The 50878-nt window shown below is 54.9% G+C and carries 47 protein-coding genes, 2 tRNA genes, 1 other RNA gene and 2 pseudogenes; 23 read left to right on the top strand and 29 right to left on the bottom strand.

The window, feature by feature from the left end; genetic code table 11:
* From K8V32_RS10710 to fdhD, 3 genes and pseudogenes are all read right to left on the bottom strand, one after another.
* Positions 1–359: pseudogene (locus K8V32_RS10710) on the bottom strand (hypothetical protein); the annotation flags it as partial.
* Between the two features lie 317 nt (positions 360–676).
* Complete coding sequence (locus tag K8V32_RS10705) at positions 677–1339, bottom strand: DUF6318 family protein (RefSeq protein WP_303907036.1); 663 nt, start codon at positions 1337–1339, stop codon at positions 677–679.
* Between the two features lie 199 nt (positions 1340–1538).
* Positions 1539–2504 (bottom strand): formate dehydrogenase accessory sulfurtransferase FdhD, encoded by a 966-nt coding sequence (fdhD, locus tag K8V32_RS10700; RefSeq protein WP_303907033.1) that lies wholly within the window; start codon positions 2502–2504, stop codon positions 1539–1541.
* Between the two features lie 57 nt (positions 2505–2561).
* Between fdhD and K8V32_RS10695 the strand changes: the two genes are divergently transcribed.
* From K8V32_RS10695 to K8V32_RS10685, 3 genes are read left to right on the top strand one after another with little or no spacing between them, the layout of a single operon-like run.
* On the top strand, positions 2562–3623 hold the full coding sequence (locus K8V32_RS10695; protein ID WP_303907030.1) for a HesA/MoeB/ThiF family protein: 1062 nt from the start codon (positions 2562–2564) through the stop codon (positions 3621–3623).
* On the top strand, positions 3620–4822 hold the full coding sequence (locus K8V32_RS10690) for a molybdopterin molybdotransferase MoeA (protein WP_303907027.1): 1203 nt from the start codon (positions 3620–3622) through the stop codon (positions 4820–4822). The genes K8V32_RS10695 and K8V32_RS10690 overlap by 4 nt, the downstream gene beginning before the upstream one ends.
* On the top strand, positions 4819–5049 hold the full coding sequence (locus K8V32_RS10685) for a MoaD/ThiS family protein (protein ID WP_303907024.1): 231 nt from the start codon (positions 4819–4821) through the stop codon (positions 5047–5049). The genes K8V32_RS10690 and K8V32_RS10685 overlap by 4 nt, the downstream gene beginning before the upstream one ends.
* Here K8V32_RS10685 and K8V32_RS10680 read toward each other — a convergent pair.
* Positions 5046–5492: a molybdenum cofactor biosynthesis protein MoaE gene (locus tag K8V32_RS10680; protein WP_303907021.1), complete on the bottom strand. Its 447-nt coding sequence runs from the start codon at positions 5490–5492 to the stop codon at positions 5046–5048. The two genes, K8V32_RS10685 and K8V32_RS10680, sit on opposite strands and share 4 nt — an antisense overlap.
* A gap of 73 nt (positions 5493–5565) precedes the next feature.
* On the opposite strand from K8V32_RS10680, the pseudogene K8V32_RS10675 reads away from it, so the two are divergent.
* Positions 5566–5994: pseudogene (locus K8V32_RS10675) on the top strand (OsmC family protein); the annotation flags it as partial.
* A 186-nt stretch (positions 5995–6180) separates the two neighbouring features.
* A complete protein-coding gene (locus K8V32_RS10670) occupies positions 6181–6663 on the top strand; it encodes a globin (protein WP_524536731.1) in 483 nt (160 codons plus the stop codon).
* On the opposite strand, the gene K8V32_RS10665 is transcribed toward K8V32_RS10670, so the two are convergent.
* On the bottom strand, positions 6664–7335 hold the full coding sequence (locus K8V32_RS10665) for a DUF8185 domain-containing protein (RefSeq protein ID WP_303907018.1): 672 nt from the start codon (positions 7333–7335) through the stop codon (positions 6664–6666).
* Positions 7336–7435: 100 nt separating this feature from the next.
* Here K8V32_RS10665 and K8V32_RS10660 point away from each other — a divergent pair, with 100 nt between their 5' ends.
* Together K8V32_RS10660 and K8V32_RS10655 are read left to right on the top strand one after the other, a co-directional pair.
* Positions 7436–8326 (top strand): acyl-CoA thioesterase, encoded by an 891-nt coding sequence (locus K8V32_RS10660; protein ID WP_303907015.1) that lies wholly within the window; start codon positions 7436–7438, stop codon positions 8324–8326.
* 68 nt (positions 8327–8394) lie between these two features.
* The gene (locus K8V32_RS10655; protein ID WP_303907012.1) at positions 8395–9753 is read left to right on the top strand and encodes an MFS transporter; all 1359 of its coding nucleotides are present in this window, start codon (positions 8395–8397) and stop codon (positions 9751–9753) included.
* Positions 9754–9827: 74 nt separating this feature from the next.
* Here K8V32_RS10655 and ettA read toward each other — a convergent pair whose 3' ends face one another.
* Positions 9828–11510, bottom strand: a complete 1683-nt coding sequence (gene ettA, locus K8V32_RS10650) for an energy-dependent translational throttle protein EttA (RefSeq protein WP_303907009.1) — start codon at positions 11508–11510, stop codon at positions 9828–9830.
* A 79-nt stretch (positions 11511–11589) separates the two neighbouring features.
* Positions 11590–12039 carry a single-stranded DNA-binding protein gene (locus K8V32_RS10645; protein ID WP_303907006.1) on the bottom strand — a complete coding sequence of 150 codons (450 nt, stop codon included), beginning with the start codon at positions 12037–12039 and terminating at the stop codon, positions 11590–11592.
* A 160-nt stretch (positions 12040–12199) separates the two neighbouring features.
* Between K8V32_RS10645 and K8V32_RS10640 the strand changes: the two genes are divergently transcribed.
* Positions 12200–12273 (top strand) — tRNA-Arg (locus K8V32_RS10640).
* 412 nt (positions 12274–12685) lie between these two features.
* On the opposite strand, the gene K8V32_RS10635 is transcribed toward K8V32_RS10640, so the two are convergent.
* The 4 genes from K8V32_RS10635 to mptB (K8V32_RS10620) form a co-directional block, all read right to left on the bottom strand.
* Positions 12686–13552 carry a DUF3037 domain-containing protein gene (locus K8V32_RS10635; protein WP_303907004.1) on the bottom strand — a complete coding sequence of 289 codons (867 nt, stop codon included), beginning with the start codon at positions 13550–13552 and terminating at the stop codon, positions 12686–12688.
* Positions 13553–13758: 206 nt separating this feature from the next.
* Positions 13759–13941, bottom strand: a complete 183-nt coding sequence (locus K8V32_RS10630; protein WP_303906999.1) for a GntR family transcriptional regulator — start codon at positions 13939–13941, stop codon at positions 13759–13761.
* A gap of 12 nt (positions 13942–13953) precedes the next feature.
* On the bottom strand, positions 13954–15555 hold the full coding sequence (mptB, locus tag K8V32_RS10625) for a polyprenol phosphomannose-dependent alpha 1,6 mannosyltransferase MptB (RefSeq protein WP_303906996.1): 1602 nt from the start codon (positions 15553–15555) through the stop codon (positions 13954–13956).
* On the bottom strand, positions 15555–17141 hold the full coding sequence (mptB, locus tag K8V32_RS10620; RefSeq protein ID WP_303906994.1) for a polyprenol phosphomannose-dependent alpha 1,6 mannosyltransferase MptB: 1587 nt from the start codon (positions 17139–17141) through the stop codon (positions 15555–15557). The genes mptB (K8V32_RS10625) and mptB (K8V32_RS10620) overlap by 1 nt, the downstream gene beginning before the upstream one ends.
* A 101-nt stretch (positions 17142–17242) precedes the next feature.
* Here mptB (K8V32_RS10620) and orn point away from each other — a divergent pair, with 101 nt between their 5' ends.
* The 3 genes from orn (at position 17243) to K8V32_RS10605 (ending at position 19190) form a co-directional block, all read left to right on the top strand.
* Positions 17243–17926 carry an oligoribonuclease gene (gene orn, locus K8V32_RS10615; RefSeq protein ID WP_524536730.1) on the top strand — a complete coding sequence of 228 codons (684 nt, stop codon included), beginning with the start codon at positions 17243–17245 and terminating at the stop codon, positions 17924–17926.
* A 74-nt stretch (positions 17927–18000) separates the two neighbouring features.
* Positions 18001–18076: transfer RNA gene (locus K8V32_RS10610), tRNA-His, on the top strand.
* A gap of 325 nt (positions 18077–18401) precedes the next feature.
* Positions 18402–19190 carry a hypothetical protein gene (locus tag K8V32_RS10605; RefSeq protein WP_303906988.1) on the top strand — a complete coding sequence of 263 codons (789 nt, stop codon included), beginning with the start codon at positions 18402–18404 and terminating at the stop codon, positions 19188–19190.
* 106 nt (positions 19191–19296) lie between these two features.
* Here the strand turns inward: K8V32_RS10605 and K8V32_RS14650 are convergent, their stop codons facing one another.
* The 3 genes from K8V32_RS14650 to K8V32_RS10595 all read right to left on the bottom strand — a co-directional run bounded on the left by K8V32_RS14650 (position 19297) and on the right by K8V32_RS10595 (position 21117).
* A complete protein-coding gene (locus K8V32_RS14650; RefSeq protein WP_369681063.1) occupies positions 19297–19446 on the bottom strand; it encodes a hypothetical protein in 150 nt (49 codons plus the stop codon).
* A gap of 282 nt (positions 19447–19728) precedes the next feature.
* Positions 19729–20280, bottom strand: coding sequence for a dihydrofolate reductase family protein (locus K8V32_RS10600; RefSeq protein WP_303906986.1), 552 nt, complete (start codon positions 20278–20280; stop codon positions 19729–19731).
* A 576-nt stretch (positions 20281–20856) separates the two neighbouring features.
* A complete protein-coding gene (locus K8V32_RS10595) occupies positions 20857–21117 on the bottom strand; it encodes a GlsB/YeaQ/YmgE family stress response membrane protein (RefSeq protein ID WP_303906983.1) in 261 nt (86 codons plus the stop codon).
* Positions 21118–21513: 396 nt separating this feature from the next.
* Here K8V32_RS10595 and K8V32_RS10590 point away from each other — a divergent pair, with 396 nt between their 5' ends.
* The 3 genes from K8V32_RS10590 (at position 21514) to def (ending at position 23467) form a co-directional block, all read left to right on the top strand.
* Positions 21514–22278: an enoyl-CoA hydratase/isomerase family protein gene (locus tag K8V32_RS10590; RefSeq protein ID WP_303906980.1), complete on the top strand. Its 765-nt coding sequence runs from the start codon at positions 21514–21516 to the stop codon at positions 22276–22278.
* A 277-nt stretch (positions 22279–22555) separates the two neighbouring features.
* A complete protein-coding gene (locus tag K8V32_RS10585) occupies positions 22556–22861 on the top strand; it encodes an antibiotic biosynthesis monooxygenase family protein (RefSeq protein ID WP_303906977.1) in 306 nt (101 codons plus the stop codon).
* A complete protein-coding gene (gene def / locus K8V32_RS10580; protein WP_303906974.1) occupies positions 22862–23467 on the top strand; it encodes a peptide deformylase in 606 nt (201 codons plus the stop codon).
* Positions 23468–23545: 78 nt separating this feature from the next.
* Here the strand turns inward: def and K8V32_RS10575 are convergent, their stop codons facing one another.
* The 4 genes from K8V32_RS10575 to rnpB form a co-directional block, all read right to left on the bottom strand.
* Positions 23546–25642 carry an acyltransferase family protein gene (locus tag K8V32_RS10575; protein WP_303906971.1) on the bottom strand — a complete coding sequence of 699 codons (2097 nt, stop codon included), beginning with the start codon at positions 25640–25642 and terminating at the stop codon, positions 23546–23548.
* A gap of 141 nt (positions 25643–25783) precedes the next feature.
* Positions 25784–27271 (bottom strand): glyceraldehyde-3-phosphate dehydrogenase, encoded by a 1488-nt coding sequence (locus tag K8V32_RS10570; RefSeq protein ID WP_303906968.1) that lies wholly within the window; start codon positions 27269–27271, stop codon positions 25784–25786.
* A 124-nt stretch (positions 27272–27395) separates the two neighbouring features.
* Positions 27396–28124 (bottom strand): HNH endonuclease family protein, encoded by a 729-nt coding sequence (locus K8V32_RS10565; RefSeq protein ID WP_303906965.1) that lies wholly within the window; start codon positions 28122–28124, stop codon positions 27396–27398.
* Positions 28125–28155: 31 nt separating this feature from the next.
* Positions 28156–28513, bottom strand: an RNA gene (gene rnpB / locus K8V32_RS10560) — RNase P RNA component class A.
* A gap of 64 nt (positions 28514–28577) precedes the next feature.
* Between rnpB and K8V32_RS10555 the strand changes: the two genes are divergently transcribed.
* Positions 28578–29327 (top strand): YaaA family protein, encoded by a 750-nt coding sequence (locus K8V32_RS10555; protein WP_303906962.1) that lies wholly within the window; start codon positions 28578–28580, stop codon positions 29325–29327.
* Here K8V32_RS10555 and K8V32_RS10550 read toward each other — a convergent pair.
* Together K8V32_RS10550 and K8V32_RS10545 are read right to left on the bottom strand one after the other, a co-directional pair.
* The gene (locus K8V32_RS10550; protein ID WP_303906959.1) at positions 29319–30059 is read right to left on the bottom strand and encodes a zinc ribbon domain-containing protein; all 741 of its coding nucleotides are present in this window, start codon (positions 30057–30059) and stop codon (positions 29319–29321) included. The two genes, K8V32_RS10555 and K8V32_RS10550, sit on opposite strands and share 9 nt — an antisense overlap.
* Positions 30060–30062: 3 nt before the next feature.
* The gene (locus tag K8V32_RS10545; protein WP_303906955.1) at positions 30063–30971 is read right to left on the bottom strand and encodes a Nif3-like dinuclear metal center hexameric protein; all 909 of its coding nucleotides are present in this window, start codon (positions 30969–30971) and stop codon (positions 30063–30065) included.
* A 342-nt stretch (positions 30972–31313) separates the two neighbouring features.
* On the opposite strand from K8V32_RS10545, the gene K8V32_RS10540 reads away from it, so the two are divergent.
* The 5 genes from K8V32_RS10540 to epsC all read left to right on the top strand — a co-directional run bounded on the left by K8V32_RS10540 (position 31314) and on the right by epsC (position 35147).
* Complete coding sequence (locus K8V32_RS10540; RefSeq protein WP_303906951.1) at positions 31314–32171, top strand: C40 family peptidase; 858 nt, start codon at positions 31314–31316, stop codon at positions 32169–32171.
* A 291-nt stretch (positions 32172–32462) separates the two neighbouring features.
* Positions 32463–32555 carry an alcohol dehydrogenase catalytic domain-containing protein gene (locus K8V32_RS10535; protein WP_303906948.1) on the top strand — a complete coding sequence of 31 codons (93 nt, stop codon included), beginning with the start codon at positions 32463–32465 and terminating at the stop codon, positions 32553–32555.
* 263 nt (positions 32556–32818) lie between these two features.
* Positions 32819–33376: a peptide-methionine (S)-S-oxide reductase MsrA gene (msrA, locus tag K8V32_RS10530; RefSeq protein WP_303906945.1), complete on the top strand. Its 558-nt coding sequence runs from the start codon at positions 32819–32821 to the stop codon at positions 33374–33376.
* A 79-nt stretch (positions 33377–33455) separates the two neighbouring features.
* Positions 33456–34391, top strand: coding sequence for a cysteine synthase A (gene cysK, locus K8V32_RS10525; protein ID WP_303906942.1), 936 nt, complete (start codon positions 33456–33458; stop codon positions 34389–34391).
* A 111-nt stretch (positions 34392–34502) separates the two neighbouring features.
* Complete coding sequence (gene epsC / locus K8V32_RS10520; protein WP_303907039.1) at positions 34503–35147, top strand: serine O-acetyltransferase EpsC; 645 nt, start codon at positions 34503–34505, stop codon at positions 35145–35147.
* A 40-nt stretch (positions 35148–35187) separates the two neighbouring features.
* Here the strand turns inward: epsC and K8V32_RS10515 are convergent, their stop codons facing one another.
* From K8V32_RS10515 to K8V32_RS10485, 7 genes are all read right to left on the bottom strand, one after another.
* Positions 35188–36405, bottom strand: a complete 1218-nt coding sequence (locus tag K8V32_RS10515) for an MFS transporter (protein ID WP_303906939.1) — start codon at positions 36403–36405, stop codon at positions 35188–35190.
* Positions 36406–36427: 22 nt separating this feature from the next.
* Positions 36428–37345 carry a polyphosphate kinase 2 gene (ppk2, locus tag K8V32_RS10510; protein WP_303906936.1) on the bottom strand — a complete coding sequence of 306 codons (918 nt, stop codon included), beginning with the start codon at positions 37343–37345 and terminating at the stop codon, positions 36428–36430.
* Between the two features lie 195 nt (positions 37346–37540).
* Complete coding sequence (locus K8V32_RS10505; RefSeq protein WP_303906933.1) at positions 37541–38338, bottom strand: heme ABC transporter ATP-binding protein; 798 nt, start codon at positions 38336–38338, stop codon at positions 37541–37543.
* The gene (locus K8V32_RS10500; protein WP_303906930.1) at positions 38335–39438 is read right to left on the bottom strand and encodes a FecCD family ABC transporter permease; all 1104 of its coding nucleotides are present in this window, start codon (positions 39436–39438) and stop codon (positions 38335–38337) included. The genes K8V32_RS10505 and K8V32_RS10500 overlap by 4 nt, the downstream gene beginning before the upstream one ends.
* Positions 39438–40571 (bottom strand): heme/hemin ABC transporter substrate-binding protein, encoded by a 1134-nt coding sequence (locus K8V32_RS10495; RefSeq protein ID WP_303906927.1) that lies wholly within the window; start codon positions 40569–40571, stop codon positions 39438–39440. The genes K8V32_RS10500 and K8V32_RS10495 overlap by 1 nt, the downstream gene beginning before the upstream one ends.
* On the bottom strand, positions 40568–41464 hold the full coding sequence (locus K8V32_RS10490) for an HtaA domain-containing protein (RefSeq protein WP_303906924.1): 897 nt from the start codon (positions 41462–41464) through the stop codon (positions 40568–40570). Before K8V32_RS10490 ends, K8V32_RS10495 begins: the two co-directional genes overlap by 4 nt.
* Positions 41465–41500: 36 nt before the next feature.
* Positions 41501–43978 carry an HtaA domain-containing protein gene (locus tag K8V32_RS10485; RefSeq protein ID WP_303906921.1) on the bottom strand — a complete coding sequence of 826 codons (2478 nt, stop codon included), beginning with the start codon at positions 43976–43978 and terminating at the stop codon, positions 41501–41503.
* Between the two features lie 969 nt (positions 43979–44947).
* On the opposite strand from K8V32_RS10485, the gene K8V32_RS10480 reads away from it, so the two are divergent.
* The gene (locus tag K8V32_RS10480; protein ID WP_303906918.1) at positions 44948–45628 is read left to right on the top strand and encodes a biliverdin-producing heme oxygenase; all 681 of its coding nucleotides are present in this window, start codon (positions 44948–44950) and stop codon (positions 45626–45628) included.
* Positions 45629–45839: 211 nt separating this feature from the next.
* On the opposite strand, the gene K8V32_RS14645 is transcribed toward K8V32_RS10480, so the two are convergent.
* Entirely contained in the window at positions 45840–46361 is a 522-nt protein-coding gene (locus K8V32_RS14645; protein WP_369681062.1) for a pyridoxamine 5'-phosphate oxidase family protein, read from the bottom strand.
* A gap of 705 nt (positions 46362–47066) precedes the next feature.
* Here K8V32_RS14645 and K8V32_RS10475 point away from each other — a divergent pair.
* Positions 47067–47189 (top strand): hypothetical protein, encoded by a 123-nt coding sequence (locus K8V32_RS10475; protein ID WP_303906915.1) that lies wholly within the window; start codon positions 47067–47069, stop codon positions 47187–47189.
* A gap of 436 nt (positions 47190–47625) precedes the next feature.
* Here K8V32_RS10475 and K8V32_RS10470 read toward each other — a convergent pair whose 3' ends face one another.
* On the bottom strand, positions 47626–49830 hold the full coding sequence (locus K8V32_RS10470; RefSeq protein ID WP_303906913.1) for an HtaA domain-containing protein: 2205 nt from the start codon (positions 49828–49830) through the stop codon (positions 47626–47628).
* A gap of 541 nt (positions 49831–50371) precedes the next feature.
* On the opposite strand from K8V32_RS10470, the gene K8V32_RS10465 reads away from it, so the two are divergent.
* The coding region (locus tag K8V32_RS10465) for a hypothetical protein (RefSeq protein ID WP_303906909.1) at positions 50372–50878 on the top strand (507 nt) is incomplete at its 3' end.

Genomic DNA, 50878 nt, shown 5'->3' with positions numbered 1-50878 from the left:
TCGACTGGACGACCGGGTGTCTGTGTGGTCAACGTATTGCCATCACCATAGTCCCATCGATATTCAATGGGCGTGGCAACGATGGTGACTTCCTGACCAAACATGGTTTCCGTGACCGTCTGGGCCTGGTGATTACTCGCATAGAAGTTAGTGTGCGCATTCTTCAACCCGAACGGACCTCTGTCCATCACGATTTGAGGAGTTGACGGAATGAGCTCCATCAGGTCGGAAGTAGTGATAACAATTTCTACTACTTCTTCAATAAACTGAGGTTCCGTCTCCACACTGGGCCTTGAAGCTGGTCTGCCTGACATCTCTGGAGGAATAGCTGGGTCACACTCAAAATTCGGGTCGATCATGGCAGCTAATCTGTGTGATCTGTTTCGGCATTCTTCTTCAACTGGTGTGCTATTCGTAACTGAACTCGTTGCTGAAGAATTGTTGTGGTGACTGGTTTTGGCACTTGAGCGTGATCCAGAATGCGGCACGATCCTTTTAACAGTAGTTCCCTTTTGTATGGTTCGGCGCTCGTCTTTTCGAACCTGTATGGACTTACCCTGAGTATCACCTTCAAAATCCGCTGTGGAAGCTTCTGCAACCGCCAACGTGACCACCAAGCAAATGAATATCGCAAGCCAGACATGCAATGTAAGGCGTGGTCTAATTGAGCTCCGCATTATTCTTCCCAGACCACGTCGTCTTCGAAGCCTAACCACTCGACCTTCCAAATCTGCGCGGTGGCATCATAGTTTAATATTGCGAACCAATCTTGCGTATCGGTCTCGTCGAAACTCGCCTCCAAATGCTTGCCTTCTTCATTATAAAAATCTGTAGCTGGTTCTGTGAGTTCGAAATAGATGTGAGCTACCGATTCTTCCTCGTCATCCTCTTCTGAAGTAACGACTTCAGTTACGTTAACTATGATGTCACCGTGTAAGACAGACCAATATCCGTCTTCGTAATTTTTGGGCCATCCGTCGATTGATTCATGACAAAACGCACAACTATCATCAGAGACGACAGCGAGTGAATCACCATTACCCGTCAGGCTGGCAAATGCTTCTGCTTCCCAAAAATATTCCAGCGTAGCTTTGGCACCATCCTCCGAATTCTCAGTTGCTGAGACGGGTAGCCGAGGCTCAGGGACGTTTTGTGCTGGTCCGTCCGCTGAAGCTGGAACATATTCGGCCGTCTCGGCCAGCGAAGCATCAGTGGTCTTTTCTAATTCCGGGCTCTCCTCAGCTGTCTGGGAGCAACCGGTTAGCGAAATGGTGAGGATAAGCGCAGTAAAACCGCCCAGCAGCCACTTGACGGCAGACTTCTTCGAGGATGATTTCATGAGTGACGCCTTTAATCAGTTCGGAAAAGACTGTCCCCATAAATTAGCGCTTATAAAACAGAGTCACTAGGTCTGATCACCGAATTGTGGACAATTCAAGTAGTATTCGTTCCTCCGTCAACACTTATCCACAAAATGCCGGGCACGGGTTGCGCCCAGGATTACTACTGTCTAGTGCGGTTCACTCGATATCTCTGAGTTACTGAGCGACTGCGACGTCGTCGGCAATGACTTCGGGCGGCACAATGCGATCTTCGCCAGCATAGATGACACAACGATGGCCGCGGGTAAAGCCCACCAGGGTCATATCGGATTCGCGGGCGAGCTCCACAGCTAACGACGACGGCGCAGAAACTGCCACCATCATCGGTACACCGGCCATTGCGGCTTTTTGCACGAGCTCAAAGCTGGCGCGCGATGACGTTACCAGGACATGACGACGTAGCGGCAACAAACCTTGCATCAGAGCCCAGCCCAGAACTTTATCGACGGCGTTATGCCGGCCGACGTCTTCACGAACCACAAGAATTTCGCCGGTGTCGACGTCATAGAGCCCGGCACCGTGCAGCCCACCGGTCTTGGCAAAGACTTTCTGATCCTGACTGAGCTGATCAGGCAGGCTCATCACGGTGTGCTCATCAAGCGTGAAGTTTGAGCGCTCATCGAGTGGGTAGCAGCCGCTTTGGTGAACATCATCAATCGATTGACGACCGCACAGCCCGCAGGAGGAGTTCACCACCAGTTGGCGTTGTGCCGCACTGGCAGGCGGCGGAACATGCGGTGCCAGGGTGATGTCCACGACGTTATCTGAGGTGTCCTCCTGGGCGCCGGCAAAGGTGCCCAGCGTCAGTGGCATGGCCAGCGCAGCGGAAGCATCAACATCCGGGGGCAGTTGGCCCGCGGGTTTGAGCCCTTTGGGCCCACTATCTTTTTGGCAGTACCGGACATTTGCGACGTCGTCGGCGGAGTTGATAATGCCCTCGGAGAGGGCAAAACCCACGGCGAGGGAAAAGTCATGGACGGGGGTGCGCATGGTTACGGCCAGGCGCTGGCCGTTGACCCGGATTTCCAGTGGCTCTTCGACCGCCAGGGTGTCGGCACGGTGCGTTCGGCCGCCGTCTTTGGTGACGCGGGCGACCCGGATTCGAGCTTGTGAAGAACGCATGTGTCCATCCTAACGTTTGCCGGTTACTTTATGGCAGCACATTGTTAGGCTTGGAGCATGAATATTGGCCCAGATTTTATCCGTTCCAGAACGGCCCGGCATCGTCGCTTACCTGAGATTGGCGATGGCGGTGCTGCCCGACTGGCCGGCGCGCGCGTGGCCGTGGTGGGGGCCGGCGGGCTGGGTTCCACTGTGATCCCGTATCTTGCGGCTGCCGGGGTGGGACGCATTGATGTATTTGATGACGACGTGGTGGAATTGTCGAATCTCAACCGTCAGATTTTGCATTCGGTACAGCGGATCGGCCAGCCCAAGGTGGACTCGGCTGTTGCTGCCGGGCAGCGTATCGCACCTGAGGTTGAGATGGTTGGTCACCGGGTGCGCCTGGGCGAGAATTTTGCCGAGGTGGTGGGTCCGGTGCGTCCGGATGTGGTGATCGATGGTTCTGACTCATTCGATACCCGTTTTATTGTGGATGCCGGAGCTGCTGATCTTGGGGTCCCGGTAGTTTTTGGTGCGCTGATGCAGTGGTCAGCACAGGTGACGATCTTTGATGCGGCTGGAACCTATGGACCGGCGATCCGGCTAACCGATATTTTCCCAGATACCACCCAGGTGCGTGCCACCCCGGGATGTGCGGAGATGGGGATTCTGGGCTCGGTGGCCGGGATGGTGGGTACCATGTTGGCCACTGAGGCGATTAAATTGTTGCTGGGCGTGGGTAGAACGCTGCTGGGGCGGATGTTGGTGATCGACACCCTGGATATGACGACCACGGAGATCCCACTGGCGCCGTCCGAGGCAGGAGAAACGATCCGTGTCAGAGCGGTGACGCCACAGGTGCTGGATGCCACGACGACGGTGGTGGATGTGCGCCGGGCCGATGAGGTTGCCGAGTTCCCGGCACCGTTGGTGACCGTGCATGTGCCATTTGATCAGTTGCAGCATTTTGCACCGGTTGCTGGTCAGCGGATTGTGACGCTGTGTCGTACTGGACCGCGCTCGATTCGTGCAGCCCAACGTCTGGCGGCTGCTGGACATGAGGTTGTGGGGTATCTTGATGGTGGTGTCCAAGCGTTGAACACCCCGGCAGTCACCAGTGAAACGAGCTTGAGATGATCACCCAAGAAGAGCACTTATCGCGGATTTTGCACCTGATCAGCCCATTGCGGGTTACCGAGGTGCCACTCAACGAGGCTCTGGGACAGACGCTGGCGGCTAATGTGACCGCCAGCGTGGATCTGCCACCCTGGGATTCCGCGGCCATGGACGGGTATGCGATCTGCCTGCAGGACTTCACCCCCGGGACACTGCCGGTTACCAAGACCATCCCGGCCGGGCATCGTCAGCAAGAGTCCATCGGCTCCGGTGAGGCCGCAGCCATCATGACCGGCGCTCCGGTCCCCGAAGGCGCCGATACGATCGTGCCGCTGGAGTTCTTCCACGAACCCACCCAGGATGTGCCCACAGAAATTACGTTTGATCACATACCCGAAGCTAATCGGCACATCCGCAAACGCGCAGAAGACACCGCGGCCGGGTCCATTGTGGCCGCAGCCGGGACCTTCCTACGCCCGAATCACATCGGGGCTATTGCGGCCACCGGTACCGCTAGCGTCTACACGGCCCGCCAACCGAGGGTTGCCATTATCTCCACTGGCGATGAACTCGTCTCGCCCGGCACCCCGTTAGAACACGGCCAGATTCCGGATTCCAATGCCCCGCTGGTGGCTGCAACACTGGAAAGCCTCGGTGCCGAAGCAACCCACCAGGTGCGGGTGCGCGACTCAGCAGCCAGCCTGGAACACACAATCGCCCAGGTGGAGCATTCCGTGGATGCGATCATTTTGACCGGCGGCGCGTCAGTGGGCGCCCACGACATTTCCAACTACGTGCTGTCCGCCTGGCAGCACGAGGACCCAGACCAGGCCATCCGGTTCGGCGAGGTCAATATCCGCCCAGGCAAACCCCAAGGCTTTGGCCTATCCCCGGCCGGTACCCCGGTGTGGTCGTTGCCTGGTAACCCGGTGGCAGTATTTGTGTCACTACAGATCTTCGTGATCCCCGGGATCAAAAAGATGCAGCGACAAGCACCGCACCCGCGCACCCATCATGTGGTGACCACCCAAGCACTGCGCACTCCCAAAGACCTGCACTACTATATGCTGGCCACGGTTGATGACAACGATCGTGCCACCCCGCTACCATCCAATTCACACTTGGCCGCCAAAATGGCCCAGGCCACCGGTCTGCTGCACGTCCCACCCAATGTGGACGGCGTGGCCGCTGAAGGAACTGTCGAGTACATAGCCCTATGATTACCGTTCGTCTTTTTGCCGCCGCAGCCGACGTCGTCGGCACCAAACAACTCCAACTGCAAGCCGATACCGTGGCAGATGTTGTCACGCAACTGTCCGATGCGCGCACAACCGCCGAGGTGATTTCGCGATGCTCATTTCTGGTCGACGGCGCACGGGCCACCGAGCAGACTGCTCTGCAATCCGGTGCGACCGTGGATGTGCTGCCGCCCTTTGCCGGTGGTTAAATCCCAACCCAGGTGCTGCCCTCGGCTCCGAACTGCAACTTCCAGATCGGCACGCGGGCTTTAATTTCTTCCACCACGTTGCTACACACCGCAAAGGCTTCCTGACGGTGGGCGGCCGAGACCGCCACAAACAGTGCGGTATCTCCCACCTCGAGGTGACCAATCCGGTGGGCGGCGACCACACGGACCGGGAGCGGACCGTGGTCCAGTTCGTTGTGTACCTCGGTGTTGGCTTCGGCGATGATCTCGCGCAAGAACGTTGTGGCATCCGGATGCGCCGTATATTCCAGTCCGGTCACCTGGCCGGTGGCTTCCGGGTCGTGATCACGCACCACGCCCTCAAATACAACAACAGCGCCGGCGTCTGCGGCGGTGACTGCGGCACGCAGCGAAGCGGTATCCAGGATGGTCTCGGTGACTTCGGAGCGTTCAACCAAATTCATGCCCACCAGTCTAAGTGTTCGCCGCCTGGTGCAATGCGCAACCGCGCCGCAACTGCTGAACTAGACTGAGCATGTGCAACACGAGTTTTCTTTACGCGCCGAATGGAACACCGATACGACCCGTCCGCACCCGGACCGGGGGTTTAGTCGCGACGTCGTCATACAGGCCGATGGGCCCGGTGAACTCCTGGGCTCGGCTGCCAAACCGTTCCACGGGGATGCTGCCCGCTGGAATCCAGAGCACCTGTTGCTGGCTGCGCTGGCCGAATGCCACATTCTGTCGTACCTGTATGTCGCAGGCCAGGCCGAACTTGAGGTGGAAAAAATCATGGTGCGCGGCGAATTGACGCTTGAGGCCGGCGCCGAGGGTGGTCAGGTCACCTCGGCGACCCTGCACCCGGAGGTCTGGGTGGCCGATGCGATGCAACTACCGCGTGCTCGTGAACTGCACGAGGAAGCACACCGGCAGTGTTTTATTGCCCGCAGCGTGAATTTCCCGGTGACCATTGAGATCCCGCATCAGCATCAAATGCCTGAGCTACCCAAATTCTCTTCTCGTCTGGGCGCACCGATTGCCGTGTTGAAACCACGTCAGTCCAAAAAGCCCTCGCAGGTTACCGGCAATGACGACGCCCGCCTGGCCGCGATTCGTGCCGAATATGAGGCCGAACACCACCGCCGTGCCAATATTGCCGCACAGCATACTGCACCGGATGATAAGCAAGAAGATCCCAACGCAAGTGCCGAGCAAACGCAGGCTGCCGCCAAAACGGCTCAGCGAACGAATGCTCCGGCGGAACAAACCTCGTTTTACGATCAGGTCGGTGGCGAACCGACCTTCCGCAAACTGACCGCAGAGTTCTACAAGCAGGTTGCCGACGACGAGGATTTCCGGGCGATGTATCCCGAAGAAGACCTTGGCCCGGCCGAAGAACGGCTGCGCCTGTTTTTGATCCAGTACTGGGGTGGGCCCACCGATTACTCCCAGCTACGGGGGCACCCGCGCCTGCGCGCCAGACATATGCCCTTCCACATTGATACTCAAGCCCGTGAGACCTGGCTGCGGTTCATGCGCAATGCCATGGATACCCTGGAACTGTCACCCCTGCACGACGACACCATGTGGGATTACTTCCAGCGCGCTGCTCGGGCAATGCAAAACCGCCACTAACTATAGGGCCACTGCCGAACGGGCTAACACGTGCCCGCCGGTGCTGGTCAGTCGTACCCAGTGGCCTGCCGTCGAGATGGTCGTCTCCCCGCGCGGCAAAAGGAATCCCAAACTGTGGGCGCCAAGGGTGGCCCCGGCAGGGAACTCCACGTGGTCGGGATCGCCAATTTGTTCACCCCATACCGCTGATCGCACCTGCGCCAACAGTGGTGCCCCGGGAGTTGACGGCAGGCCCTCGGAGACCTTGGATATCCCGTTACGTGCGAGCTTGCGAATGTCGGCGTCGTCGACCACTGCGGCGGGAGTCCAGCCGGAGCGCGGAGGATTCAAGGCAGTCCAGGTCACCGAAATCTCAGACGGTGGCAGCGTGAAGGCCGTCGAATCTGACGAAATCATCCGATGGGTCCGATCGGTCACCGCGTCCATGGCAAATACCGAATCCAGTTCAAAACGTGGGTGGTTAGAAAAATCCAAGGCGAAGGTGCGCAGACCGATAACGATTGGTACGCCATCGCCGAGTCCTGCCGGGTGCATTACTGATACCGAGGCGGCCAGTACGTTACCGGTCACCACGAACCGTACGCCGGTGGTATCCAGGGTTTTTGCCCGGGTCACAAAGCTTTGTAAGTCTTTGACGGAGTTCAGCGAAGCGAAGGGCAAGACGTGTTCCATGGAAACAATTATGCCCAGCACGCCCACAGGGTCGCTAAGGTCTGCCCGCAATTGAGCTGACAGCACTAGAGTATGAACAAAACCCATCTGAAAGGCGCACATGGCAAATACCCCATATCCTGATGATCCCACCGACATTCTGCGTGATGTGTTGAAACTCGAGCGTGTTGACGCCGATGAACACGCCAGCACTTTTGTGGGGCACACACCGCCACAGACCGGTGGTCGTGTCTTTGGTGGCCAGGTCATGGCCCAATCACTGGTTGCCGCCAGCCACTCGGTTGATGCCGATCGGTTCCTGCATTCGATGCACTGCTACTTCATCCGCCCCGGGGATGCGACCCAACCGTTACACATCACCGTGGATCACCACCGTGACGGTCGCTCGTTTTCCGTCCGCCATGTCGAGGTCGCCCAGCATGACAAAGTCATTTTGTCGCTGACCTGCTCCTTTCAGACCGAATCCGGTGGCATTGAACACTATGAGCCGATGCCCGAAGGTATCCCGCACCCCGACCGGCTGCCACCAATTTCCGCCCTGGTGGGCATGATCGATGATCCCGCAGCTCAAGAACTGGCCTATAACCGTCCCTTTGACATTCGTTATGCCTACGAGCCGATGTTTTTACGCCCGGCAGCAGAAAAGGTCAACCGGAATATTGTGTGGATGAAAACCTTCACCCCGGTCAATGTGTCCCCCAACGTCGCAGCCGCCGGACTGGCATATGCATCCGACTACACGATCCTAGAAGCAGTCCTCCGGAACCACGGAATCACCTGGAGCCAACCGGATAAATCGGTGGCCTCTCTAGACCACGCCATGTGGTTCCATCGGCCTTTCAACCTGGATGACTGGTTATTGTTCGTCCAAGAGTCCCCGTCTGCACAATCAGCACGCGGGCTGGGCATCGGCCGTATTTACACCATCGAAGGCGACCTGGTCGCCACCGTCGCACAGGAGGGCATGATCCGACTGCCACAATATGACTGACCCACAACAAACTGCCAGGTCACCACGTGTTTACCTGGACGCCACCCCGCAATGGTTAGGATGCGAACATGTCTGAAGCCGTCACCACATCTCCTTCCGGGCACCAACCGCGGATCAAACGCTCGCACGTAACCGTGTGGGCGTTGTGGGACTGGGGGTCCGCGGCTTTCAACGCGGTCATGATCACCTTTGTGTTCGGGACCTATCTGGCATCCGAATCTTTTGGCGCTGATGATCGCGGCACCTCCTGGCTGGCCGCTGGCAACGCGATCGCCGGGGTCATCATTGCGCTGACCGCACCGGTCATTGGGCAACGCGCCGATAACGACGGCCGACGCACCATGTGGTTGGGGATCAACACCGGGCTGGTCATTGCAACCATGGCCGCATGTTTCTTCGTCCAACCCCAGGAGTCCTACCTCCTGCTGGGGGTCATCCTGTTATCAGCCGGCAACGTGTTCTTCGAATTTGCCGGCGTCCAGTACAATGCGATGCTGGTCAACATCGCGACCCAGTCAACGATCGGGCGCATCTCAGGTCTTGGCTGGGGTGCTGGCTATCTGGGTGGGATCTTTTTACTGCTATTGGCTTATGTCGGATTCATCAGTGGTGATGCCCACTGGTTCGGGATTACGAACGACGACGCAATGAACATCCGCATGGTCGCTGTGTTTGCCGCCCTGTGGTTCCTGGCATTCTCGCTACCGATCTTGATCGTGATGCGAAACCGGGAAACCACCGGACGACAACCAACAGCCCGACGTGTGTCGATCGTGCGGTCATATCGTCAGTTGATCGACACCATCGTGGAACTGTGGAAGCACCGACGCAATACCTTCTGGTTCTTTGTCGCCTCAGCGATCTTTCGTGATGGCGTTGGGGCGGTCTTTGCTTACGGCGCCATTTTGGGAACCACAGTCTATGGGGTGGACCCCGGACAGATTTTATTCTTCGGGATCGCCGCCAACGTGGTGGCAGCCGCCGGCGCATTTGTCGGTGGCTTATTCGATGACCGCTTCGGCCCCAAACGCATCATCGTGGTCTCACTGCTGGGGCTTATCGTCTCGGCTGTCATTATTTTTGTCCAGAACGGCACGCTCGCATTCTGGATCTGGGGGCTATTCCTGTGTTTCTTTGTCGGCCCTGTCCAGTCTTCGTCCCGCGCATTTTTAGGTCGGTTGACGACAGCACAAACCGCCGGGGAAATGTATGGCCTGTATGCAACGACCGGCCGATCGGTCTCATTTCTCACCCCTCTGCTCATCGCAGTCTTCGTGGGCATCTCGGGCCAGTCACGAATGATGGTTCCAGCAATCATCATTGTGTTGGTTCTGGGGCTGGTATTGCTGTGGTTCGTCAAAGATCCCAAGACCTCGGATGACGAGCCCGTACTGACAGATGTAACCGAACCACCAGCCTCGCAATAGGTCATAATTCAGGCGTTAAATGCAACTGCCCTGCACAACGTTTCAGAGGTGCAGGGCAGTTGCGTATTGAGCGACTAGTTCCGTGTCAGACGACGGTGCGTGGCACGTGCTTCGCGGATGGCATCCGGGCCGAGACGGTCCAGCTTATTGGCTTCGTAGGATTCGAAGTTTCCTTCGTACCAGTACCAGTTGGCTGGGTTTTCTTCGGTGCCTTCCCACGCGAGCATGTGGGTGGCTACACGGTCGAGGAACCAACGGTCGTGCGAGATGACCACGGCACAGCCAGGGAATTCCAGCAATGCGTTTTCTAACGAGGTCAGGGTTTCGACGTCCAGGTCGTTGGTCGGTTCGTCGAGCAGCAGCAGGTTGCCGCCTTCTTTGAGTGTCAGTGCCAGGTTCAGGCGGTTGCGTTCACCACCGGATAGGACCCCGGCTTTCTTCTGCTGGTCTGGGCCTTTGAAACCAAATGCGGAGACGTAGGCACGTGATGGCATCTCGACATTGCCAACCTGGATATAGTCCAGACCATCGGAGACGACTTCCCACAGAGACTTCTCAGGGTCGATGTTCGTACGGTTCTGGTCGACATAGGAGATCTTGACCGATTCACCGATCTTCAGGTTGCCGGAGTCGATTTCTTCCAGCCCAACCAGGGTTTTGAAGAGCGTGGTTTTTCCGACACCGTTTGGACCGATAATGCCAACAATGCCGTTTGGTGGCAGCGAGAAGCTGAGGTTATCGATCAGGGTACGACCGTCAAAGCCCTTGGAGATGTTGTCGGCTTCGATCACCTGGCTGCCCAAGCGCGGACCGGGTGGGATCTGGATTTCTTCGAAGTCCAGTACACGGGTTTTTTCGGCTTCGGCGGCCATTTCTTCGTAGCGTTCCAGACGAGCTTTCTGCTTGGCCTGGCGACCCTTGGCGTTGGTGCGAACCCAGTCGAGTTCTTCTTTCAGACGACGAGCAAGCTTAGCATCCTTCTTGCCCTGAACATCCAGACGTTCACGTTTCTTTTCTAGGTAGGTCGTGTAGTTACCTTCGTAGGGGTACAGTCGACCGCGGTCGACTTCAGCAATCCATTCGGCAACGTGATCCAGGAAGTACCGGTCGTGAGTAATAGCAATGACGGCGCCTGGATAGTTGGCTAGGTGACCTTCAAGCCATGCAACCGATTCGGCATCAAGGTGGTTCGTCGGTTCGTCAAGCAACAACAGATCTGGTTTTTCCAACAGGAGTTTGACCAGTGCGACACGACGGCGTTCACCACCGGAAAGGTGGGTGACAGGTTCATCGCCGGGTGGCAGCTGGAGAGCTTCCATGGCCTGGCCGATCTGAGAATCGATGTCCCATCCGTCAGCAGCATCGATGGCTTCTTGCAGTTTGCCCATTTCATCCATGAGGGCTTCGAAGTCTGCATCGGGTTCAGCCATTTCGGCCGAGATTTCGTTGAAACGTTGCAGCTGCTGGTAGACCTCCCCAACACCTTCCTGCACGTTTTCCAAAACTGTTTTGTCTTCAGTCAGCGGTGGTTCCTGCAACAGGATGCCCACTGAGTAGCCCGGTGATAGCCAGGCTTCGCCGTTGGAAGGCTCATCCAGGCCTGCCATGATTTTCAAGATGGTTGATTTTCCGGCACCGTTGGGTCCGACCATACCGATCTTGGCGCCGGGGTAAAAGGACATGGTTACGTCGTCGAGAATGACTTTATCGCCCACTTTTTTGCGAGCTTTGATCATTTGGTAAATAAATTCGGCCATATGCTCTACAGTAGTCGGTCGCCGCGGGAGAACGTAATTCTTCTCTTGGCGCGGCAACCGATCTACTTCCTAGCGAACATTAGGCCGATAGGGCTTCAGGTTCTTCCCACCCGTGGTCTATCAGTGGGCCATCGTGTGAGTCTTCTGCAACGATCGGTGACTTAGATTTGGTGTACCGAGTGAAGTCGGTAAATCCAAGCAGCAGGTCGTGTCCTGCGGTCACTGCATTAATCTCTGGGGTGGTACCTTTTTTGGATTCATCTTTGGAGGTCCACTGTTTGATGGTCAGCTTGCCAGACACAATAACTGGGTCCCCCACCGAGAAGGACCGAAAGACGTTTTCGGCCAGTCGCCGGAAAGCTGACACTGTGTACCACGATGTGGTGCCGTCTTCCCATTCTTGAGATTGCCGGTTAAAGTACCGCTCCGTGGCCGCCAGACGGAATTCGACGATGGCCATGCCATCATCGGTAACGAATCGGCGCGGGGCGGTAGCAACATTGCCTCGAACGGTCAGTTGGGTTTTCATGTTCCAATCCTTTCAGTCAACACTTATCCGAAGCACACTTCGAATATGTGTTTAGTCAAGGCGATACGCGCACTCCCGATGATTCGGGGACGCTAAACTGTGGATAACATGGATGTCGAATTCGAGTTGTGGACAACATTTTAGGTAGACTACCCCTGTTGCCTCAGTAGCTCAGCTGGATAGAGCAACGGCCTTCTAATCCGTAGGTCGGGGGTTCGAGTCCCTCCTGGGGCGCAACACACCCTCACAACAGCGTTCGCTCTTGTGAGGGTGTTCTTATTTAAACCGGAAACACCGAATCCACCGTGTACCCACCGCGTTCACACGAAATGCCTCATGACGACGACCACCACCGACCCGTGACAGTGAGTCTAGAAGCGGCTGATCTGTGAAGGGCAGGATCGTCACGGATCCGAGAGCTGAAACCTGCTGAGAAGTTTGGCGTAAAACGTCGGCTCAAAAACCACACTCGGATAAACCCCTCGTCGCAGATCAATTATATTTTAGCGTCATAGATTGAGCTAACAGTCACCGTTACTGTAGCCGCGACTGGGGGAAGTGATCATCCCCAGAGTGGACGCCTCATTCAAGAAGCTCGAAGACTCATCGTTAGTTATGGTCATTACGAACATACGCGTTTTACTGGTTATGCTGCGATTGCTCTTTCCGGGTGATCAACTAACTCTTCTTCGAAAACGCTCTCAATTCCAATCTTCTGCCAAGCTCGTTGGGCGTTCGTGAAAATCTGGGCTTGTGGTTTTTCCAGTGGTTCGTTGTGTACTACGAAGAGCCTATTATCTCTATTGAAGGGAAGAACATGGCCATCTCTACTTAACTGAATGTCTGCGCCCCCTTCTCGGATGAGGGTAAAACGATGTGTCAACGCATCAACAGCGTCTCGCATACGTCGTTCATCTTGATTTCTGAAGTTAATGGCATGAGTCAGCTGCCTAACGTTGTGATCACCGTGAACGGCGAAGTCAAAAACTTCATTTCTATGCTCGAAATTTGCGTAAACGTGTTTGGCGTAGTGAAGCCCCGTTGGGATTTCAACGTCCAGAGCATGTTCATACCGTTTCCTCATGCGCGTTAATGCTCTTTGGGCTGCTTCACCAACATGCTCAAGTACTAAATGGCCATACAAAAGATCAGCTAAGGAATCAGCCGATTCCCCGTACGTTGGGCGTGGCTCCGATATCTGTAGCGCGTTTTGGCGGTGCTTTCTCAGATATTCAACATCCGAAACGGACCACTGCGGCCCATTTTCAAACAGATCAATTTCACCTCGGGGCCCCGTGACTACTTCGCCTGGTAGTGATGCGGCAATCTTTTTTAGAATCGGCAATAGTTTCTCTGCGCTCCCACCGAGACGGTTCGCACGCCGAAAGTTTGTTACAAATCGGATGGCCCAGTCATCTTCAAGTCCACCAACCAGGACTCCGATGTTTACGAACTCACCACGCGTGGAATTCGGAACATGCCTCAATGTCCAGGTCATATATTCTTTGACCATCCGTCACTCCTTCCTGCGTTCAGAGCATGAATCAACATTGATCTTTCGATTACTTCCTTACGCGAATATAACCACTTGGCTGCTTCGAGCAAATTCTTATCCGAATAAACAATGGTCTGTAATTCTTTGTAAGCCACAATAAGGTCTTGTCAAAAGACGTCGGACTTCGACTGTGCGGTTTGAGCCACGACATAGCCTTCCAATACTCAGCGAGCTTCTAAGATCTGACGGAGTTCACGCACCGTAACTTCTGGGACGAATGTGCCGAGGTGCGGGTAGATGCCCAAGAGCCCTTCGGCACGCAAGTGACGCATAGCCTCACGCCGTGGAGTCCGCCCGATTACCAGGCGTTCGATCATGCGTTTTTCGTCAATGAGTTGACCAGTCAAGCAACCACAAGTTTAGGCGACACGCTGATTTGTCTTGCGCGTTTGCGGGAAAGCACGACGGGTCAGCGGATCGAAGAAAATCAGGATTGCCAAACCAATCAACCCAATGGTTCCGGTGAGAACACGCATGGGCAGCAGTGGAATCCATTGCGACACGGCCAGCTGATCAACCACCCCGACCACGATCAACACGGCGACCAGGAAGTACAACAGCGATGAGGACCAGCCGCGCCAGGCACCGGCAATCACGAACAGCGGCAGAACCCACAACACGTACCAGGGCTGGAATACGGGGGCGGCCAGGATCGCCGTCGTCAGTACAATGGCGGCCGAGAAGATCGGGTGTTTAGGTTTCGGTAGCAGGGCGAGCCAGGTGGTTACCGCGGCGATGGCAAGGGTGCCCAGACTGTAGACCACTTGTGCGGCGGGTTCAATGCCGGTGCCCCAGATGAGGTCAACCAGCCAGCCGATGCCCAGGCCGAGTAGTCCGAAGGGGGCGTAGGGGAAGGCAGCAGAGCCGGAGGTGGTCATGGCCGGTATCCAGCCGAACCACAACCCGGTGACGGCGCCCAACACGGTAAGCAGTAACCCGACGACGATCACGGATTTGGCCCAGACTGCGATGCGGGCGCGATAGGAGATGTTGGTGTGGGGCCGCCAGAGCAACAGCATGCCAGCAAAGGGTAAGACCAGTACCGTCAGGGGTTTGACCGCGATGGAGCCACCCAGCAGGATGAAGCCCAACACGATGCGTCGTCTGCGGAGGTTCAATGGCGCCCAGTGCGGGTTGACGAAGTACAGGCCGGTCAGCAGCAGTCCGAGCATGAGGGTGTCGTTGTGGGCTCCGGCGATCATGTATAAGCCAAACAGGGGGTTGGCAAGGAAGATCCATTGGGCCCAGTCGCCGCGGACACCAAAACGGCGGGCCAGGCGGGGAATGGCCCACATGCACATGGCCATTCCGGCGAGGAAGAGCACACGGAACAACAGGATGGCCCATTCGGGTCCGCCATCAGTCACAAACCACACGAATTGTGAGATGAGCAGAAAGGCCGGGCCGTAGGGTGATGGGGATTGAGCCCACAGGGAGTCAGCACCGATCATGAACCAGCCGGGCAGTGAGGAGACGCCTTCGCCGTAGGGGTCTAGACCGGCGTGCAACAGGCGGCCTTGGGCCAGATAGGAAAACACGTCGCGCGACATGATCGGAAAGGCGAAAATCAGCGGGACGGTCCAGTACAGGATTGCCCGGTTGATCACCGTGAGCTTGTGATCGTTAATGCGCACTTTGCGCGTGGATTCTTTGACGCTACCAACGTTGGTTGCCCCTGAACCGGTGGTGTAGGGCAGCTGGAGGGCCTGGCCGAGACGAAGCCAGGAGCGGACCAGTAGCAGTCCCCCAGTGACCAGCGCGACGGCGCACACGGTAACGCCGGGGGTCCAGAAGCGTATCGGGTTCAGCAGGGTGCTGCCGGCGAACCAGGAGTTTTGGGTTTGCGGTAACCAGCCAACGCCCCAGGAGGCAACCATAATGATGATGGCTGCGGCCAGGCCAACCCGGATGTGGTGGCCCGGGTCGGTGTCGATTCGCAACGGGACAAACCATTTGCCCATCAGCGCCCCGCTTGGGTGCGCGAACGTTTCCAGCGCTGGTAAGTCAAGAGCATGCGTCGCCAGGATTGGCGCACATGCCATTGGTTTTTGAACATTGGTGAGGTCCACGGGTCATAGTAGAGCACCCAGATGGCCAGCAGCACCGATAGCCCCCAAGACAGGGCTTGCATCCAGGCGCCGATCTCTAAGAATTGCCACACATAGAGTTGGTCGCCGGCACCATAGGCGGTGAAAAATGCGACGGTGAAGATGACCCAGCGCAGCTGCCAGTTCGACCGGATGCCCAACATGACAAATAGCGGTAGCAGCCACAGCAGATACCACGGGTGGATGACCGGTGACAGCACTACCAGTGCAGCAAATGACCATGTGGCTCGGGCCAGGATTTGGTCATAGCTGCCCACGAACATCAGCACCAAAACAATGACGACGGACAGCACGCGCCCGGCTAGCCGAACCGTTGGCATGACCCATTCGCCATCACCCAGCCCCAGTTCGACCACGGCAACGCGTAAGAGTTCTCCCCCGGCACCAATGGGCGACCACCAGCTCCAGATGGATCCGGTGCCGGCAATGACTTTGACCCAGTCCAGCCCGTAGCCGTTGATCCATCCCACGGCCAACATAATGGCGGTGGTCAGGCCCAGGGTGATACACCAGTACCAGAAGATTTTAATTTTTGATGCGTTGCGTCCCGCCCACCACAGGCCGATAAAGGGCAGGAGCACAATCGAAATAACCTTCATGCCGATTGAAATGCTCATCATCAAAACAGCCAGCACACCGTGGCCACGCCACACCGCGTAGATGGCCGCCACCATGAACCCGACCATCAGGGAATCGTTGTGCCCCGAGGCCACAAACGAGATGATAAACAGCGGGTTAGCCGCCGAAATCCATTGGGCCCGGGCCGGATCCCAGCCCTGCATTTCAGCAAGTTTGGGCACGTAGTACATGATCATCGCTACACCCAGCAGCGATACCAGCCGGAACATAAAGATGGCAATATCGGGTTGGTCCATCCCGGTAATGCCGACGACGGCGCCTTCGATCCATAAGAACATCGGACCATAGGGGGTAGCGTCTTCAGCCCACATCGTATCGGTGCCCAACTGGAACCAATTGGGCAGATTCGAAATCCCCAACTCATATGGGTTCTGACCGGCTAGTACCTGGCGCCCTTGGTTGAGATAGGCCAACATGTCGCGGGAAAAAATGGTCAACGCAAAAAGCTGGGGCAGCGACCAGATGCCCACCGCCCAGTTGATTATGCGTAGACTTTCCGGCGGGAATTCGTATTTGCCTTTGAAGGTGCGCGCCGGTCGTCGCAGCACTCGCCCCAGTCGCAGCCAGCCCCAGATCATGCCCCAGGCGCCGACGGTGAGCAGGATCGTACCAATGGTCACACCCAGCTCTGTGGTACGGAATGGTGACAGCCAGGTGGTGGAATTAATGTCAGAGTTGGGAGCGACCCAGCCAACTGACCATGATCCAATGGAAAGGATTAAGGACCCTAAAAACCCGACGACAATTGCGGGCCAGGCGTGATGTGTTGTGCCCCGACGGGCATGTTCCAAGGTGGTCATCAACAGCTTTCAATGGATCAGTTTGATATCAATGACGTTGGGGATAAATGTATCACCGGACATCGGTAGGCTAAACATCGACACCTGGAGCAAGGAGAAATATTTTGGACACCACAACACCACAACCTTACGAACCGGCTTCTGAAGCCTCAAAAGACCGTGACCGGAACCTGGTCTGGTTAGACGCTGAAATGACTGGCCTATACCCCGGTGTAGATGCCCTGGTAGAAGTAGCCATCATCATTACGGATGCGGATCTGAACATTCTGGATGAAGGCATCGACATCATTATTAAGCCACCAGCTGCCGCTGTAGAACAGATGGATCCAGTTGTTGTGGAGATGCACGCCCAAAACGGTCTGGCCGAACAATGGGAACACGGCGTCACTGCCCAAGAAGCCGAACAACAGCTGTTGGGGTACGTCAAAAAGTTCTGCCCAGAACCACGCACTGCCCTGTTGGCGGGAAATACCGTGGGGCAGGATCAGCGATTCCTATTAGAAGAGATGCCACAATTGGCCGCTCATTTGCACTATCGAATTGTTGATGTATCTTCGATCAAGGAGCTGGCCAAGCGCTGGTACCCATACGCTTACGAAAAATCCCCAGAAAAATTGGGTAACCATCGCGCACTGGGCGACATCACCGATTCAATCAACGAATTGCGTTATTACCGTGAAGCAATCATGGTCCCTCCCCCAGGTCCGAGCGTGGATGAGGCTCGGAAAGTGCGCGATGAACTCGTGTTGTACGTCGAGCCAGAACTTGTTCAGGAGACGGATTAGGCAAAACAAAAAATCTCGGATATACTGAAAGGCGTTGTCTAAAGACAATCATCGTCGAGTGAAAACTCGATGTGGTGGGTATAGCTCAGTCGGTAGAGCGTCTGGTTGTGGTCCAGAAGGTCGCGGGTTCAAGCCCCGTTACTCACCCCACATATGCGAGGTGCAAACCTCGACTGTTGAACTAGTCGAGGTTTGCACCTCGCTTTTATTTCTGCAGCCCTCCGCTCAGGCCAGCGCATCGAACGGTGTTGCGTGCCCGACCCGCACATCGTTACCCTCATCCATGTACCGTCAGCGTTCGCTTTGCGGCATTGAGACGTCTTTCTTGGTACCCGATGCGCCAGATCAACGAACTGGCAACAGCAACCAGGAAGTACAGCACCGACCAGAACCGTTCGAGTTTTTCTCGATGGCAGGCTCACCACACGAGGTAGCATCGTCAACAGGAGTTCAGCTTGACGGAGGAGGGATCCACATGGCACAAAAGCCAGAAAAATTCTTTGATATACAGGGCCGACAGCAATATTTAACTGCCCGCCAAAAAGAAATATTGGCCCGCACTAACCGGCGTGCGCCAACAGGCGAGGTCATTGGCGTCTTCGTCAAGCTGCTGTTGGGGCAACTCGCCACGATCCTGGGACTGATAGTCCTCTTAGCGCTGTTCGCTCGCCTAGAAGATGGCGATGCAGGCTGGCAGTCGGGATTTCTCGGCCCCGTGCTCGTGCTCTTGGTGCCGCTTGCCGGAACCGTTTGGACGCTCATAGCGCTGGGTGGCCACGACTTTTCGGCACCACCGGGTTCTGGCACGATACGATTCTGTCTCGTCGTCATGGCCATTGTCTTTATCGCGTTCATCATGGCCGGAGTGTTGGTGCTCAGTCTGCTCGATCCGGTAACCTACAACACCTCAGTGGTATCTCAACTGTTGTGGTCGGCATTCGCCGTACCCACCGCCATCGTCGGCATAGCCCTCCTGATTCTCCTGACCTGGCGACTTCCCCTCTGGCTAAACCTAACACTCGGGCTCGTACTGCTCGCGACGATAGCATTCGTGGGGCTGCTGCCATTCTTCCAGCTCTCAGGAAACACCTGGCCCGATCCGATACTGTTGGGGCTACGTTTTATCGGTCCTATTCTCCTGATCGTCGGAATCGTTTTGACGCCGATCGAACGTGCGCTGCTGGTTGCTGAAAACGACCCGATTGATGAGTTCATTGACCGTGCCATGGGCGACTTCGATCCTGCTGATTCTCCAAAGCAATAAAGACAAGCGCCACCGTAAGCGCATAGACCAAAGGCTTATACCGATCCTGTCGGCACCGTCGCACAATCAGGCTACCCCTCGGAGTTTTCCAGACAGAAGTCAGTATCTAGCTTAAAGACAGCGCGTCGCCTGCATTTCTCTCTTCAATCGGGTCAGGCCGTCCCTGATCCGAGATTTGATTGTGCCAAGTGGGGGTGCCGAACGGTGCCGCAATCTCCCGCTGGGTGTATCCATCACGATGCGCCAGGACGATCACGCGCTGTTGTGGTTCTGGCAATGCGTTCAAACACTGTAACGCTCGGCCGCCGTCAACGACGACGCGCAAGATGAGCCCACTGGCGCAGACATCATTTCGTAAAGTCGTTGACAGTGCTGTGCGGCGTCGACCCGCTCGTCGTCGAAGCAGTCCAGGGACCAGTGCACATTACGGGAACAACAGACAACCAACGTTCTTCACACACACGAAAACCAAGGATTTCGCAAGCGTCGAGCGAGGGCAAACTGAATGAGGGTTGCCGAATGCTGAACATAGGGCGGCTTACTGTGGGTTTCGCCGAGCGTACGTGAGCATCATATTGCCCTGCGGCGTGCGCACAGCCTCAAGTAACTCCAATCTGGTCATTGGAATGCTCTCATCAAATAGTCTGCGGCCCTGGCCTACAACCACCGGATGTGTTGTGAGGGTGAGGGCGTCAATCAGACCCGCAAGAAAGAGGGAGCGAATGGTTTCAATCCCTCCGAGCACGGAGATTATCCCGCCTTCTTGTTCACGGAGGTTTTGGATGTATTCGGTAGGGTCGCCGGTGACCAGGGTGCTATTCCATGGTAGGTCTGTCGGCAGGGTCGAGGAGATCACGTGCTTATGCATCGGGTTGACCCACTGCCCAAAAGGATCGTCAGCATTTTCAGGCCAAAACTCTGACCATTCTTGCCATAATTTTCGACCAATCACCGTGTCTGTGACCGGAGCGATTGAATCTGCCATGGCTTGCCCCTCTTCTATACCAAAGGCATCGAATTGCCAGAGATGTGGGTCTTCAACGACCCCGTTTACGGAATGAAAAAGGTGGGCGGTAATCGTACGTGTCATGGTCTTACCTTTCGTAGGTATGGGTACTTACGTTCACTGAGACCAGGCGGGAAACCAAAACTCATCGGTCTGGGTCAAATTTCTTTGACCAGTGTGAACGCAGCCAGCTGTGTCGGTCAGTTGAACTCGCACCGGCCCACGTCAGTTCTGGCAAGGTCTCGAGCGCGGCAACGCTGTCGGCGACTTATCCGGCAGATGAAAGATCATGGGTAGATACTGGCGCCTTGTTCATGTCTAGGCACACATTGGTGGCGATGACGTAGAGCCAGCGACGTACTGCGGACCGGTATTACCTACGCCGGCAGCTTTGCGGTGGCAGCGTTGTGACCTTCACGCGTAGGTTCTTTTATCGTAGAGAGGTGCTGAGAACGCCGTCAACAGCTAGACCTGCCGTATCCAGCACTGGGTTTTCTCCTGCCAGGTACGTACCCAACTGTCTTTGTCTACTCCAAAATACGGTGGGGGGATTGTTCAATGCTTTGGACCAAACTCAGTTTCTAAGTCATAACGAACAAAAAGATCGGTACGAACGCATAGCGTCTATACCGATCTTTTTGTTGGTGTGATGGTCGTGGGCTAGGCCCGTTTTCGTGTGATGAGGCCCCAGATTAATAGGACAATGAGCGCGCCACCGATGGCTAGGAGCCAGGTGGATATCGACCAGAACTCTGTGATTCCAACGTCGAAGATGAGCGACCCCAGCCAGCCACCGACTACGGCACCAACAACACCAAGCAACAGTGTGGCTAACCAGCCGCCACCTTGTTCACCCGGCATAATGGCCTTTGCAATCGCGCCTGCAATGAGGCCGAGAACTATCCATCCAATAAAACCCATCGTTCCTCCTTGATAGGGGAAGTTCGACTCATCAACATGGTTATGCTGATGTGTTGTATTCTACTTTCAACACTTCACAGAAATAAGGGCTTGACCAAATCAACGCTAGGTTAGCGGCCAGCTACAACCCCTAGAAGCAGCTTGAATGGGCACAGGTCGCACTCTTGAAGATAAAGACACACGGTTCTACCTAGGTGAACATCTCTGAGTGACGAGACGATCACGATGTGGAAAATTCTGTTCATCTGCCATCACTACTAATACCTGCGATGATCGCCCGATTTATGGCTCATTGCAGGTCAGTGTATCGTTATCACCGGGGTCAACAGCCTGTATTGTGTCTCACAGCTGGTGTCCCAAGGCGCTTGCTATCGCGATCGAGTAAAAGGAAGGTATATGTCGATTCAACTCTCCGTGCATAACGGTGTCGGCACCGCCACGATGAACCGTCCTGAGTCCCTGAACTCCATCACCGCAAAAGTGTTGACCGAGTGGGCCGCGGGCATCCAAGAACTCGCCGATACCCCAGAGGTCAAAGTCATTGTGCTCACCGGTGCCGGCCAGGCATTTAGCGCCGGGCTGGATTTGAAAACACCATTTGATGCCGGGGACAAAATGCCCTGGAGCAACGAGACGAATCCGGCAAATCGTCTGTCCAAGGCGCTGAGCTATGGTACTGAGTTCATCCGTACCTTAGCGCGGGTTAGCCAGCCAACAATTGCTGCGGTCAACGGTTATGCGGTTGGCGCGGGGCTGTCCTTTGCCGCCGCCTGCGATATTCGCATTGCGTCCCCACAAGCTATGTTCTCAGCACCGTTCGTCAAACTTGGAATTTCTGGTGGCGATCTGGGACTCTCCTGGTTCCTACCGCGCATCATCGGACTGCCCAAGGCCACCGATATGATCCTGAACTGTCGCGAATATAATGCACAACAAGCTATGGATATAGGCCTGGTGACAAGCATTGAAGACGACGTCGTGGCGGCAGCCCAAACCATGGGTGAGCACATGTCGAGGTTTGAACCCTATGCGATGACGGCGTCAAAACGCCTGTTGAGTGCTTCGCTGAATTCGTCATTGGATGCCCAGTTGAATGCCGAGGCGACCGCCCAGGTTCTTGGCTTCTTTACCGATACCGCCCAGTCCCTGGACCAGCAGTAACGACACCGTCCGAAGGGCTAGCGGGTTCTGAGCAGCTATCGGACGGCCAGCGTCAGCTGAACCTGCGTTGGTGTGGTTCATAAGGATTCGGTAATGTCGGTACACGGGGCCAGCGCTATGTCGGTCGGAAATGCGGCAGTTGTGGCAATCGTTCCTAGCGGGTTCAACAACCCCTGCTGTTACCCGTGGTATGTGCGTCATCTCAGCACTGTCATATCCTGTCAGAGGATATCCTGAAAGGTGACGTGAACCCGTTGTTTTGATAAAGGAGACACCCGTGTCGATTGTGGTTATTAACGCGCTGAGCGTTCCAGAAGGTCAAGGCGAAGAACTCGAGGCACGCTTTGCAGCGCGCAAGCATGCGGTCGATACGGCGCCAGGCTTTGAGGGTTTCAACCTGTTACGCCCCACCGGCGACAATACCCAGTACTTTGTGTACACCCAGTGGGCCTCGCGCGAGGACTATGAAAACTGGCGGGATTCTCGCGAGAACACCGCCGCACACGCCTCCGAGGACGGCAAGCCACGCAAGCCGGTGGCTTCGGGTTCTGAACTGCTCGAATTTGACATCGTGGAGCTGTAATTGGCGTTTGAAGGAAAGATTCTGCCGATCGTCATTCATGGCGATCCGGTGCTGCACAACCGTGCCGCAGAAGTCGAAGAAATTGATGACGACGTTCGCCAACTGGTCGCGGATATGCACGTCACCCAGGAGGCTGCCCGTGGGGTTGGGCTGGCTGCACCCCAGGTGGGTGCTGGCTTGCGGATTTTTACCTGGGCCTTCGAACATACCGGCGATGCCCCACAGCAGGGGGAAGTCATCAACCCGGTGCTCACGTTGCTGGGCAAAGTCTCGCAAGAAGACCCGGATCCAGAGACCGAGACCGAAGGTTGCCTCTCCGTGCCAGGGCTGGGCTATCCGCTAAAGCGTTCGGATCATGTGCGCCTGCAGGGCTTCGATGTCGACGGCAACGAGATTGATTTCGAGGCTCACGGCTGGTTCGCTCGGATCTTACAGCACGAGTTCGATCACCTCAATGCCACCCTGTATGTCAACCGGTTGAACACTCGCTGGTCAAAACGGTGGAAAAAGGAATTGCGCAAACAAGGATGGAACACCGCCGGCAACACCTGGATGCCAGGTGAAGACACCGATCCTTTCGGTCACGACGAGGACGACGACGCCTAACGCTGGATCATGCAAGAACACTGCAGCCCTTGGACGAGATGAACTCGCCCAAGGGCTACTTTCATGAATACTGTCCCCCTAGTTCAGGTACTGCGGGAATACCTCGTACATTTCCCGTTCAAAGGCCGGTGCCATCGAGGACGCATATTCCGGAGTGAAATGGGACCCGTCGTACCAGACGATAATGTTGCCGACCACAGCTTCACACCAGGTATCTGACCCTTGATCAAGGTTTTCACAAACATACGGGTTCATATCGATAGTCTGGGCGCCATCGGGTAATTCCATGGCCTCCAGCGGGTTCGGATTGGCAGCGTCACCCGCAATCACACCGCAGTCTTGTGGTGCGCCACCGTTTTGTAGACACCGGCCGCCGTCGTCTCCTGGGCGTGGCGTACCACGTATCAAGAGTAGATCGATGCCCAGGTCTCGGATTTCATGCCAGCGGTCTTCGGCGCCTTCCATGATGACTTCATTGCTTTGTTGACCCACAATCCGGGTTGCAGAGCTGATCACGAGGTCGACGTCGGTGGTATGCAACCACTCAATGAAGTTGTCATTCCAGGACTGGCACACCGTTCTGTCCGGGGTGTCATTATTTTGTAGCGGGCACCCGGATTTGGTGACAACCTGAACTTCCCAGCCGTATTGTTCGCCGATCGAACGCACCGTATTCTCCCAGTGCCCCGAGTGTGACCCAGCCGCCAACACAACCCGTGCCGTGGGGTTGGCTGGGGCCTGGGGATCTTCGCACACAGAGATTGTGTCGGTGCCTGGCTCTTGGCCGCCTTCTTGTTCGCAGTCTTGGAATTTATAGGGTGGTAATTCGCGATGCAGCTGGTCTAGTCCGGGAATGAACTCAGCTTCACCAACGGGATAGTTGTCACTAATGCTCAGCGCCCCGGGGTGCACGGAAGTATCCAGTGTCAGAGAGCCGGTCATACGATCACCGTCGGTTGGGATTTGAGGAAGCGCAATGAGCACACCCACTGCCATTGCGGTTGCTCCAGCACTAAGCGAAATCCAATGCAGTCGCGGACCGCGTCGTGTTTTGCCAAGGCGATCCAGGGGTTTTTCCACGAATGTGTGCATCAGCATGCTCAACACTATTGTTATAGCGAAAATGATCGCTGCACCGCGGATACCTACCGCGTCACGGTCGCGAAGTGTCAGGTAAAATACCAGCAGCGGCCAGTGCCATAAATATAATCCGTAGGCGTGATCGCCGATCCAAGCAAAGACTCGGTTGGACAGCACACTTGGGGCAGCACCCTTGGTGGCAGACTCCTGGCTATTGGTGGGAGCAGCCAGCAGAATGAGGGCAAACCCAGCCAGCGGCCACAGTGCCCATGGTCCGGGGAACATTTGGGCGCCGTCCAGAACGAACCCCACGGCGATCACGGAAGCCAGACCGATGTATCCCATAACGAATCGTGTTGTCTGTGTCAGTCGAATCCGGTCGATGACGAGGGCCAGCAATCCACCAAAGGCAAACTGCCAAACTCTGGTGCGAGTCATCAGATAGGCCTCATCTTGGGCATAAGAGCCGACATAGACGGCATACCCCATGGAGACAACTAGGACGGCGGCCAGCAACCAGGCCATGACTTTTGCCACAGAGGTTTGGAACCGTTGTGCAAACCAATAGCTGCCCAGGACGACAAACGGCAAGACGAGGTAGAATTGGCCCTGTACCGAAAGGGACCAGAAGTGCTGGAATGGCGACACGTCCTGGCTTGCTGCTTCATAGGACAGGTGGGAGCGAATGAGCTCAATGTTTTCGTAGTACAACAGTGAGGCAAGAGCTTCGGTCCAGACCTGCCCGTGCTGAGGGGTCGGGAAGACCACTAACCCCACCGCTACGGTCGTAATAATAACAATGGCTGCCGGGACAAAGATCCTGCGGAACAGCCGACCAAAGTATCGTGCGAAGTCTACTCTGCCCCGATATTCAACGACTTCGCGGAGCAGCATCCCGGTGAATAAAAATCCCGAGATCGTCAGGAAAATATCAAGACCACCCGATACTCGTCCCGCCCCGAAGAGGTGGAACAGAACGACACCCAGAATGGCGAGCCCACGAACGCCGTGTAATTCTGGTCGGTATCGTCGTTCGGGAACGGAATGGGCAATACGATTCGCCGCCTGTGTGGCGGCCGAGTTTTTTAACATCATGTCTTTGAGACCACTGGTGATGACACCCTGGTCAGATCGGTGAGATTCCTTATGCTTATGTGAAAGAACCGCAGTACGAGCCGGAACGGCCAAGAAAATGAGGCCGCCCATCGGACGGCCTCATTTTCATACGGTTAGCGTTTAGGCTTTAGCGGAAGCTGTTACCTGGCTCTTTGGGAAAACTGGAACGTTTTCGCCGGCCATTTTCTCTACGGCGCGAACAACCTGGGTTGAGTACCCAAATTCGTTGTCGTACCAGACGTAGAGAATCAGGTTGGAGCCACCATTGGAGCCTTCGTTGACGATGGTGGCAAGCCCATCAACAACACCGGCGCGGTCGGAACCAACAAAATCGGTGGAGACTGCATCGTGGGAGTAAATGTAGTCGATCTGTTTGCTCAGGTCACCGGTCAAGGATTCTTGACGCAGGCGAGCGTTGATCTCATCCTTGGAAGTTTCGCCTTCAAGCTGCAGGTTTAAGATGGCCATCGACACGTTCGGGGTTGGTACGCGGATTGCGTTGCCCGACAGCTTGCCGGACAGTTCTGGCAGGGCTTTGGCAACAGCGGTGGCTGCACCAGTTTCGGTCAGCACCATGTTCAGGGCAGCTGCACGACCACGGCGGGAGCCCTTGTGGAAGTTGTCGATCAAGTTCTGGTCGTTGGTGTAGGCGTGTACGGTTTCAACGTGACCGTGGTGAATGCCGTACTCGTCGTTGATGACTTTCAGGACCGGGGTAATCGCGTTGGTGGTACAGGAAGCAGCCGACAGGATCGTGTCTTCTGCGGTGATGTCATCGGTGTTGACGCCGTAGACAATGTTTTTCAGGTTCCCTTTACCCGGGGCGGTCAAAATAACCTTGGAAGTGCCCTTGGCCTGCAGGTGCTGACCCAGACCTTCTTCATCGCGCCATACACCGGTGTTATCGATAACGATGGCGTCGTTGATACCATATTCGGTGTAGTCGATTTCGGCTGGGTTCGAGGCGTAGATGACCTGGATCTTGGTGCCATTGGCGGTAATGGTGTTGGCTTCATCATCGACTTGGATGGTGCCGTTGAATGCCCCGTGCACGGAGTCGCGGCGTAGCATCGAAGCACGCTTGTGAATGTCATCATCCGAGTTGCGACGTACAACTATGGCACGGAGACGCAATTTCGTTCCGCCGCCGGCACCGTCGAGCAGAATACGAGCTAGCAGACGGCCAATGCGCCCAAAACCGTATAGGACGACGTCGGTGGGTTCTCCAAGACCTGCACCGTTTTTCTCAACAATGTCGGCCAGTTCGTTGCGAACGAAGTCTTTGACGTCGCCACCGTTTTCGCGGAATTTATTAACCATACGGGCCAGGTCAACCGAGCCAGCGCCCAGGTTGAGTTCTGACATCGCCTGCAAGATGGCAAAAGAGTCTTCGACCGGAAGAATTGCTTCATCAACCTGACGAGCAAAGCGGTGAGCTTTCAGGATGTCGACTACTGATTCGTGCACGAGGCTTCGACCGTAAATGGACGTCACGACGTTGTTGTTGCGGTACAACGAACCAATGAGCGGAACCATTTGCTCTGCCAACTGTTCACGTTCGCTCCACTGTTGTAGAGCCTCCTGCGTGCTGGCGGTGATATCTGCCACGATGTGGTCCTTTTCTGCAGAGGTTGCGAATGGCGAATATGCCAATCTGATGGAAAACATTCCCAATCATAGCGTTTACACGCCACAGGATACATGTTTAACGTTGCAGTCTACAGATCTGCCGCTATTGGCGAAGCACGTCCAACTCATCAGCGGTGGTGTACACCGGTTGCGTTGGACATTCATTGAGCACACCTTGAATTGCGTCATATTCTGCTTGCGTGACCCACAACCCGTATTTGGCTTTCACTGCCGTTTGGATGGACACGTACTCACAACGAAACGCTTTATTCGATGGCAACCAGGTGGCCGCATCGGCGTCAGACTTTTGTTGATTCGCCGGGCCATCCACCGCCAGAAGGTTCAGCGGATCATTGGCAAAGCGCTTGCGCTGATCTTCGGAGAGTTCCTGGGCGCCTTTCTGCCAGGAATCCGACAAAGCTACGACGTGGTCAATCTGAACGTCCGTAGAGGTTTCGGGCCCGCGCAAGAAATTGATGGTCTCTCCGGTGAACGGATCATCCAGCACACCACTTAGTACGGTGCACCCGTTTTCGGCCAGCGTTGTATTGTCGAGGTCACGCTGCAAGATGTCATTGCGACCATCACAACCATTGCCGTCTGGATCCAGCCAGCCGTTACCGAATTCGTCTCGGCTATACCCGGTTTTGGGTGCCCGACCCTTCACCTCCAGCGTCTCTAGCTGCTCCAACGCCGTGCCTTCTTGTGGGACATATGCTTCTTCCTGCTGGATAGGAAAAAAGTAGGTCACTACAAAGTAAACGCCGACCACCAGCATCAGGATCGGCAGGGGCAGCTTGGCTAATTTTGAAGTTTTTTGCGACTGGGACAATGTTTTCTTTCACATAACCGGGGAAGCTAAAACGGGATGGAGTGCTATAAGCCGGATTCTGTACCCGAACGATCCCTCATTCAGGTGATGATCATCTATCTGGTCACCGCGTCGCCGCGGGACTCAAGCGATCAACCCGAGCACTGGGCGGGCCGCCTCGTAACGTGTTCTGCTTGATCTTGCACCAGATGGGGTTTACCGAGCCGAGCGTGTCACCACGCCCGCTGGTGGTCTCTTACTCCACCCTTTCACCCTTACCCCAGCATCTGGGGCGGTCTACTTTCTGTGGCACTGGCCTGCGAATTGCTCCGAGTGGGTGTTACCCACCATCCTGCCCTGTGGTGTCCGGACTTTCCTCGACTAAAGTCGCGATCATCTGCAGCTCCATCCCGAACCTCTTATTTTAGCTAAGATTGGTCCTGGCACGTAATCGGACATACTAAACTGACGCTCATGTTGATTTTGTTGCCACCTTCTGAAGGCAAGACCCCACCTGAAACCGGAAAACCCTTAGATTTTAATTCCCTGCTCTTCCCGGGACTTTCCGGAGAACGGCGTACCGTTTTACAAGAACTTCAGGTGATTTCCAGCCTGCCCAACGCATATGAAAAACTCAATGTAGGTAAGTCGCTCAAGCATGAAGTCGCAGCAAATCAACATATTTTATCGGCACCTACCGCACCCGCCTGGCAAGTTTACACCGGGGTGTTATTTGATGCCTTGGATTATGCAGCATTAGAAAATGTCGACGACGACATGACACTGGTATTCTCGGCACTTTTTGGTGTGACACGACTATCTGATGCGATCCCGGCCTATCGTTTTCCTGCAACCGCAAAACTTCCCGGCTTTGGGCCAATGGGTGCCTGGTGGCGGGAGCGTCTCACTGATCAGATGGCTGGTCTTGCCACCGGTCCGTTTATTGACTGTCGCTCCACGACCTACCGGTCGTTTTGGAAAAGCCCGCCATTGCAGACGGTCACGATCGATGTCTTCCAGCGGGTCAATGGTGAGCTCAAGGTGGTCTCGCACTGGGCAAAGCAGGCTCGCGGCTATGTAGCTCGGCGATTATTGCAAGAACATGCGCGCAGTCCTATCTCCTCGTTAGACCAAGTCGCTGAGGCGGTCAGCGGCCTTTACGAGGTAGAACTCGTACCGCCTACGAATCGAAAAGCAGCATCATTGCGGGTGCTGTTAAACTAATTCGCTGCGCACCAGGATCGCACCGGTGTCTGGACAGTACGCCAGTTCATTGGCTGGTGTGTTTTTGATCTCGGCCAGTTCAGCCGGTGCGATTGGCAGCCCTGCACCGGATAGTCCTTGTGCAGTGAGCTCAACAGCACCGATCCCCTGATTCTGGTCGCGCAGTTGCTCGTATTCAGCAACGACGTCCGCTGGCAGTTCTTTGGCGAGTAATTCACGTTCGGCAGTGAGTTCCTTACCTTGTAAGGATAATTGTTGCCCCTGTTCATTCAGTGTCGTAATGCGCACGTTGACTGCTTGCTGCGCTTCAGCAATTTGGGCTTGCACCAACTCCAACGCCGCCTGGGATTCTTCTAAAGCCTGGATCGCTTCCAATTGGGCGTCTTCAAGCTGCCCAATACGCAGAGTCAGCTCGGCAATTTCGATGGTGACTGCTTGAACGTCACGACTGGCGACCTGATCCGCGTCTAACCTGGACTGCATCCCGTCCCGCCGTTTCGTGGTTTCTGCCACCACACGTTCGGCTTCCTCAGCTGCCGCTTCATGCTCAGCCACCTGCTCTTGAGCCGTCTTGGCACGTTCAACTGCTGCAGCGCCACCCTGGCGAAGCGAATGGAGTTGTTTATCATGCGGAATATTGTCAATCTGGGCGCGAACCCGAACCAACTGACTATCCAGTGATTGCAGATCCAGCAGTTTACGCTGCTGTTCAGGAGTAGCAGTAATAGGCATCAGTTATTCCGTTTCGCTCGTAATCGTTTTGGTATCGTCGCCCGAGGTCAATATGAAGTCCCACGGATCAGTATTAAGTGCAGAAACCGCTGTCGTCACGGTGTAGCCCTCATCGGCCAAGGCCCGTTCCAATGCATTTGCCCCAGTGGGCAGCCACAACCATTCGGAAGCAAAATGTGAGACATCAATAAGATAGGGTCGATCGCCGCCCATCATGGCCTGCTCGCGTGCCTCAGATGCCGGGTGATGTCGCAGATCTGCGGTGATATACACGTCGGCTTCGTGTTCTCGTACGAAGTCGAACAGACTGTCGCCTGCTCCCCCGGTAATGGCTACTTTCGAAACAATCCCGTCAGGATTACCAGCGACACGGACGCCGCCGGCGACCGCAGGCATGGCACTGTAGACCCGAGCTGCGAAGTCTTCTAATCGCATCGCATGCTGTAGGGTTCCAACGCGTCCTATACCTTCTTCAACAAGGCCATTATCGGCGGGAGCCAACGGAACGATGCTTTCCAACCCTAGGATCTCGGCTAGGACATCAGACACACCACCTACCGCAGAGTCTGCATTGGTATGAGCGGTAATCAGGGCACAGGAATTCTCCACCAGCGTGTGCACAACCTTGCCCTTAAAGGTTGTGGCGGCCACAGAGGTCACCGGTTTGAGAAATAGCGGATGGTGGGTGATGAGTAAATCCGCATCATAACCCACCGCCTCATCCGCAACAGCTTGGACCGGATCAACCGCCCAGTGGATGCGTTCAATGATCTGCTCCGGGCGCCCAGCAACGATCCCCGAAGCATCCCATCCAGCTTGCAGACTGAGTGGCCACAAAGATTCCATCGCCTCGATAACTTGCGAAAGAGTGGGGTGAATTATTGTCTCGGATGAACCTTGCTGAGATGCCATACCGCCCATTGTGCCTGGTACTGGTGTGAAAATCACCCTTTAACAAGCCAATATTCCTAGTCAACTCAGTTCTCGAGATGATTGCGGCGACGAATACTAAATAACGATTAGGTAACACCCAGTCGAATCACAGCATTTTCTGAGAATCCGAATAAATCCCTATGATCACGCGGATCTGGAAAACCCACTCTCGAAAAAATCGTGCTTCGAGTAATTTATCAGGTTGCAATTAAATAACAAGAATGTCACGCTTGATAACGATCTGATAACAACGAGTTATCGGAACGCGTCTGAAAAGCAGATGTGGAAAAAGCTAATACGTCGTCGTTTGAGAGAAATACCATGTCCTACCCTACTCGCCGAGCACGCATTGAAGCCGAAAAAGCACAGCAGCTTGCGCTGCGATCCAAGCGAAACAAGAAATTCTCGCTAGGTGTTGCCAGCCTGGCCACCGCCGCTAGTGCAACGTTCTTCGGCATGGCTCCGGCCAATGCAGCGCTTGACGATGTTCCAGCTCCGAGCAGCGCGCAAGCCGACACCGCTTCGCAGAGTTCTAGTTCTGCTGGCACCTATACCGTTCAGTCTGGCGATACCCTTGCAGCAATTGCACATTCGCAGGGCGTTTCCCTCGATGAACTCATGAATGCTAACGGCCTGTCGGCATCCTCGATCATCTACCCTGGCGATGTGTTGAAACTTTCGGGAACTTCTGCCTCCGCGTCGAGCGCATCCAGTACCTCCCAGAGTAGTTCATCTTCCCAAAGCGCTGAGTTCGCAAGCGCAAGCTCAGTCTCGACAGCTTCCGTATCGGCTTCCGGCCCAAAGGCTGCGGCTATTGATAAAGCCCTAGATATCGTGAATTCGGGTGCTGTTTACCAGTACGGCGGCAATGGTCCAAGCGCATATGACTGCTCTGGCTTCACCAAGGCTGCTTTCGCCGCCGCTGGTATCGAATTGCCACGCGTCTCCTCGGCTCAGTACAGCCAGGCAAAGTCCTACGTTTCATTGGATAACCTGCAACCTGGTGACCTGGTGTTCTGGTCCAACAACGGATCAGCATCCGGTATTTACCACGTTGCAGTATACGTTGGTGATGGCAAGATCGCTCAGGCCCGTAACCCACAGTCCGGTATTAGCGTTGACTCGCTGTCTACCTACACCCAGTACAACCCACCGTTGAACACCGCTGCACGTTACTAAGCCCTAACGTAGCGATTGCCACCGCGGCTGCATCCATATGGTGTAGCCGCGGTGGTGTTTAACCAGCGGCCATTTCCACGCTTTCAGGCACCTCAGTAAGGCGGAACCAACCAAGGTGTGCAGAGGCCTATACGACACGCTTCTTTGACTCCTATCTACCGTTTGAACGCTGCACTATCACCCGCCGAGCCATACGCATCGACGACGTGCTCATTGAGATTGTCTATAAAGGTACCTGTCACGAAGATATTCACAATCTTCGGGACGATTTTGGCGCCAGGAACCCGTCCCATGGCGCCCGGCCATGACATCGCCGGTATCGTTACCAAAATCGGCTCGGCAATCACCAACTTCAAAACTGGTGATCAGGTCGGCGTTGGTTGAGCGGATCGGTGGCCGTAATGGCTGGAACGATATGGTCGAATTCGCCGAACGCCTGCCTGACGCACAGCTGAGTGAACGTCTTCTACAAGCCATTCGCGGTAAGGGCCCTTTCCGATGTCCCCGGTGGATAGCTGCGTGTCGGGTTTATCCGGAATATGCCAATGTGGATATTGAGTAAAGCCATCAACCAGCGGTTTTCCACGTTCGATGCCTGATAGCGTGACACTCCCATAGCCTGCCCAGGTGCGGTAGCCTTAACTAATATGACGCAGCAACAGGGATCCCCAGCAAATAATAATCACCGCACCCTGATTATGGGCGGAGGTTGCTTTTGGTGTGCTGACACCGTGTATCGAAAAACTCGCGGCGTCATCGACTCTGAATGCGGTTATATTGGTGGTCACGTAGACCATCCCACCTACGAGCAGGTATCGACGGCAACAACGGGTCACGCCGAGGCGGTAAAAGTCACGTTCGACCAGAACATCATCGACGCCGACACGATCGTAGATATGCTCTTTGCCTCACATAACCCAACCACGCTAAATCGTCAGGGTGCTGATGTTGGTCCACAGTACCGTTCAGCACTGTTTCCCCAGTCTGCCGAAGATAGAGAACTTTTTGAACGTGCCATTGAGCGCCATCAACAATACTGGTCGGATCCCATCGTCACCACCATTGAAGAAGACGCGATCTGGTGGCCGGCTGAAGCCGAGCATCAAAACTTCTATGCGCGCAATCCAACCTGGGGTTATTGTCAGGTTGTTATTAACCCGAAATTGGCCAATGTTCGCGAACATTACTCCGCGTGGCTAGAATAATTACGGTTCGCGACCTTTCCTTTATTGTTAATCATCAGAACCCATTTAAATTTGCATGCCCGTAAAGGATTAATTCACCATGGCAAAGATGCTCGAAAACATCACCCAGGCTGTCGGCCAAACTCCTCTCATTCGCTTAAACCGTCTCACCGAGGGCCTGCCCGCTCAGGTAGCCGTCAAAGTCGAGTTCTACAACCCGGCCAACTCCGTCAAAGACCGTATCGGAGTCGCCATCGTCGACGCTGCCGAAAAATCCGGCAAACTTCGTCCGGGTGGCACCATCGTTGAAGGCACTTCGGGTAACACCGGCATCGCGCTGGCAATGGTAGGCGCTGCTCGCGGTTACCGTGTTGTTTTGACCATGCCTGAGACCATGTCTAACGAGCGTCGCGTGATGCTACGCGCCTACGGCGCAGAAATCGTTCTCACTCCGGGTGCTGATGGCATGCGGGGTGCAGTAGAAAAAGCCGCCCAGATCGTGGAAGAGACTGAAAACTCGATTCTGGCCCAGCAGTTTGCTAACCCGGCCAACGTGGAAATTCATTACAATACGACCGGTCCAGAAATTTGGGAAGCTTCCGAAGGCAAGATCGACATTTTGGTTTCCGGTATTGGCACCGGCGGGACCCTAACTGGTGCGGGGCGTTACCTCAAAGAACAGAAGCCCGACGTCAAGATCGTTGCTGTCGAACCAGCGGATTCCCCCATCCTGTCAGGTGGTAAACCAGGTCCGCACAAGATCCAGGGCATTGGCGCAAACTTCGTCCCGGATGTACTCGATACCGAATTATATTCCTCGGTTTACACTGCAACTCTAGAGGAATCCGTACAGAATGCTCGCCTGCTGGGCACCAAGGAAGGCATCCTGGGCGGAATTTCTTCGGGTGCGGCAATCGCTGCAGCACTGGATGAAGCCGAGAAAGAAGAAAACGCCGGCAAACTGATCGTCGCAGTCATTCCAGACTTCGGCGAACGCTACATCTCCACTGTTCTCTACGAAGACATTCGCGGGTAGTCAACACAGCTATCTGATGCTGCCTTCGGGCCAGCAATGGAATGCATATTCTGTTGCCAGCCCGAAGGCAGACCGCTTTAATGCTTAACTGGCGGTTCACTTGACCATAGAATAATTTCGACCGTCTGTGTGTTGAGCTTATCAATGACACTTTTTGAAAGGGAAACATTGGGATTCTTACGTCGCTTCCGCGAAGACATTCAGGCAGCCAAAGACCGCGACCCTGCTGCACGCAGTACATTTGAAGTGGCTGTGGGTTACACCGGTCTCCATGCTATTTGGATGCACCGCGTCGCACATAAGATGTGGCAAAAAGAACGCCTCAAAACCCCAGCGCGACTCCTTTCACAATTCAACCGGGCACTGACCGGCATCGAAATTCACCCGGGTGCAACAATTGGCCGCCGCTTCTTCATCGACCACGGCATGGGTGTAGTCATCGGTGAGACGGCTGAAATTGGCGACGACGTCATGCTCTACCACGGTGTCACGCTGGGCGGCCAATCCCTGGAAAAGGTCAAGCGTCACCCGACCCTGGAAAATGATGTTGTCGTCGGTGCCGGTGCCAAAATTCTCGGCCCAGTGGTGGTGGGCGAGCGGACCGCTGTTGGCGCCAATGCGGTGTTAGTCAAAGACACCCCCGAAGACTCCATTGCCACCGGTATCCCCGCGCAGATCCGTATTCGACGCAGTCAGGAAGAAGCAAAACCTGCAGTTGACCCGGCTGAATACGTTGATCCAGCCATGTGGATCTGACCGAGCCATATTGCAGCCTACGGCTCTGAGGAGAACTTTTTTAGAGCTGCTGTTGTATCGGAGGCTGGCGCCCCGGCAGCACCTTGGCAAGCACGATGATCACCATTCCTGCCAGCGGAACAACCAGCAGGGCCCACCGCAGCGACAGCATATCTGACACCGCCCCCACAACCGGTGGAGCAGCTAAGAACCCGAGTCGCATAAACCATGAAATCACAGTCAACCCGACGCCAGGACGTAGGCCGGGAATATCATCGGCCGCATTGTACGCGGCTGGAATCAGTGCCGAGGAACCGAATCCCACCGCGGCAAAACCGGCAATGGTCAGCGGAACCGTTGGCCATGCGATTGCCAGTCCCATCCCTACCGTCATGATGATGCCACCAGTACGAATCACGCGACGCTGCCCAAAGTGATCAACAAATCGGTCGGCTGTAGCCCGCCCCATCAACTGACCCGCGACTAAAGCGGTGAACCCGAAGGCCGCGATGGAGCTTGGTGCACCCAGATGCACTGATATATACAGAGCAGACCAAGAATTCCCGGAATCTTCTACTACTGCTTCAGCCATGGCCAGCAGAACTAAAGCGCCCACCATCAGCATGGTGTTCGGGTTCCACAGTACTGCCCACTGAATGCGTTTGAGATCCTGACGCCGGATATCGGTTTCAGGTGAGTCTTCAGCAGATGTCGACGGTAAAGTCATGGTCCAGGCAATGAGCGCGACCACAATAAAACACACCGCTGAACCCACCAGGTGCACATGTAAATTCAGTTCAAGAAATAACACGCTTGCGGCCATAGACCCACCCAGGACCGCGCCGAAGGACCATAGAGCATGGAAGGAGTTCAATATGGAACGACCGTAGGCATCTTGAACTTGCAGTCCGTGGGCATTTTGTGACACATCGGCAATAGCGTCTGCTCCTCCAGCCAATAATAACGCCAGAGCAAATAAGAACACTTCAGGCATGAAGGCCGTGGCTGCCAGACAGACTGCCAAGGTAATGGTCATCAGCGTGGCGATCATCCCTGCCCCAAATCGTCTGATCAGACCGGCGGCAAAGACCCCAAAGATCATGGCACCCAGTGGAAAGGCTGCCACCGACAAGCCAAATAACGAGTCGGTCATGCCCAAGGCAGCTTTGATTTCTGGGTAGCGCGGTATCAAGTTTGCCAGCAGCGCGCCGTTAGTGAGAAACAGTAGGCCTGTGGCAGCACGGGCCCGCCGAATCCGGCTAGCAGGCGGGCTGCTCATGCGTTCCTTCCTGGGGTGTGCGTTAGTCCCCTACTGCGTCGCGGCCACGCATGACCAACAGTGGGTCTGGCACCCCGACAACATCGTGGCTTTTACCGTCATAATCGAATTGGCTCAAGAAGTAGCGCATCGCATTGAGACGGCCGCGTTTTTTATCGTTGGACTTCACTGTTACCCAGGGAGCGTGATCTGTATCGGTGTGTAAAAACATCAGCTCTTTGGCTTCAGTATAAGCCTCCCACCGGTCGAGTGCTTCCAGGTCGACCGGTGATAGTTTCCATCGACGAACCGGATCCAACTGACGGATCGCAAACCGGGTGCGTTGTTCAGTTTGAGTCACCGAGAACCAGAATTTGATCAGATGAAAACCGTCATCAATCAGGAGCTTTTCAAACACCGGGGTCTGATTCATAAACGTCTGGTACTGGTCTTCGGTGCTGAATCCCATAACACGTTCTACCCCGGCACGGTTGTACCAGGACCGGTCAAAAAGCACGATTTCGCCGGCCGTTGGGAAGTGATTAATGTAGCGCTGGAAGTACCATTGGCCGGTCTCTCGTTCGGTTGGTTTACTGAGTGCCACGGTGCGAGCCGTGCGCGGATTCATATATTCAGTAAACCGTTGGATCGTGCCGCCCTTACCAGCGGCGTCGCGGCCTTCAAAGACGACGATAATTTTCTGGCCGGTATCTTCAGCCCAGTACTGCAGTTTCAGCAGCTCTATTTGGAGTTTATATTTTTCTAGCTCATATTGATCGCGGGATAGGCGTTCAGAATACGGGTAGTTTTCTCGCCAGGTTTCAACCGCCTTGCCCATCGGGTCGATCAAGTCCGGATCTGGAGTATGGCCGTCGGTCACCTGGTAACCGCCATCTCGCAATGTGTCGATAAACTCGCGCAAGTTTTGACGAGGTTGGTCGGGAATGAGTTCTTCGAACAAGACATACTCCTCAGCTGCGGCTGGTCAGAACGACGATACTTCCATTGTGCACTGCCAGACCAGAAAATACATGCGTCGACTCACGATCGAACCACCTCAGAGTGAACATCGGGTAAATAAAGAATGGACGACGTGTTTGCTGCGCTTGTGGTAATTTTGCAAACACGCCGCCCATCCAGCTTGTGTGGCATCCCTTTAGATGCTGCGTCGTGGCAGCACGATCGGTCGGCCGGTATCTGGATCCTGGATGATCCGCACCTGAATGCCATAGATGTCTCGAACCCGCTGAGCGGTCAGCACCTCAGCCGGGTGACCCGCCGCGGCCAGTTGACCCTTGTCCAGAATTGCTACCCGATCGGCGTACGCTGCCGAGAGAGACAGATCATGCAAGACGACGATCACTGCGCGCCCCTGAGCGGCAATAGTACGAGCGGTGGTCAACACGTCTTCTTGGTGACGTAGGTCCAGCGCTGCGGTGGGCTCATCGAGCATCACGATTCTGGTGCGCTGGGCAATAACGCGGGCCAGCGATACGCGCGCTTTTTCACCACCCGAAAGTGTCGGAAAGGTTCGCCCAGTCAGGTGCCCAACATCGGTCAAGTCAATGGCCTGTGTAATTGCCTCATCATCTGCTGCCGACTCAGCAGTTCCAATCCAGGGCGCCCGACCCATATCGATGACGTCGCGAGCGGTAAACGAAAACGCTACCTGGTTGGACTGCAACAAGACTGCACGAATCCTGGCGAGTTCTTTGGCATCCCAATCCGCCAGGTCACGCCCTTCAAGGCTGACGGCACCAGCGGTTGGGTGCAGGTCCCCAGCTAACAAACCGAGCAACGTAGACTTGCCCGCACCATTGGGTCCAACCAGCGCAAGTACTTCGCCGTAATTGACATCGAGACTGACGTCGTTGATGATCCTATGGCTGCCGGTTTGGTAGCTGACATTATGCAGGGCTTGTGCCACGGAGGTGTGTATTGATGTCACGGTCACGCCCAGCCTCCTGCGCCTCTACGATTGCGACGGATGAGCCAGAAGAAGAACGGTCCACCGACCAGTGAAGTCAGCATACCGATCGGTAGATCCGCCGAGGGAACTAAGGTACGAGCCAACAGGTCAGCGTAGACTAGTAGGGTGGCACCGCCCAGTGCTGACAGTATGAGCAACCAACGGTGTCCTGGACCGACCATCATGCGGATCAAATGTGGAACGACCAGCCCAACGAAGGCGATAATCCCCACAAAAGCAACACCGACACCGGTCAATAGCGCAACCAGGATGACCGAGAAAATGCGCAGCGTTTCTACTTTGACTCCGAGATGAGCCGCCGTGCGATCCCCCAGCGACAGCAAGTCGTATTGCGAGGAAAAACCCAGCGCAAAGCCCGTGGCTACTGCGGCGACAATGGCCACAACGGCAACCTCATCCCAGCGCGATCCGTTGAGTGAACCCAACTGCCAAAACACAATCTGTTCACGGCTTTGGGTATCACCGGCAAAGTTCACCAGGGCTAGTCCGGCTCCCGCAAACGCATTAACGGCAATACCAGTAAGCAACAACGTCACCACTTCGGTGCGTCCCTGGGCTCGTGCGGTGGCGTAGACAACGAGCGTGGCGAACAGGCCACCGATAAACGCCATCGCTGCAATGGTCCAGTTCCCAAAGACTGACATACCCAACGTAATCGAGGTGGCAGCGCCCAGTGCAGCACCGGAGGAGACACCGACAACACCTGGCTCTGCTAACGGGTTGCCAAAGATCGCCTGCATGACACCGCCGGCAACCGCCAGGGAGGCGCCCACCAGCAGAGACATCACCACGCGCGGAAAACGGATCTGCCACAGGGTTTGTTCCATGAGCCGATCATCCGGGGCCATGGCTGTATCAATGCCCACGGTTTGTAACATCGAGCCGATGACCTGGCTCGTACCAATCGGCAACTGTCCTAGACCAGCCGATAGGAGAACGCCCACGACTAAAAGCACCAGGGTAACAACAATGACCACCAAGTGTTTGACCTGGAACCAGCGCTTGGGCTTGTTGCGGGTCTCACGGTCCGTGGTGCGCACGTGCGCCTGATCTATCACAGCCATTACTCTTCGCCTACAAGATTCGCTACGGAGTCTGGCGCGTAGATGGCCCGTGCCAGAGCGTCCAGCACGTCGGCCGATCGTGGACCGAACGACAGAATCATGCCATCATCCATATCCACGATGCGCTGGTTCTCACCGGCCTTGGTAATAGCAACGGCAGGCTTCTCCTGAAGCAGGCCCTGGACGCCATCTACGGATTCGATACCGCCAGACATCGTCAAAATAAGATCCGGATTTGCCGCAACGAGGGCCTCATCGGTCATAGGTTTCATACCGTCCCAACCAAGCTCTTCAGCCACATCGACACCACCAAGCGCATCTATGAGTTCATCGGCCCCAGATTCCTCCCCGAACATGTAATACACCCCGGCGTTACCGCGCAGATAAAGGAACAACATCCGAACCTTGTCATCCTCGTTCTCGGGCACCATCGCGGCGATCTCATCGACCTTGGCATCAATCTCACCGGCCAGTTGCTCGGCCAGTTGTTCTCCGGTTTCGGGAGCACCGTACACTGCGGCAACTTGATGCACGAGGTTTTCGGCACCTTCAAACGAAGACTCGTTATCGACAAAAACAACGTCAATGCCCACATCGGTCAGTTGTTCGACGACGTCGCGCGGACCGACGGAACCGTCTGTGATCACGACGTCGGGTTCCAATCCGATGATCGCTTCGGCATTGACCGTATGGCCACCTGATGTCACGGTTTCAATATCTTCGGTGCCTGGGAAAGTCGTGGATTGATCCACACCAACCAGGGTGTCAGAAAATCCGAGCGCCCAGATGGTTGCCGCGATAGAACCCGCAATATCCAGGGCAACGACCCGAGTGGTATCGGTGATCTCGATTTCTTCGGTCGTTCCGTTGGATTGATATGAGGTCACAGTCGTGGGGAGGGTTTGTGTTGGATTCTCCGCAATAGGGTCAATGTCTGTACTTTGCACTACCGCTGTGGAAGGACCAACATAATCGCGCGGATTTTCAAGGATTTCGACTTCTTCCAGTGCTGGCTGAAATTGTTTCTGAAGCCCCTCGTGTCCGGTGTTGCTGCAGCCAACCAGTGTCAGCCCCGCAACCAGTGCGGTGGCAATCCAACCGAGCACGCGTGGCTGTTGTGAAGGTATGCTCAATGCTGATCCTCCATCAACTTGTGGATATCGGATTGGTCTACGCTGTGGCGTTTCCGACGCTGGGCAGCTGGTTTTCGGCCCCCGATGAATACACCGATGGTCAGGCCGATGACAAACAGGGCGAGCCCGCCCAAGGCGATCGGCAGCCACGGAATTGTTGGAGCTGGAATGATGGTCGGTTCCTGTACGATTTCTTCGGCCGTTGGTGGCTCGGCTGTATCAGCCACTGCTCCGCCATGGGCGTCACAATCAGCGAAATCGAAGTTCAACGTCAAAGGGTCAAGATCCACGCCGGCCTCATAGAAGCCAGCAAATGCAGCCGCACCCGAGTTGGTGAGTACGCTGGGCATATCTGCGAGTTCGACCAGGCCATCACCTACTTCGGGCTGCTCATCTAGGCTGACTTCGGCAACCCACTGTTGCTGGTCGTCGACCGCCAGGTTGCCCTCCATGTCGTTGCTTTTGGTATCCAACGCCAGGGCCGCATTTCCGTCACCTTCAAATTCGAAGGTCGGGTTGGCAATCGTCAGGTCTAAAACACCATCATGGCCACTGAATACGACCGTGCCGGTGAATGATACCGAGCCTGTGCCCGTTGATGGGTCATATGTGCCAGTGCCCTCGGACCAGATGAACTGCGGGGTCTCATAGTCGGCACCATCGGCAGTTTCCCATGAACCGTTAGCAATTGAGCCACTGATGTAAGACCGGAAGCTTTCCTTCAGTCCCCATTGCAGTTCAGCATTTTCAATCTGACAGATACCGGGGTCTGCTGGCTGGTCATCAGTTTCGGGACTGGCCAGTGCCGATGATGGTGCGACCAACATCGCAGTCGCCAACATAGTCGGTAATAGGGTTCTGGTCACACTGCGTGTGACTTGGGGGCTTGCCAAAAATACTCCTCGTTGCAAGTGATGTGTCATCGAGATTCAGCCTTGGAGGGCCCCAGGGACTTGGTTCCGGCGATGACGAAGTGTCAGTGCGGTCGAACAACCGGCAATACTCAGCAGGGCACCGGCGCTAGCCCACCACTCCCAGGGCTGCATACCCGAAGCAGCAATCAAGATACGATCGCCTAGGTCAGCGGCCAGTTCATCGATCGGTGCGATGGTAGCGATGGCTTCCGCAGGCAGAATGTCGATTGCTGCACCCGCATCGTGACTGCCCTGCAGGGTCAACACGTGCTCACCGGTTATACCCTCCGGTAAGGTGCCAGACCATTGGACAACACCGTTTTCATCCGCTGTGGCGGTGTCATCGAGAATCGTCGGTTCAGTGCCACCTGCTTGGTCATACAGCACCGCCAAGATTCCAGCGTCTTCGGCATCGAAGCCTTCAGCTTTGACTTTAATACGCCCGCCTTCACGGATACGATCTGCCGGAGTCAGAACTTCTAGACCTTCGGTGGTCGGTGCAGTCTCAGCGGCCTCATAAGTGGCTTCGTTTGTGCTGCTGCCGTCGTCACCTTGGGCACCAGCACCGAAGGCGGCGTCATTTGCCGTTCCAACGGTTAAGGTGAGCGGGTCGAGTCCAATGCTTTGGTGAGCGCTGATCCCTGCAAGTGCACCGTTGACTGGTACATTACTCCAGGTCACAGTGCCATCGTCATTGACGGTCTTTGTACCGCGCGAAAGGTCAAGCTGGTAGGAAGCCTGACCGTGGTTGGTCGTATTACCCGTGCTGATGGTTGCCGATGAGTCATTGTGCACAGTGATCGATGGGTTGGCAACCTGGAACATAGTCATGCCATAGCCGTTAAATTGGACCACCCCGGAGAAATTCACGGTACCGGTATGGTTCTCGTCATTCCAAGTTCCGCCGGTTGCCTGTGGGAATAGCCACCCGCTGCCAACACCGCTGGTTTCAATATTTCCACCCGCGCAGTGTTTACTTGGCGTTGGACAGCCGGAGGTCCCTGATTTTTCCGTGGTGTATTTGGCGAAGTAACTCGAGACACCCCATTTCAAGGATCCTGCTGCAGAACCAGTGCCGGTGGTCGTTGCAGGAGTCTCCGCATTCGAAGTTGACGACGAGCCGCCATCAGTCTGCTGACTGCCGACGTTCTTCGACGACGGTGTCTTGGCCACGTCCGTCTTGCTGCTGTCACCCACGGTAAACGTGATCGCGTCGAGCTTGTCGCCCGCGTTGTAGAATCCCTCGCCGTTGTGCGCAAAGAACGCTACTCCCTCGGAATGCAGCGTAACTGGTGCATTCTGATACTGCACCGCGTCACCTTGCAACGAGCTCATTTTTGCACCGGAAAGGTCAATGTTACCTATGGTAATGGTTTTGCCGTTGAAGTGTGTTTGTACTTTGGCAGACCGTGCATTTTCTACGACGATGATAGGGTTCGACAGCGTAACGTCCATAACTCCGCTATGACCATAGAAGTTCACGTTGCCGGCATACTGTATCTGGCCTGTGGCGCCATTCCACTTGCTCCCTCTAGCAGCTTGTGGGAAGGTAAAGACACCGTTACCACTTATTTGTTTTGCCCCACTCGACGGCGTAATCTTGCCATTGGCAATGGGGCCGACCACGTACTTACGGAAACTTTCCCGCACGCCCCACTGCAGGGAGCCTTCCACACCGCGGGTAGACGGCGCACTAGCAGTCGGTTCTTCTGTCGGCTGCGATGGAGTCGGGGTCGGTTGAGACGTCTGACCGGGATCGGGCTTTTCAGTTTCTTCAGGATCAGGGCTCTCCGGCTCAGATGGCTCAGGTACTGGCCCGCTCGTTGTAAATGAGAAGACCACATCATCCATGGCGGCACCCGGCTCGTATTTTTCGTTCAGGCGCGCATAAATGTCAGCGCCGTCCGGCGCAAATTCTGCAGAGGCGGTAATTTCACCCGTGTGAAGTTGGTCTGCTGAGAATGTTAGGTTCGCAATGTGCACACGCTGATCGGAATATTTCGGAAAAGCCGGTAAGGCTGACGATTGGCTCACAAGGGCCGTAAGTTTTGCAGTCTGTTGAGATGCCAACTCAATTTTCAGTTGGCTCAGAGTTTGGTCTAAGCCCCACTCGTCAGGGTTTGTATACCCCTTATGTCCCTGCGAGGTGATTCCGCCGTTGTATTCGATCGAGCCACTACCGTCTTCAATATCAATCCACCCGGATGCTTCAACGAGCGTAGCGCGATTATCTTGTGCCTCGCGCGCCGGTGCTTGCGGAATCGTATGTCCACCAACGAATGAGCGATTGAGATACGTTCGCCAGCTATCGCTAATCCCCCAGGTCAGTTCCCCACCCTCGACTGCCATCCGCGAGGTCGTACTCTCCGTCGCCGGGTCGTTGTGCGTCGTAGAGGCTAGCGCAAAAGCGCTTGATGCGATCGATAATACTGCGATCACGAGCATCAGCATTGATGTACGAAGCACAGGGTTGAGCGCGTATATTCGGCCCATCGGATGGGTCCTCCTGGACGTGAGTGTGTGTCAACGAAATCTTGATGCGGGACGGCCTTGGACGATCTGTTTTCAACACCAGATCCAAAAATGCTGGAAACAGATCGTCCAGGCCTCATACGAAGTTCTAGGACATAGAGGTGTCTGCCCTATCGGCTTCGCGTAGGTATCGCACAATGTTCAACGCACCGAACATGAACATCGAGATGACGACTCTCAGGACGACGAAAAGACCTGACAGTGCCTTCGCAATACCGTGAGAACCACCGGCGCTTTGGTGACCCGCAACAGCACCAATTCCAGTCGCACCGGTGTGACAACCTTCGACCCTGCGACAAGTCCTCGCATAAACTTGCGCAGTTTCAAAGGCAGCTTGCAGACGTCGTGACGGCACGAGGTCTGGGTGGTGGCAAGCATTGTCAACCGTGATTGAGCACCAGCCGAAAAGTACGTCAGACCAGAAAGTGAAGACCGGTTTCACATTCCTTGCTGCGTTCATCGGCATCTGCCCTTCTTATCTTTACTCGGATGACAAGCGTGCTTCGATTACCGAAGCCATGGATTCTTTTATTGGTCAGGCTTGCCTTACCTAACTGATAGAACACTATATGACCCCCACTTCACAAGCACAAGCACAATGGCCAACATTTCTGACAAAAACTTTCGAAATACGCCTAACCGAAGTCGAACCCCTAACAGAAAGAGCGAATTAATAAAACGAATACTCTTGATAAACTTTTATCCTCAATGAATACAAGGTGACGTTCATTACTAATCACAGCTCGATGGGCGACACCACCACGCAACGAAACTCGAATTCACGCCGGAATTGTGGGCACAAAAGCGATCTCTTGCTCCAGGGCTTCCGACACGTATGAATTTAAGTTAGGCTTCCCTAATGAGAAAACGAATCGCCCTCTTGTTGCGGTTTGATTCCTCCCCTAACCCATTCACATCACCGGAGGGAAAATGCCACATTCTAACCAGGCATCATCGCTAGCCGCTCGTGTCAAAGAACTGACACAAGAAGATCACCGTTCAGCAGAGTCAGCTTCGTTCATAACGGAACTGATGAACGGAAACCTCAGCACACGCGAATATGCGATGCTCGTTTCGCAGTATCATTTCATCTACCAAGCACTAGATGCTGCGGTAGAACATTTCAGAGATAACTCACAACGTCCGCAAGTGGTGCAATTATTCGATCCAAAACTTGATCGACGCACCGCAATCCTTGAAGATCTTCAGACATTACTACCCGAATCCGGATTGCATCCAGACCCAGTTGAACTGAAATCAACAGCTACGTACGCCCAAAGAATCCGTAATGTCGCGGGAGACCCTGCTCGTCTTGCCGCCCACCACTACCTGCGCTATCTAGGCGATTTATCCGGCGGTCTAGCTATTGCTCGTCTGATGCAGCGGCACTATCGCGTGCACGACCACCAGCTCAACATGTACACTTTTAAAACTATTTCGAAACCGAAGTTGTATAAAGACGCCTACCGCGAGAAGTTGAATAGTCTCGACTTCACGATCGAACAACAAGATGCTTTCGTTGACGAAGCAGCTTGTGGCTTCAGATACAACAAGGCTATCTTTGAAGAACTCGGCACCTTCTGCAAAAGTCTCACACCGGTGGCCGTGTAAGAGATTTTTGCCTTAACGCCACTGCCCTGGAACAGGTGAATGATCCAGGACAGTGTCAGGCCCCAGGAATTCATTAAACATTTACCTCGGGTGTTTCTTATGGATGGTCTGGCTTATCGCTGACGGGATCTTTCAGCTTTTTGATAGCCTCCCACCAATAAGTCTGATAAGTCCCGGTACAAGGCGGTATCCGAAGTAACCCGCAACAAGCTCACGTCGAAGTCCTCAGGCTTCGAATTGCCGAAGAAGGCCCCGGTAACTTTGGATCTGAACGCCTTCTTCTGCTCGACATCCTGGACGATAGTGGCAGTGCTGGTGATCGATATCCAAAAGCCTTTTCAATGATCGTGACATTATCCTGTTGGCCACCTGTCATTTCGCGAACCGCGGTCTTATCAATAAGGGTCATGAACCAGACCGTGTGGTACTTCTCAATTTCTTGGATCGCCATGGGACAACTGACGGGTTTTGCGTCAGCCTCCATGGTCGTTCGGATGCATACGTCTGCATCCGGAGTCTTCTTCAGCACGGTTTTGACAGAGCGTCGGTATTCAAGCTGACTCCTCGAACGTCGACACCTGCACTTCGTTGCGATGCGTTGAGTTGGCCAACCTAGCAGTCTTGAGTATTGCACAACACAGCTGAAGCCAGATGCACTGCAAATTTCACGCTTACACCGAGCTTGGCGTAAGTGAAGCCAACGACCTTGTGAACATGAGCGAGCACTCAGCATCACCATGAGATACACGCCTACGATCAGACAAGGGACGCCGCACACCCTGGCCACAGATGCCAGCGGTCACGTCGGCGGCCGACTGATCCTTGAACTTATAGCGACTGGATTCCCGATTCGCGCTCTCGCTCACAACGTGAGTCATCTTGACAACAGGCCGTGGTTCAACGGGTAAGCACCCGTGTCCTTCGAGATCATTCGGCATCTGGCCAAACGCCTCCCCTACCCTATTGCCGGGCCCGAGCCAGCTGAAGAATACTATTGCACCAATCGCCATCTGTCGTGACAACCTGTACTACCTGGCTCATGCCTGCGCCCCCGATCATCCAGATAATGCTTGTTAGAACAATCGGCGCGGACAATGCACCGTCTTTAACGCCGATGCTGGATCAGAACGCGCAGGTCGCCGGTATATTTCGACGAAAAATTCAGGCACTGCTCATCCCGCCCAACGCTTGTCGGAACTCTGGATTGGCATGATAACTCCCATACCCCCGTGGCATAGCCATACCCTTGACTGTTTCCATGGCGGAAGACGCTGTGACCGACGAACATGAGACTGCAAATCTCTCCCCAGCCCCACCGCGTGGACTGATCATGTATTGCGAAACTTACTATCGCGCCCTCACCCGGTAAAAACGTGGCCTGTGAGACGTCACCTAGGACGACGTGCTGGCAGTGCAATCTAGAAACCCCGCCGATTCCATGCCATCCGATCCAAAGTGGACGGAAAACACTGTCTTGACCGACGAACGCGAGCGCGAAGGCAACGCCTCACCCGGTGCCGCAGGGCAAGCTATAAAAACCATCGGTGACCCACGCGGATAGTACTCGGCATCGACTTTGTCGAAGAGCCGCGGACTCATGGCTCAAGCACTCTGCGGCTATTGACTTGCCAGAGGGTGAAAGGACGAACACCAGCTGCGGGTCAACAATCTTGTGGACTGGTGGCGGGTGGAGCCTGTTGAACTATTGGACCATTGCGGCAGGCACTTATATCAACAAGCAGTATTCTTACCGAACGAACTGATAGGCCGCCCCGACTGGCGTGTCATTCCGCCCTCCACGCGCTCATGTTCTCGACTATAGCCAAGAACATTCTTGAAACGACGCAGACTCAACAAGCTCCCTAACTCACGAAGCCGTCGGTTCCCATCGGAAAGTATGAGGCCCAGTCCATAACAGAACGTCATGAACTGGGCCTCTAGCAAGAGCTCAACAAGTCCGATACAAAATCGGTCGAGTTGAAATGAGCAGAAAAGCGTTACTGCTGCATACCGTTACGGCGTGCCCGGGAAGCAAAGAGTACACCGCCACCGGCTGCGAGTAACAACAGGCCGCCGATAGCAAGGACTACTGCCTCAGCACCAGTTTTCGCTAGGCCACCGGCCTTGTCCGCTTCGTTATCGTTCGAACCAACAGTCGTCGTCTTTTCGGAGTCATCACCGGTGTCATCGCCATCGTTAGCCTCCTGGCCTTCGTTGTCTGCCGCAGAGATAGTAATGGTCGACCAGCCCAAGACACCGTCAGCACCCGTCTCACCTGCAAAGTAGACAGCGAAACGATGTTCTCCGGTCACGTTATTTGGCAAGGTCACTTGAATCGATCCGTCGTCAGCGACAGTCGCAGTGTCGAACACGTACGGATCCGAGAACAATACAGGATCAACTTGCTCACCTGCATACTGTTCACCAACGTTTACCGTAATCGTATCTCCGGCCTGTGCACTTGTGGGAACGTCAATGTCTCCACGGTTGTTCTTGGTGAGGTCATCAACGTTGTGGCCTACAGCGTCAGCCGATGGAGACTCAGTCTCGCCTGGTTCAGGAGACTCAGTATCCCCTGCTTCCGGAGACTCATTCTCACCGGGCTCTGGAGACTCAGTGTCGCCTGGCTCAGGAGTTTCAGACTCGCTTGGTTCAGGTGTTTCAGTCTCGCTTGGCTCAGGAGTTTCAGACTCGCCTGGCTCAGGAGACTCAGTATCCCCGGGCTCTGGCGATTCAGAGTCGTCCGGATCAGGCAGCTCGGCCTCATCGGCAAAGCTGATCGGAATCATCGTTTCGTTCATGGGCTGTTGTGTTCCGCCAGCTGGGGTAGTAAATACCGCCAGTTGTGCACCCTCGCGCTGCTTTTCATCAAGCGTTGCTTTATCGATCTCGATTTCCCAGGTGAAGCTTGCAGTTCCATCTTCAGCTTCTTCCCAAAGCATGTACGGGTCATCACCATTGGTGTCCTGGACCCACACCGAATACGCGTTCGATCGTGCAGACGACGGCGCACCTTCAGATGGCCGCCAGTTTTCATCTATCCAGCCGATCTGAACGTAGAAGCCAGCCTTATTCACAGGGAGATAGGCTGGTGCATCAGCGGAAGTGTCGAAACCAGATCCGTGAATAGTAACGGTCTGACCATTCGGATCGAGCTCAGATGACGGTGTCACGGTCAGTAGAGCTTCTGCAACGACAGGGGCTTCGTATTCAAAGGTCCATTCTGAGGTCGCACCTTCGGTGAGCGCATATCCCTCTTCTGCTCGGGCAGTGACCTTTATCGGTACACCCGATTCTAGATCCAGGTCTCCGGGGGAAACGACTTCACCGTCGACGACATATTCGATACCCTCAACTTCTGGAATGGTGACTGTGCCACCGTTTTGTGCCGGGGCTTCAGGTGATACCTCAGTGATTTCTGGAGCGAGGGTGGCTGAAAAAGTTATTGGGTCAAGTTCTGAACCTGCCTCATAGAAACCGATAAATGCATCAACGCCATCCTCATGCAAAGTGACGGCTGCAGTACCGGACAATGTGTCACCCTCCACGGCAAAATCATCCGAGAACGTCAGATTGGCAAAGGCGACCTGCTTCTTGTCAATACCGGTAGCGGCACCATAGGGGTTCGCAAAGGCATCAATATATAGCACGCCGGTCACACCCGCTGCGGTTTCCTCAAACTCAATGGTCGGGTTCGTCAGATCAACGTTGAGTCCATACCCGTCTTCGTACTGGTCCCCGGCATGTCCTCGGTAACTGACACCGCCCGTAAAACTCACCCTGCCGCTGAGGGAATCGGCCTCTTTGAGTGAGCCTGCGCCGTCAGACCACGTCACAATCCCAGCGCTATCTGCACCGGTACCGCCGACGGCTGTAATGGAACCATTTGCAATCGGTCCTTTAATATAGTTGCGAAAAGATGATCTGATCCCCCAACTGATTTCGGACTGGGAAATTTCACGTTGACCACTTTCAGAAGCATCGGTCTGGACCATCGTCGAAGCGATGGTTGCCGCTACGCCTGCATCGGTTGCTGCATGTGCAGGTACAGAAACACCAGCTAGACCAGCAGTGCTCAAAGCAATTGCACCCATGAGCGCAGTAGCGCGGGTAGCAATAGTTACTCGACCGTCTCTGGACTTTTCAGGCTGGGTACAGCTCAGCGGCACCTGAGGCGCTGGTGGAAGTGATGACTTATGCATTTATCTGCTTTCCTCATAGTTGCCCCACTACTGCAGGTAGGGCAGAACTCATCAGGTTCAGCACATACTGAACCTATTTCTTTCAATCAGAAAAAGTCTTTTCGAATTTTCGACAAGACCTTCCCCTCGCAGCGATAGGCGTCAACTTTGAGACCCATCTCAGCCAGGGAGCCAACCAAACCACAAGCGCATAACTAATTTATTTAGGCAAGCCTCACCTATTGTAAAGCATATTAAGTCCGAAGGTAGGTCATGTAGACGAAAATTACGAGTTCCCCAACACTGCAATCGACTTTTAGGGCAACGAAAGTTCTCCTGTATAATCTTTCGCAATTCAAAGAGCAAAAGAACACCAAATGAAATGCAAAAGTTAACAGGGTGAAACGGGTTGCCAAACATAGAACATCAACGGTGGAATACTGCACTGAGCCGAGTCGCCGAGGTAGAGCGGAAGTCTCCTAAACTCAGATCACGATTCTTTCCAAGAACATTTACGTATTCGAAGCGATCTGCTTGGGCTACCGAAGAGGGCTTCGATGTCTTGCCCAGAGATCAACAACATGAGCTTCCAGGTCACGGGAAAACCCGTGCACGGGTGCGAGCAGAATCCATATTGATAGGAAAATTCGACGTCGAAGAAGAAATTCGACTCCGCGCCTTCTACGCTGCTAAGAGTCTGAGTGTTCGCTACCAGACCGGTGGAAAACGAAATGGTATTACTCGCACAGTCGATGCACACAATAAGGTGCGCCCCTACGCACCCGATCTCATGCCGACTATCTACGATCACGGGACCATTCGGAATCGTGCAGGCGCATACCTGGTAGAGGACACCGTTGTTGGAGAAATCGCTTCGCGCGCTCAGCTCGAATCTCTAATCGTCCCCGTTACCCAGCGCTTACGGAGAGTACATCAGGGTGTGGGAATCCAAGAGAAGCACTTAAGCAAGATAGTTGGCGGGGCATACAGGGTACGCTGGTCCAATTTGGTACAGGAGCAGAACATAAACCCAACAATCGATGACGCCGTACAACGACTGATCGATCGC

It is taken from the genome of Enteractinococcus helveticum (genome assembly GCF_020742345.1).
Classification (GTDB): domain Bacteria; phylum Actinomycetota; class Actinomycetes; order Actinomycetales; family Micrococcaceae; genus Yaniella; species Yaniella helvetica_A.
Note: the sequence above shows the minus strand (reverse complement) of the source record. Positions and strands in the feature narration are given on the sequence as shown.

Excerpts from the sequence above, each read along its gene's own strand:
- cysK (WP_303906942.1), top strand. The coding sequence starts at position 33,456 with ATGGCAAAGATGCTCGAAAACATCACCCAGGCTGTCGGCCAAACTCCT.
- K8V32_RS10695 (WP_303907030.1), top strand. The coding sequence starts at position 2,562 with ATGAATATTGGCCCAGATTTTATCCGTTCCAGAACGGCCCGGCATCGT.
- K8V32_RS10590 (WP_303906980.1), top strand. The coding sequence starts at position 21,514 with ATGTCGATTCAACTCTCCGTGCATAACGGTGTCGGCACCGCCACGATG.
- K8V32_RS10680 (WP_303907021.1), bottom strand. The coding sequence starts at position 5,492 with ATGAATTTGGTTGAACGCTCCGAAGTCACCGAGACCATCCTGGATACC.
- K8V32_RS10685 (WP_303907024.1), top strand. The coding sequence starts at position 4,819 with ATGATTACCGTTCGTCTTTTTGCCGCCGCAGCCGACGTCGTCGGCACC.
- K8V32_RS10645 (WP_303907006.1), bottom strand. The coding sequence starts at position 12,039 with ATGAAAACCCAACTGACCGTTCGAGGCAATGTTGCTACCGCCCCGCGC.
- K8V32_RS10545 (WP_303906955.1), bottom strand. The coding sequence starts at position 30,971 with ATGGCATCTCAGCAAGGTTCATCCGAGACAATAATTCACCCCACTCTT.
- K8V32_RS10595 (WP_303906983.1), bottom strand. The coding sequence starts at position 21,117 with ATGGGTTTTATTGGATGGATAGTTCTCGGCCTCATTGCAGGCGCGATT.
- K8V32_RS10655 (WP_303907012.1), top strand. The coding sequence starts at position 8,395 with ATGTCTGAAGCCGTCACCACATCTCCTTCCGGGCACCAACCGCGGATC.
- K8V32_RS10660 (WP_303907015.1), top strand. The coding sequence starts at position 7,436 with ATGGCAAATACCCCATATCCTGATGATCCCACCGACATTCTGCGTGAT.
- K8V32_RS10555 (WP_303906962.1), top strand. The coding sequence starts at position 28,578 with ATGTTGATTTTGTTGCCACCTTCTGAAGGCAAGACCCCACCTGAAACC.
- K8V32_RS10535 (WP_303906948.1), top strand. The coding sequence starts at position 32,463 with ATGGCGCCCGGCCATGACATCGCCGGTATCGTTACCAAAATCGGCTCG.
- mptB (WP_303906996.1), bottom strand. The coding sequence starts at position 15,555 with ATGGGCAAATGGTTTGTCCCGTTGCGAATCGACACCGACCCGGGCCAC.
- K8V32_RS10605 (WP_303906988.1), top strand. The coding sequence starts at position 18,402 with ATGGCACAAAAGCCAGAAAAATTCTTTGATATACAGGGCCGACAGCAA.
- K8V32_RS10575 (WP_303906971.1), bottom strand. The coding sequence starts at position 25,642 with ATGATGTTAAAAAACTCGGCCGCCACACAGGCGGCGAATCGTATTGCC.
- K8V32_RS10550 (WP_303906959.1), bottom strand. The coding sequence starts at position 30,059 with ATGCCTATTACTGCTACTCCTGAACAGCAGCGTAAACTGCTGGATCTG.
- ettA (WP_303907009.1), bottom strand. The coding sequence starts at position 11,510 with ATGGCCGAATTTATTTACCAAATGATCAAAGCTCGCAAAAAAGTGGGC.
- K8V32_RS10705 (WP_303907036.1), bottom strand. The coding sequence starts at position 1,339 with ATGAAATCATCCTCGAAGAAGTCTGCCGTCAAGTGGCTGCTGGGCGGT.
- K8V32_RS10635 (WP_303907004.1), bottom strand. The coding sequence starts at position 13,552 with ATGGTCAAAGAATATATGACCTGGACATTGAGGCATGTTCCGAATTCC.
- K8V32_RS10500 (WP_303906930.1), bottom strand. The coding sequence starts at position 39,438 with ATGGCTGTGATAGATCAGGCGCACGTGCGCACCACGGACCGTGAGACC.
- K8V32_RS10470 (WP_303906913.1), bottom strand. The coding sequence starts at position 49,830 with ATGCATAAGTCATCACTTCCACCAGCGCCTCAGGTGCCGCTGAGCTGT.
- K8V32_RS10515 (WP_303906939.1), bottom strand. The coding sequence starts at position 36,405 with ATGAGCAGCCCGCCTGCTAGCCGGATTCGGCGGGCCCGTGCTGCCACA.
- K8V32_RS10665 (WP_303907018.1), bottom strand. The coding sequence starts at position 7,335 with ATGGAACACGTCTTGCCCTTCGCTTCGCTGAACTCCGTCAAAGACTTA.
- fdhD (WP_303907033.1), bottom strand. The coding sequence starts at position 2,504 with ATGCGTTCTTCACAAGCTCGAATCCGGGTCGCCCGCGTCACCAAAGAC.
- K8V32_RS14645 (WP_369681062.1), bottom strand. The coding sequence starts at position 46,361 with ATGCTGAGTGCTCGCTCATGTTCACAAGGTCGTTGGCTTCACTTACGC.
- K8V32_RS10475 (WP_303906915.1), top strand. The coding sequence starts at position 47,067 with ATGCCATCCGATCCAAAGTGGACGGAAAACACTGTCTTGACCGACGAA.
- K8V32_RS10600 (WP_303906986.1), bottom strand. The coding sequence starts at position 20,280 with ATGACACGTACGATTACCGCCCACCTTTTTCATTCCGTAAACGGGGTC.
- K8V32_RS10485 (WP_303906921.1), bottom strand. The coding sequence starts at position 43,978 with ATGGGCCGAATATACGCGCTCAACCCTGTGCTTCGTACATCAATGCTG.
- K8V32_RS10540 (WP_303906951.1), top strand. The coding sequence starts at position 31,314 with ATGTCCTACCCTACTCGCCGAGCACGCATTGAAGCCGAAAAAGCACAG.
- K8V32_RS10690 (WP_303907027.1), top strand. The coding sequence starts at position 3,620 with ATGATCACCCAAGAAGAGCACTTATCGCGGATTTTGCACCTGATCAGC.
- msrA (WP_303906945.1), top strand. The coding sequence starts at position 32,819 with ATGACGCAGCAACAGGGATCCCCAGCAAATAATAATCACCGCACCCTG.
- K8V32_RS10480 (WP_303906918.1), top strand. The coding sequence starts at position 44,948 with ATGCCACATTCTAACCAGGCATCATCGCTAGCCGCTCGTGTCAAAGAA.
- mptB (WP_303906994.1), bottom strand. The coding sequence starts at position 17,141 with ATGACCACCTTGGAACATGCCCGTCGGGGCACAACACATCACGCCTGG.